48 protein-coding genes and 1 tRNA gene (2 of these 49 only partly in view) are annotated in these 56,427 nt (G+C 66.3%); 21 read left to right on the top strand and 28 right to left on the bottom strand.

Annotated features, from left to right (window positions below):
- Positions 1-1,020 carry the 5' portion of a sugar ABC transporter substrate-binding protein gene (locus tag AWB66_RS03760; RefSeq protein ID WP_407642263.1) on the bottom strand. 12 nt of this gene lie to the left of the window's left edge, so the window shows 1,020 of its 1,032 coding nt (coding positions 1-1,020); the start codon lies at positions 1,018-1,020; its stop codon lies off the left edge, out of view.
- Between the two features lie 701 nt (positions 1,021-1,721).
- Here AWB66_RS03760 and AWB66_RS03755 point away from each other — a divergent pair.
- A complete protein-coding gene (locus AWB66_RS03755; RefSeq protein WP_087628938.1) occupies positions 1,722-2,636 on the top strand; it encodes a LysR family transcriptional regulator in 915 nt (304 codons plus the stop codon).
- Between the two features lie 4 nt (positions 2,637-2,640).
- On the opposite strand, the gene mdcH is transcribed toward AWB66_RS03755, so the two are convergent.
- The 10 genes from mdcH to AWB66_RS03705 all read right to left on the bottom strand — a co-directional run bounded on the left by mdcH (position 2,641) and on the right by AWB66_RS03705 (position 10,734).
- The gene (gene mdcH, locus AWB66_RS03750; RefSeq protein WP_087628937.1) at positions 2,641-3,579 is read right to left on the bottom strand and encodes a malonate decarboxylase subunit epsilon; all 939 of its coding nucleotides are present in this window, start codon (positions 3,577-3,579) and stop codon (positions 2,641-2,643) included.
- Between the two features lie 39 nt (positions 3,580-3,618).
- The gene (madM, locus tag AWB66_RS03745) at positions 3,619-4,386 is read right to left on the bottom strand and encodes a malonate transporter subunit MadM (protein WP_087628936.1); all 768 of its coding nucleotides are present in this window, start codon (positions 4,384-4,386) and stop codon (positions 3,619-3,621) included.
- A gap of 14 nt (positions 4,387-4,400) precedes the next feature.
- Entirely contained in the window at positions 4,401-4,796 is a 396-nt protein-coding gene (madL, locus tag AWB66_RS03740; protein ID WP_087628935.1) for a malonate transporter subunit MadL, read from the bottom strand.
- Positions 4,797-4,885: 89 nt separating this feature from the next.
- Entirely contained in the window at positions 4,886-5,713 is an 828-nt protein-coding gene (gene mdcE, locus AWB66_RS03735; RefSeq protein WP_087628934.1) for a biotin-independent malonate decarboxylase subunit gamma, read from the bottom strand.
- The gene (locus AWB66_RS03730; RefSeq protein WP_087628933.1) at positions 5,710-6,561 is read right to left on the bottom strand and encodes a biotin-independent malonate decarboxylase subunit beta; all 852 of its coding nucleotides are present in this window, start codon (positions 6,559-6,561) and stop codon (positions 5,710-5,712) included. Before AWB66_RS03730 ends, mdcE begins: the two co-directional genes overlap by 4 nt.
- A 5-nt stretch (positions 6,562-6,566) precedes the next feature.
- Positions 6,567-6,875 (bottom strand): malonate decarboxylase acyl carrier protein, encoded by a 309-nt coding sequence (gene mdcC / locus AWB66_RS03725; protein WP_087628932.1) that lies wholly within the window; start codon positions 6,873-6,875, stop codon positions 6,567-6,569.
- A gap of 17 nt (positions 6,876-6,892) precedes the next feature.
- Positions 6,893-7,780: a triphosphoribosyl-dephospho-CoA synthase gene (locus AWB66_RS03720; RefSeq protein ID WP_087628931.1), complete on the bottom strand. Its 888-nt coding sequence runs from the start codon at positions 7,778-7,780 to the stop codon at positions 6,893-6,895.
- Positions 7,780-9,441, bottom strand: coding sequence for a malonate decarboxylase subunit alpha (gene mdcA / locus AWB66_RS03715; protein ID WP_087628930.1), 1,662 nt, complete (start codon positions 9,439-9,441; stop codon positions 7,780-7,782). Before mdcA ends, AWB66_RS03720 begins: the two co-directional genes overlap by 1 nt.
- Positions 9,442-9,673: 232 nt before the next feature.
- Positions 9,674-9,982, bottom strand: coding sequence for a hypothetical protein (locus tag AWB66_RS03710; RefSeq protein ID WP_087628929.1), 309 nt, complete (start codon positions 9,980-9,982; stop codon positions 9,674-9,676).
- A 170-nt stretch (positions 9,983-10,152) separates the two neighbouring features.
- Entirely contained in the window at positions 10,153-10,734 is a 582-nt protein-coding gene (locus AWB66_RS03705; protein WP_087628928.1) for a DJ-1/PfpI family protein, read from the bottom strand.
- A 203-nt stretch (positions 10,735-10,937) separates the two neighbouring features.
- Between AWB66_RS03705 and AWB66_RS03700 the strand changes: the two genes are divergently transcribed.
- Together AWB66_RS03700 and AWB66_RS03695 are read left to right on the top strand one after the other, a co-directional pair.
- Positions 10,938-11,396, top strand: a complete 459-nt coding sequence (locus AWB66_RS03700; RefSeq protein ID WP_200818921.1) for a BCAL1086 family glycoprotein — start codon at positions 10,938-10,940, stop codon at positions 11,394-11,396.
- A 196-nt stretch (positions 11,397-11,592) separates the two neighbouring features.
- Positions 11,593-14,259, top strand: a complete 2,667-nt coding sequence (locus AWB66_RS03695) for a mechanosensitive ion channel family protein (protein ID WP_087628927.1) — start codon at positions 11,593-11,595, stop codon at positions 14,257-14,259.
- Positions 14,260-14,263: 4 nt separating this feature from the next.
- On the opposite strand, the gene AWB66_RS03690 is transcribed toward AWB66_RS03695, so the two are convergent.
- A complete protein-coding gene (locus tag AWB66_RS03690; protein WP_087628926.1) occupies positions 14,264-14,806 on the bottom strand; it encodes a cysteine dioxygenase family protein in 543 nt (180 codons plus the stop codon).
- 128 nt (positions 14,807-14,934) lie between these two features.
- Here AWB66_RS03690 and AWB66_RS03685 point away from each other — a divergent pair, with 128 nt between their 5' ends.
- On the top strand, positions 14,935-15,411 hold the full coding sequence (locus AWB66_RS03685) for an Lrp/AsnC family transcriptional regulator (RefSeq protein ID WP_087628925.1): 477 nt from the start codon (positions 14,935-14,937) through the stop codon (positions 15,409-15,411).
- A gap of 89 nt (positions 15,412-15,500) precedes the next feature.
- Positions 15,501-15,707, top strand: a complete 207-nt coding sequence (locus AWB66_RS03680) for a hypothetical protein (protein WP_087628924.1) — start codon at positions 15,501-15,503, stop codon at positions 15,705-15,707.
- 15 nt (positions 15,708-15,722) lie between these two features.
- On the opposite strand, the gene AWB66_RS03675 is transcribed toward AWB66_RS03680, so the two are convergent.
- Complete coding sequence (locus AWB66_RS03675) at positions 15,723-18,269, bottom strand: FUSC family protein (protein ID WP_087628923.1); 2,547 nt, start codon at positions 18,267-18,269, stop codon at positions 15,723-15,725.
- A 184-nt stretch (positions 18,270-18,453) separates the two neighbouring features.
- Here AWB66_RS03675 and recC point away from each other — a divergent pair, with 184 nt between their 5' ends.
- From recC to arfB, 4 genes are read left to right on the top strand one after another with little or no spacing between them, the layout of a single operon-like run.
- Positions 18,454-21,840 carry an exodeoxyribonuclease V subunit gamma gene (gene recC / locus AWB66_RS03670; RefSeq protein WP_087628922.1) on the top strand — a complete coding sequence of 1,129 codons (3,387 nt, stop codon included), beginning with the start codon at positions 18,454-18,456 and terminating at the stop codon, positions 21,838-21,840.
- Entirely contained in the window at positions 21,840-25,523 is a 3,684-nt protein-coding gene (gene recB, locus AWB66_RS03665; RefSeq protein WP_087629100.1) for an exodeoxyribonuclease V subunit beta, read from the top strand. The genes recC and recB overlap by 1 nt, the downstream gene beginning before the upstream one ends.
- Positions 25,520-27,550 carry an AAA family ATPase gene (locus AWB66_RS03660; RefSeq protein ID WP_087628921.1) on the top strand — a complete coding sequence of 677 codons (2,031 nt, stop codon included), beginning with the start codon at positions 25,520-25,522 and terminating at the stop codon, positions 27,548-27,550. Before recB ends, AWB66_RS03660 begins: the two co-directional genes overlap by 4 nt.
- Positions 27,547-27,957: an alternative ribosome rescue aminoacyl-tRNA hydrolase ArfB gene (arfB, locus tag AWB66_RS03655; protein WP_087628920.1), complete on the top strand. Its 411-nt coding sequence runs from the start codon at positions 27,547-27,549 to the stop codon at positions 27,955-27,957. The genes AWB66_RS03660 and arfB overlap by 4 nt, the downstream gene beginning before the upstream one ends.
- 11 nt (positions 27,958-27,968) lie before the next feature.
- Here arfB and AWB66_RS03650 read toward each other — a convergent pair whose 3' ends face one another.
- The 4 genes from AWB66_RS03650 to thiC all read right to left on the bottom strand — a co-directional run bounded on the left by AWB66_RS03650 (position 27,969) and on the right by thiC (position 33,369).
- On the bottom strand, positions 27,969-29,570 hold the full coding sequence (locus AWB66_RS03650) for an L-lactate permease (protein WP_087628919.1): 1,602 nt from the start codon (positions 29,568-29,570) through the stop codon (positions 27,969-27,971).
- A gap of 682 nt (positions 29,571-30,252) precedes the next feature.
- Positions 30,253-30,699 carry a hypothetical protein gene (locus tag AWB66_RS03645; protein WP_087628918.1) on the bottom strand — a complete coding sequence of 149 codons (447 nt, stop codon included), beginning with the start codon at positions 30,697-30,699 and terminating at the stop codon, positions 30,253-30,255.
- Positions 30,700-30,898: 199 nt separating this feature from the next.
- Entirely contained in the window at positions 30,899-31,111 is a 213-nt protein-coding gene (locus AWB66_RS03640) for a glycine zipper 2TM domain-containing protein (protein WP_087628917.1), read from the bottom strand.
- Positions 31,112-31,437: 326 nt separating this feature from the next.
- Complete coding sequence (thiC, locus tag AWB66_RS03635) at positions 31,438-33,369, bottom strand: phosphomethylpyrimidine synthase ThiC (protein WP_087628916.1); 1,932 nt, start codon at positions 33,367-33,369, stop codon at positions 31,438-31,440.
- Positions 33,370-33,961: 592 nt separating this feature from the next.
- Between thiC and AWB66_RS03630 the strand changes: the two genes are divergently transcribed.
- Positions 33,962-34,942 carry an EamA family transporter gene (locus AWB66_RS03630; protein ID WP_087628915.1) on the top strand — a complete coding sequence of 327 codons (981 nt, stop codon included), beginning with the start codon at positions 33,962-33,964 and terminating at the stop codon, positions 34,940-34,942.
- A 350-nt stretch (positions 34,943-35,292) separates the two neighbouring features.
- The gene (locus AWB66_RS03625; protein WP_087628914.1) at positions 35,293-36,075 is read left to right on the top strand and encodes a DUF4397 domain-containing protein; all 783 of its coding nucleotides are present in this window, start codon (positions 35,293-35,295) and stop codon (positions 36,073-36,075) included.
- 208 nt (positions 36,076-36,283) lie between these two features.
- On the opposite strand, the gene AWB66_RS03620 is transcribed toward AWB66_RS03625, so the two are convergent.
- Both AWB66_RS03620 and AWB66_RS03615 read right to left on the bottom strand, forming a co-directional pair.
- A complete protein-coding gene (locus AWB66_RS03620) occupies positions 36,284-36,418 on the bottom strand; it encodes an entericidin A/B family lipoprotein (protein ID WP_087628913.1) in 135 nt (44 codons plus the stop codon).
- Between the two features lie 181 nt (positions 36,419-36,599).
- The gene (locus tag AWB66_RS03615) at positions 36,600-38,084 is read right to left on the bottom strand and encodes a sensor histidine kinase (protein ID WP_087628912.1); all 1,485 of its coding nucleotides are present in this window, start codon (positions 38,082-38,084) and stop codon (positions 36,600-36,602) included.
- A gap of 182 nt (positions 38,085-38,266) precedes the next feature.
- Here AWB66_RS03615 and AWB66_RS03610 point away from each other — a divergent pair, with 182 nt between their 5' ends.
- From AWB66_RS03610 to AWB66_RS03585, 6 genes are all read left to right on the top strand, one after another.
- Entirely contained in the window at positions 38,267-38,443 is a 177-nt protein-coding gene (locus tag AWB66_RS03610) for a DUF1328 domain-containing protein (protein ID WP_087628911.1), read from the top strand.
- Between the two features lie 206 nt (positions 38,444-38,649).
- Positions 38,650-38,811, top strand: coding sequence for a DUF1328 domain-containing protein (locus tag AWB66_RS03605; protein ID WP_040048814.1), 162 nt, complete (start codon positions 38,650-38,652; stop codon positions 38,809-38,811).
- 157 nt (positions 38,812-38,968) lie between these two features.
- Positions 38,969-39,544, top strand: coding sequence for a ferritin-like domain-containing protein (locus tag AWB66_RS03600; protein WP_087628910.1), 576 nt, complete (start codon positions 38,969-38,971; stop codon positions 39,542-39,544).
- Between the two features lie 72 nt (positions 39,545-39,616).
- On the top strand, positions 39,617-40,249 hold the full coding sequence (locus tag AWB66_RS03595) for a response regulator (RefSeq protein WP_087628909.1): 633 nt from the start codon (positions 39,617-39,619) through the stop codon (positions 40,247-40,249).
- Positions 40,250-40,290: 41 nt separating this feature from the next.
- Positions 40,291-40,731 carry a response regulator gene (locus AWB66_RS03590; protein ID WP_200818920.1) on the top strand — a complete coding sequence of 147 codons (441 nt, stop codon included), beginning with the start codon at positions 40,291-40,293 and terminating at the stop codon, positions 40,729-40,731.
- A 141-nt stretch (positions 40,732-40,872) separates the two neighbouring features.
- Positions 40,873-41,424: a hypothetical protein gene (locus AWB66_RS03585; RefSeq protein ID WP_087628908.1), complete on the top strand. Its 552-nt coding sequence runs from the start codon at positions 40,873-40,875 to the stop codon at positions 41,422-41,424.
- Positions 41,425-41,609: 185 nt separating this feature from the next.
- Here AWB66_RS03585 and AWB66_RS03580 read toward each other — a convergent pair whose 3' ends face one another.
- Complete coding sequence (locus AWB66_RS03580) at positions 41,610-42,839, bottom strand: MFS transporter (RefSeq protein WP_235020984.1); 1,230 nt, start codon at positions 42,837-42,839, stop codon at positions 41,610-41,612.
- 140 nt (positions 42,840-42,979) lie between these two features.
- Positions 42,980-43,792, bottom strand: coding sequence for a phosphodiesterase (locus AWB66_RS03575; RefSeq protein ID WP_087628906.1), 813 nt, complete (start codon positions 43,790-43,792; stop codon positions 42,980-42,982).
- Positions 43,793-44,017: 225 nt separating this feature from the next.
- On the opposite strand from AWB66_RS03575, the gene AWB66_RS03570 reads away from it, so the two are divergent.
- Positions 44,018-44,230 carry a hypothetical protein gene (locus AWB66_RS03570; RefSeq protein ID WP_087628905.1) on the top strand — a complete coding sequence of 71 codons (213 nt, stop codon included), beginning with the start codon at positions 44,018-44,020 and terminating at the stop codon, positions 44,228-44,230.
- Positions 44,231-44,293: 63 nt separating this feature from the next.
- Here the strand turns inward: AWB66_RS03570 and AWB66_RS03565 are convergent.
- Both AWB66_RS03565 and AWB66_RS03560 read right to left on the bottom strand, forming a co-directional pair.
- Positions 44,294-44,378 (bottom strand) — tRNA-Leu (locus AWB66_RS03565).
- A 298-nt stretch (positions 44,379-44,676) separates the two neighbouring features.
- Positions 44,677-44,985 carry a DUF4148 domain-containing protein gene (locus AWB66_RS03560; RefSeq protein ID WP_087628904.1) on the bottom strand — a complete coding sequence of 103 codons (309 nt, stop codon included), beginning with the start codon at positions 44,983-44,985 and terminating at the stop codon, positions 44,677-44,679.
- Positions 44,986-45,179: 194 nt separating this feature from the next.
- Between AWB66_RS03560 and AWB66_RS03555 the strand changes: the two genes are divergently transcribed.
- Positions 45,180-45,644 (top strand): metallophosphoesterase family protein, encoded by a 465-nt coding sequence (locus tag AWB66_RS03555; RefSeq protein WP_087628903.1) that lies wholly within the window; start codon positions 45,180-45,182, stop codon positions 45,642-45,644.
- Between the two features lie 85 nt (positions 45,645-45,729).
- Here AWB66_RS03555 and proP read toward each other — a convergent pair whose 3' ends face one another.
- Complete coding sequence (gene proP, locus AWB66_RS03550) at positions 45,730-47,226, bottom strand: glycine betaine/L-proline transporter ProP (protein ID WP_087628902.1); 1,497 nt, start codon at positions 47,224-47,226, stop codon at positions 45,730-45,732.
- A 175-nt stretch (positions 47,227-47,401) separates the two neighbouring features.
- Between proP and AWB66_RS32785 the strand changes: the two genes are divergently transcribed.
- A complete protein-coding gene (locus AWB66_RS32785; RefSeq protein ID WP_125469655.1) occupies positions 47,402-47,692 on the top strand; it encodes a hypothetical protein in 291 nt (96 codons plus the stop codon).
- Between the two features lie 200 nt (positions 47,693-47,892).
- Here the strand turns inward: AWB66_RS32785 and AWB66_RS03545 are convergent, their stop codons facing one another.
- Together AWB66_RS03545 and argA are read right to left on the bottom strand one after the other, a co-directional pair.
- Entirely contained in the window at positions 47,893-48,165 is a 273-nt protein-coding gene (locus AWB66_RS03545; protein ID WP_062636188.1) for an oxidative damage protection protein, read from the bottom strand.
- A gap of 77 nt (positions 48,166-48,242) precedes the next feature.
- Positions 48,243-49,631, bottom strand: a complete 1,389-nt coding sequence (gene argA / locus AWB66_RS03540) for an amino-acid N-acetyltransferase (RefSeq protein WP_087628901.1) — start codon at positions 49,629-49,631, stop codon at positions 48,243-48,245.
- 79 nt (positions 49,632-49,710) lie between these two features.
- On the opposite strand from argA, the gene hrpA reads away from it, so the two are divergent.
- Positions 49,711-54,222 carry an ATP-dependent RNA helicase HrpA gene (gene hrpA, locus AWB66_RS03535; RefSeq protein WP_235020972.1) on the top strand — a complete coding sequence of 1,504 codons (4,512 nt, stop codon included), beginning with the start codon at positions 49,711-49,713 and terminating at the stop codon, positions 54,220-54,222.
- A gap of 69 nt (positions 54,223-54,291) precedes the next feature.
- Here the strand turns inward: hrpA and AWB66_RS03530 are convergent, their stop codons facing one another.
- Both AWB66_RS03530 and AWB66_RS03525 read right to left on the bottom strand, forming a co-directional pair.
- Positions 54,292-54,858: an outer membrane protein assembly factor BamE gene (locus AWB66_RS03530; RefSeq protein WP_087628899.1), complete on the bottom strand. Its 567-nt coding sequence runs from the start codon at positions 54,856-54,858 to the stop codon at positions 54,292-54,294.
- Between the two features lie 102 nt (positions 54,859-54,960).
- Positions 54,961-56,427 carry the 3' end of a YadA family autotransporter adhesin gene (locus AWB66_RS03525; RefSeq protein ID WP_087628898.1) on the bottom strand. Its footprint extends 2,208 nt past the window's final position, so 1,467 of the gene's 3,675 nt are visible here — the last part of the coding sequence; its start codon lies beyond the right edge, outside the window — the gene reads right to left on this strand; its stop codon occupies positions 54,961-54,963.

Genomic DNA, 56,427 nt, shown 5'->3' with positions numbered 1-56,427 from the left:
GGCGCCGCTCATCGGGACGATTTGCGGCTTCGCGGTCTTCCCTTCGAAGCGCGTCGACGTGTTGAGGTACGGCTCGACGGTGCTCTTCGTCACGAACTTGAGGCCCGTGTTGATGTTCGCAGGCCCGACGAGTCCGCCCGAGGCCAGGAACACGAACGCTTCCATCACCGTATAAAAGCCTTGCACGTACGGCTGCTGATCGATGGTGAAATCGAGGAAGCCTTCGTGAATCAACTGAATCGTCTGCGGCAGCAGATCGAAGCCGCCACCATGCACGCCCTTCGATGGCAGGTTCGATTCCTTCATCACTTGCGCGACGCCTTGCGTGCTGCCCGCATCGACGGCGAACATGCCTTTCAGGTCCTGATGGCCGAGGTAGAACGACTTGATCTTCGACAGCTCTTCGTTCACCGTCGCCCCCGTCGCGACGGTCTGGATGTCGATCTTCTTGCCCGACTTCTTGATCGCGTCGCTCGCGCCATCGAGACGCGGCTGGATGTTGAGCTGACCCGGCGTCGCGATGAACAGCGCGACGAGGCCGCTGTCGACGATGCTCGCGATGCGCTCGCCCATCTGGTAACCCGAGAGATACAGGTCCTGCCCGATGTACGCGAGGCGCGGACTGGTCTTGCCGCGCGGCGCGTCTGCGTTGTAGGCGAACACCGGGATGCCCGCGTCGAGCGCGGCCTGAATCGGTTTGTCGAACGCGGACGGATCGACGATGGGCACGGCGATCGCATCGGCTTTCGCCGCGATCGCGGAGTTCACCGCGCGCACCATTTCGCCGGCGTCGGACGTGGCAGAGCCGGTCCACTGGTAGTCCATGCCGAGCATGGAACAGGCGTCCTGAATGCCGTATTGAGTCGGCACGAAGAACGGGTTGGTGGTGACGTGATTGACGAACACGATCTTCCATTTCTTGTGCTGCGGGAACGCTGCTTCCGCAGCCTGCGCCGACGAAATCAAACCGCCCGCACCGCCCAGCAGCGAGAGCGCGGCGCCGAGCCCTGCGCCCTGCATGAGGCTGCGTCTGCCGGTGCTGAACGCGCTGTTGTCGTCCCTTTCGATATGGTTTCCTGCGTCTTCCCGATCCTGCGCCATGTCACCCTCCGAGCTTGTCTTGGTTGGTCGTTCTGGTCGATTCATCGTCGATCGCTTTCAGATAGCGGGCAGCACCTTTCGATCAACCGAAGCGGCGTTCACCCACAAAACGCGCGAGGGACGCGCACGTCCCTCGTGATAAACGCATTGCGTCGTCACGTTCCGGCGAAGCCGGGATGGATTGTCTGCGGCCCGTGAGCGTGCGGAAGGCGAAGTCGATGTCCTTCGCGTCTTTTGCACGCAGCGGCATGGTGCGAATGGGTCTGTCTGATGCGTGTTTCGGATGCAGCGCGAAATTGACTTCTTCTATTCATGGCGCTCACGCAGGTGGGCTCGTCCCGGCCATCGCGCGCGAAATGTTGTGTCATCCCATTCTGTGGACAGCGGCCGCGCGCCCTGGCTAACCAGACGAACTATATGCAGCGTCCCCCCGCGTTTCGATTAGCGTTTTCCCGGTGAAGCCCGAAGGGCGGGACAGGGCGTGGACCGTTCGCGCACGGCGAATCGCGGACGCCCGGCGCATCGCCTTGAGGCGACGAGCAGGCGATGCGGGATAAACGCTATTGGTCCGGCGCAGTCGCGAGCCGATAATCGACGGTTTCGACCGTTCCCTGAATGAGATGCGCGACCGAATCGACGACGAGATCACCTTCCGCAAGCTGGAGGTCCTGCTCGCTTTCATGGAGACCGGCAATCTGGCGAAGGCGGCCGAGGCGCTGAACGTGAGCACGGTCAGCGTGCACCGCGCGCTGCATTCGCTCGAACAAGGCGTGCGCTGCGCGCTGTTTCGCCATGAAGGGCGCAATCTGAAATCGACGGAAGCGGCGCAGATGCTCGCCGATGTCGCGGAGGAAGTGCTCGCGCTGATGTCCGACGGCATTCGCGCGACGCGCGAAGCCGCGGGCTATTCGTCGGACCGGCTGAAGATCGGCTCGCTGTACTCGCTGACGATCCGGACGGTGCCGGGTATCGTCGTCGATATCAAGGTGCGCCGGCCGACGCTGCACGTCGAGCTCGTGCTCGGTCCGAATGCCGAGCTGCTCGACAAGCTCAAGCGAAGCGAAATCGACGCGGCGCTGATGGCGTTGCCCGAAGCGGAGCCCGAGATCGAATCCATCCCGCTTTTCGAAGACGACATTTTCTTCGCGGCGCCCGCCGGTTCGCCGTACGCGAAGCAGGAAGCCGTCGATCTGCGGGACTGCCGCGACGAGACGTTCGTCTCGCTCGGCGAGGGGTTCGCCACCTATCACGGTTTCGTGGACGCATTTCGCGTCGCGGACTTCACGCCCAACGTGACGATGCGCACCGGCGACATCTTCTCGCTGATGAATCTGGTGAGCGGCGGAGTCGGCTATACGCTCTTGCCGGGACGCGTGCAAGGCGTCTTCGGCGACAAGGTGCAGTTCATCCCGCTCAAGCCGCAATACCTGATGCGCCAGACCATCGGCGTCAGTTTCCTGCGCGCGCGCGAGCGCGATCCGAACCTGCTCGCGTTGATGGCGGTCTGCCGTCTGCGCACGAGAAGCGCTGGCTGAGTGTTCACCGCTCGTCGCGTGTCTTTTCCCGCTCGACGAGCGCGCCCAGGTCCGGCAGCGAGACCTCGCTGCAACTCACCGCGACGCCCTCCGCGAAGATCGCGCTAGCGAGCCGCGTCAGGACGGTTGATGGCGGCATCTCGATCGCGAGGCGCGCGCCGCGCTCCCACGCGAGTCTCATCGTGTCGTGCCAGCGCACCTGCCGGGCCATGTTGCCCGCCAGGTCGGCGGCGATGCGCGGACCGTCGAAGAGCGGCCGCGCGACACTGCTGCTCAGGTAGCCGATGCGCGGGGCACGCACGTCGATCTGTCGGAAGGCATCGGCGAGCGCGGCAGCGGGCGCGTCGAGCAACGCGCAATGCGACGGCACCGCGACGTCGAGTCGCTCGCAACGTTGCGCGCCGTGTTCGCTTGCGAGTGTCGCGAGACGGTGCATCGCGGCGTCGCTGCCTGCGACGACCATCTGCGTGTCCGCGTTGATGTTGGCAAGGAAGACGGGACCGGCGTCGCCGTTCACTTGCGCGATCAGCCGTTCGAGCGAGCGCTGGGTCATGCCGGTGATCGCGGTCATGCCGTAGCCGCGCGGATACGCCCGCTCCATCGACTGACCGCGCAGGGCGACGAGCCTCACGGCGTCGGAATAGGCGAGGGCGCCCGCGATCACGGCGGCCGGATACGCGCCCACCGACAACCCCGCCACCATGTCGGGCTCGTGGCCGTGCGCCTGGATGACGCGCGCCTGCGCGACGCCCGCGATCAGCAGACAAAGCTGCACAGCGACCGTGGAGCGAAGCGATGGCGCATCGTCGAGGGACTGAACGTCGTAGCCGAGCGTGTCGCTGGCTTCTTCGAGCGCGTGCGCGGCTTCCCTGTGCGCCGGCAGCGCGTGCAGCATGCCGACGCGCTGCGCGCCCTGGCCGGGAAACGTGAATAGCACGCTCATGATGCTTCGGCGACAGACACCGTCGTTCTCCCCGGCGCGTCACGCGCCCATCAGCGCCTTGGTCGCGAAGAACAGCAGCGACGGTCCGAGCAGGCAGCCGACGCCCGTGTGGAACGTCGCGATCAGCGCGCCGTACGGAACGAGCCGCCGGTCGGTGGCGGCGAGTCCCGCGCTAACGCCGCTCACCGTGCCCGCCAGCCCGCCGAAGATCATCGCGGAACGCGGCGTCTTCAGCCCCATGAAGCCCGCGGCGAGCGGCGTGCCGATCATCACGATGATCGCCTTGATGAGGCCCGTCGCGATGCTGAGCGCGATCACGTCCGAGCTTGCGCCGATCGCCGCGCCCGTCACCGGTCCGACGATATACGTCACGGCGCCCGCACCGATCGTGGTCATGCTGACCGCGTCGGTGTAGCCGAACGCATGCGCGATGCTCGCGCCGACGATGAACGGCAGCACGGTTCCGAGCAGCAGCGACACCACGCCGATCAGCCCGGCCTTGCGCGCTTCGGTCGCCTGCACCTCGAAGGCGGTCGCGACGATGGCGAAGTCGCGCAGCATCGCGCCGCCCATCAGGCCGACGCCCGCGAAGAGCGGCAGGTCGGCGAGACCCTTCTGTCCGGCCGTGAAGGCGCCGCCGAAATAGGCGAGCACGAGGCCGATCACGATGGCGATCGCCGAGCCGTGCACGCGCCCGAACGTGAGCTTCTTCGAGATCACCGACGACACCCACATGATGAGCCCCACGAGCGCGAACGCCGTGACGAGGCCGTTGTGGATCAGAACCTTATCGATCATTTGGAACATGGCGGTCTCCGCGTTCAGACTTCTTCAAGTGTCGGGGCATTGGCAAACGACGTGCTGTCGCGGCCGGTGCGTGAAAGCACGGCGATGCAGACCGCGCAGGACGCGGCGGCGCCGAGCGCGGAGAGCAGCGCGACGGGGCCGCCCTTGAGCGCGGCAACGACGTTCTGGTTCGCCGCCATCGCCACCACGACCGGGATGTACATCGCGCCCCAGAAGCCCACGCCCGCTTCGGTTTCCTTCGGCAGCAGGCCCTTTCCGTGCAGATAGAGGCGCAGGAAGATCAGAAGCAGCATCGCGATGCCGACGCCCCCGACATTCGTCTTCACGCCGATCGCGACCCCGAGCAGGTCGCCGAGAAAAAGTCCTGCCAGATGGCAGAACGCGAGCAACGCGGTTCCATAGATGATCATTTGATGTCTCCTTTCATAGTCTGATTGGCTTCTGGTGAGCCGGTGTTTCGACGTGCCGTGCTTTACGTGCTTTACGTGCCTTAGGTGCTTTAGCGCCATGCCTCCCGCAGCTTGCGGCGAACCGTCGCCGAGGCCGCGCGGTGCGCGCTGCCGAGCCGGCTTTCCAGTCCGCGGGATGGATCGGCGCGAATATCGTCGAAGGCGGCTTGCAGGGTCTTTTCGACCGTCGACTGGTCGGCGCCGGTGGGCGCGTCGGCGTTGCTCACCGAGAGCAGCTTCCAGAGCAATCCGAGCGACGCGTAGTTGTCGATGTCGTAGGCCATCGGCGGCACGCGCGCCGTGAACGCTTCGAGTTCGGCAACCGAGCGCAGCGTGACGCGCGCGGCGGATTCCTTGCCCATCGCGTGAACCATGACCTGCGGATCGGCGAGCGCGATCAGGCGGTTGGCCTGATAGCCGTGCGCGAGAAACGCACCGGACATCGCGCGCCCCACGATCAGCCCGATCACCGGATGACCGGCGAGACGCGCGCTTGCGTAGGCATCGGCGGCACCGGCGAGCGCCTGATGGATGCCGTACGCTTCCTCGCGCCGTCCATACGCCTGGCTCGCGACGTCGATCACGGCGACGATCGCGCGTTTTCCAACGCGCTCGTCATTGCGCCCGGCGTCGGCATCGACGGCTTCACGCACCGCCCGCGCGACCTCCCACGCCTCGACGAGACCGACCTCGCCGTTGCGTGCGCGCGGGAACGGGTTCTCGGGATCGGGCACCACGGCGATGAAACGCGCGGGATGATCGCCGAGCCGCGCGTCGGCGACGCGCACCGAAGGCGGATAGCCCGCCTGCAACGGCGCGCTGTAGGTGAGCGCGTCCAGCCAGACCGCGCCGCGCTTCGAAAGCTCTTGTGTGCTCATGACTCGAACCCCTTGCCGTAGATGGCGGCCGTTTGTTCCGGCGTGGCCTGCACGCCCGGATCGATGTCGGCAAGCCGCGCCAGAAAACCCGCCACGCGTTCGCTGCGGCATGCTCGCGGACGCCCGGCGCGAAACCGCTCGATGACGGCCGTGCGGATCGCATCGGCATCGTCTTGCGTGTACACGTCGACGAGCCCCGTGCGATGCCGTTGCTCGCAACCCGTGAAGCTCCAGATCATCGGGCGGTCCCGCGAATCGAATTCCGCGATGCCCGCTTCCTGCTCGATCACCGTCGGTCCGTTCAGCCCGAGCCGCGCTTCGCGCGTGCCGATCAGATAGCTGCACAGTCCCGCCGCGATCGACATCCCGCCGTAGCATCCGATCGGACCGGCCGTGATGCCGATCACCGGCTGATAGCGCCGCAAATCGACGATGCCCGCGTGGATCTCCGCGATGGCGGCGAGTCCGAGATTGGCCTCCTGCAAGCGCACGCCGCCCGTCTCGAAGAGGATGACGGCGCGCGTCGGGATGCCGTTCCGGTTGTCTTCGGCGGCGAGTTCCAGACTGCCCGCGATCTTCGCCGCCGACACTTCGCCCATGCTGCCGCCCTGAAAGGCGCCGTCGATGGCGAGCACGACGGCGGGCTGCCCGTCGATCGTGCCCTTTGCGACGACCGTGCCGTCGTCGGCCTGCGTCACGATGCCTTGCCGTGCGAGCCACGGCGAACTCACGCGCTCGAACGGATCGAGCAGTTCGCTGAAGGTGCCTTCGTCGAGCAGCTTCTTCGCGCGGCTGCGTGCGTCCAGTTCGATGAAGCTCTGGCGTTCGAGCAATTGCTGTGTGTCCATGACGTTCACGCTCCGCCGGTGGGTTTGAGTTGTTCGAACACCTGCCCGATGCGCATCTGCACGACGCCCGGCGTCGCGCCGGAATCGTTGATTTCGAGCTTCGCGGCGGGCAGCGATCCGTCGCCGAAGATGCGTTCGAGCACGGCTTGCCACAGCCGGCGCTTGCCGTCGACGGAGGTCGTGATGTTCACCACGGTGCGGTGCGCCGCGTTCGCTTCGAGCAGGACTTCGAGGTCCCCCGACGCGACCACGCCCGCCAGCGCGCGGCCTGCTGCGGGCGGACCCGCCGGAAATTCGAGGACGATGGTTTCCATGTGCGTTCCTATGTGTTCTATGCGTTCGTCGTAAGAGGGGCGTCTTGAAGCCGGTCGAGAAAGAGCGCCGCGGCGAGCAGATCGGCCGCGCCGCCCGGCGACACGTGCAACTCGACGAGCCGTCGGTCCAGCGCCTTCAGGTGACGGCGGCCGTCGAGCCGGGCCGCGCCGCCGTGCGCGAGCACGCGCCGCGCGCCGTCCTGCAGCTCGGCGAGCGCGGTGCGGCCGCCGCGTGCGAGCACGCAGGTGTCGTCGAGACTCGCCATCACGGCGACGAGCGCGTTCAGCCGCGCCGCCGTCTCGCTGTCGCCGCGCTCGCGCGAGCGCGTCAGTTCCGGCAGCGCGATCTCCACGACATGCGGGAAACCCGCCTGCGCCTGCCCGCGCGCGCCGCCGACGTCGTAGTCGCGGCACGCCCGCTCGCCCTTGTTGCCGGTGCGGGCGGGCGCGTGTCGATCGGGCAGCCGCGCAAGCGATCCGGCGCGTGCGGCGATGCCTCGCGGCGTGCGGTCGGTCATGTCGCGTGCCGCCGCCGTCACGAGCAGGCCGAGCGCCCAGATGGCGCCGCGATGCGTATTCACGCCGCGCGTCGCGTCGAGCATTCGCGCTTCGCCTTCGCGGCCGATGGCGCCGACGCGCTCGCGCAGCGCGGGCAAGGGCAGTGTTTGCCTGCCCGCGCGCGCCAGTTCGACGAAGGTCGGCTGCAGCGCGAGCGCCGATGCGCACATCAGTGTCCAGTCGAGATCGTGATGCGCTCCGCGGCTGCGGATATCGACCAGTCCGGGCTTCGGCGCGAGCGTGACTTCGTCGATCAGCGCCTGCACGACCGCTTCGCCGAGTCGCTCGGCGGGATCGGGCGCCGCGCGCAGCGAAGGCGCCGCGCTCATGGCGAGGGTCTCGCGCATCACCAGCTCCGAAAACGGGCGGGCGGGTCGTACAGTCCGTCCGACCAGTCGACGAGATCGGCCACGCTCTTGGCGGCGAGGAGCGACCGGCTGGCTTCGCTGCGATGAACGCCGAGATCCTCGGGCAGCGCGACGAAGCCGTCGCGGCGCAGGGCCGCGAGCTTGTCCGCGCTGCTCGCGAGGCCGACGGGCGTCACGCCCGCGACGGCCGCGATCATCTCCTTGCGATGTTCGAGCGAGCGCGCCTTGTACAGGTACGCGATGCCTTCCTCGGTCAGCACGTGCGTGACGTCGTCGCCGTAGATCATCACCGGCGCGAGCGGCATGCCCGACTCGCGGCCGACTTCCACCGCGTCGATCGATTCGACGATGCTCGGCTGGCCGCTCGCCTGGAACGTCTCCACCATCTGCACGACGAGCTTGCGGCCGCGTTCGAGCGGGCTGTCCGTTTGCAGCAGGTCGAGCCACGCGGGCGTCGCGTGGCGGCGGCCGTGCGGATCGTGGCCCATGTTGGGCGCGCCGCCGAAGCCGGTGAGGCGCCCGTGCGTGACCGTCGACGAATTGCCCGCGCCGTCCATCTGCAAGGTCGAGCCGATGAACATGTCGACCGCGTATTGCCCCGCGAGCTGGCACATCGCGCGGTTGGAGCGCATCGAGCCGTCGCGGCCGGTGAAGAAGACGTCCGGACGCGCGGCGACATACGCTTCCATGCCCAGTTCGCCGCCGAAGCAGTGCACGCTCTCCACCCAGCCGGTTTCGATCGCGGGAATCAAGGTCGGATGCGGATTGAGCGTCCAGTGGCGGCAGATTTTGCCCTTCAGGCCGAGCTTTTCGCCGTAGGTCGGCAGGATCAGTTCGATCGCCGCCGTGTTGAAGCCAATGCCGTGATTGAGCGACTGCACCTGATGCCGCTCGTAGATGCCGCGGATCGCCATCATCGCCATCAGCACCTGGATCGGCGTGACGAGGCGCGGGTCGCGCGTGAAAAGCGGCTCGATGAAGAACGGCTTGTCCGACTGCACGACGAAATCGATCCACGAACCGGGGATGTCGACGCGCGGCAGGTCCTTCGGATCGTCGACGATCTCGTTGACCTGCGCGATCACGATGCCGTCGCGGAACGCCGCGGCTTCGACGAGCGCGGGCGTGTCCTCGGTGCTCGGCCCGGTGTAGAGGTTGCCGTCGCGATCGGCCTTGAAGCCGGCGATCAGCACGACGTTGGGCGTCAGGTCGACGTAGAGCCGCGCGTACAGTTCGATGTAGGTATGGATCGCGCCGATTTCGAGAATGCCGTCCTGCAGGAACTGCGAGATGCGCAGGCTTTGCGCGCCGGCGTAGGCGAAGTCGAGCTTTTTCGCGATGCCTCGCTCGAAGAGATCGAGATGCTCCGCGCGGCTGACGCTCGGAATGATGAGATGCAGATCGTGGACGACGCCCGGGTCCACTTTCGCGAGCGAGCGGGACAGGAAGTCCGCCTGCTTCTGGTTGTTGCCTTCGACGACCACGCGGTCACCCGGCGCGATCAGATTCTGCAGGACATCGACGATGCGCTCGGCGGGCAGGACCATGCCATCCGCGATCGACGACACGCGCGCCAGTCGGCGATGTTTTTCCGCGCGGCGCGTGGCCCAGCGGGACGGGGAAGGGCTTTGACAGGACATGTGTGGACTCGCTCAGGGTGTGAGGCGAGTCTAGGGAGCGCGTCCTGTCCGTTCAATCACCCTCGGGATGCGTTCGTTATCCCAAGGTTAATGAACCGTCGTGCGATGGGCCGTGAGCCCCATGGGGCGGGGCGTCTGGACGGGGCGTCGCCGTCCGGGGGTTTTCCCTCGTGTCGCGCCCGATGCACGCGTCGCCGTGAATCGGGCGAGCGCGCGATCGAGCGTGGGGCGCTCAGCGCCGCACCGCGAACATCCGCAAGGGGCGCATCAGGCGCTTTCCGCGCACGGCCCAGTAGACGCTCGCGAGCACGAGCACGATCGCGCTGCCGAAGACGAGCGTCGGCGAGATGTGTTCGGGCGCGGGATGGCTTGTCGCCAACATGAGACCGGCCATGAGTGCCGTGCCCGCCTGGATGAACGAGCGACGCGCGCGCGAGCGGCGCGCGTTGAAACGCATGGAGCGGGAGACGGGCGCGCGCGTGAACGGTTCGAAGAGGATGATTGCGGCGACGAGTGCGACCACGAAGTTCATGAGGCTCATAGCGTCACTATCCGGATAGGGCGGGGAATAACCTGCGACTATACGAAGCGCGCTGACCGTAAAACACTGGAAATGTCTGAAAGACGCCTGCAAGTTCAGAGCGACGGACGGTCGCAGTGCCGCGTCCGGACGACGACAGCACCGCACTCGTGACGAAACCTAGCGAGAACTCACAGTTCGATGCGCGTGCCGAGCAGTGCCACGAACTGCCTGAGCCATTGCGGATGCGCGGGCCAGGCGGGCGCGGTCACGAAGTGGCCGTCGGTGATGGCCTGATCGACGGGAATGTCCGCGTACTCGCCGCCCGCGAGCCGCACTTCCGGCGCGCACGCCGGATACGCCGAAATGCGCCGTCCCTCGATCACCCCGGCCGCCGCGAGCAGTTGCGCCGCGTGGCAGACGGCGGCGATCGGCTTCTTCGCGCCCGCGAAATGGCGCACCAGCTCGATCACGCGCGGGTCGAGCCGCAGATATTCCGGCGCCCGGCCGCCCGCGATGGCGAGCGCGTCGTACTTCGCCGGATCGATGTCGTCGAAGGTGGCGTTCAGCGCGAACAGGTGGCCGGGCTTTTCGGTATAGGTCTGGTCGCCCTCGAAGTCGTGAATCGCGGTCTTGATCCGCTCGCCGCTCTTTTTGCCCGGGCAGACGGCGTCGACCTGATGGCCGATCGCCTGAAGCGCCTGGAACGGCACCATCGTTTCATAGTCCTCGGCAAAATCGCCGGTCAGGAAGAGAATCTTCTTTGCAGCCATCGATAACCTCCGGGAGTGATGAGTCCGTCGTGCCGTCTGGGCGTCGGCCCGTTGCGCGCGCCGGACGAGTCGAGCCGTCGCCCAGTCTACACGCGCCGCCTTGACAGTTTCGGGACCGGCGGCGTCGAAGCAGGCTGCGAGACGCGGCCGGCGTCGCCAGCAGCGTATGATGGGCGCGTTTTTGCGAATGGATGGGTACGAAGATGCAAACGAAATCGTTGAACCGGATGGCGATCGCCCTGGCGGCTCTGGCCGTGCTGGCGGCGTGCGAAAAACACGACGCCGCCGCCGGACAGGCCGCGAGCGCGCTGAACAACCTCGCCAGCCAGACGAACCAGAAGTTCGACCAGGCGGCGAGCTACGTCGGCCAGCATGTCGATGCGGCCAAACAGGCGGCGCAGCAGAATTTGGACTCGGCGGGTTCGATGCCGAGCGTTTCGGCGAGCGGCGTCGCCGAAACGGCGCGCTCGAACCTGCAGGGGGCTGCGAGCGCCACCAACGCGGCGATCGCGAACGCGGCGAGCACGACGGGCGCCGGTCTCGAAGTCGCGGGGAAGAAACTGCAGCAGTGGGCGGCGAAGGATGGAATCGCGAATCAGGGCGCGAGCGGCGCCGCCGCCGCGACGGATTCGAGCGACGCGCGCACGGAGATGGATAAATAGCGTTCTCAACAGAGCGAGGCAATACCGAGCTTTGCGAGGCGCAACCCGCTGAAAAAGCGCTTTCTGTGCCAAATATTCAGACAAAACCCGTGGCGCGACGACTAACATTCGGTTACGTCCGCGCAGTTCGGTGGCGGGGGCGCAACCGCTAAACTGGCGGTCTTTCGGATTTCCCGACCGCTATGAAAAGACGCCTATGAAGTCAAGCCTCTTCGCGCTTGCCTGCGCCCGGTCGATCGTCGCGGTCCTAGCGCTGACGCGGCTCGCACGGCGGACGGCAACCTGGCGCACGGGTCTCGCCAGTCGACTTTTGCTCGCGCTTGGCGCCGTCTGCGCATTCGCCGGACTCGCGCCTGCCGCGCACGCGGCCGGTCCCGGGCTCGCGCTGCCGTCGTTCCAGGAACTTCTGACACCGCCTGCCGCCTCCGCGCCGCCGGCGGCATCGGCGAGTGCCGTCGACGACGCCGACATGGTCCGCTCGCTCGACAACATCATCTCGACGCTCGACAGCGACAAGCAGCGCACCGCGCTCGTCGCGCAACTCAAGAAACTGCGCGACGCGAAGCGCGAAGCCGAATTAGCGCCGCCCGCCGCGAACGCAGCCGCCGGCGCCAGCGGCAGCGCCGGGGCGAGCGCGCCGTCCGCGGCCACCGCGAGCGAGACGCAGGCGGCGGCATCGTCGGTGGTCGCGACGATCGCGCAGAACGCGGGCCTCCTCGGCGCGATCGCCTCGGCGCTTTCCAGTGTCGAGGCCGACATCCGTCGCGGCAAGACGCCGTTCGCCTACTGGGGCGGCCGTTTCAACGCGGCCGGCAACGAACTCTTCACGATCGTCACGAGCCACAGCCGCGAATCGTTCGGCCGCACGGTCGGCAATTTCGTCGCCGCGTTCGCGGGCTGGGGCGTCTGCGCCTTCCTGCTCGTCTACCTGCAACGCCGCGTGCATGCGCGCTACGGGATCGCGGCGGGCCTGCACCCGAATCCGACCACGCGCGAACTGCTGCTCTTCGCGCTGCGCCGCGTCGGGCCGTACCTGGTCGCGTTCCTCGCCGCGCTGACCTTCGTGCGCATCATGCCGCAGTCGCTCGGACGCACGCTCGCGATGGTCATGGCCTACGCGATCGTCGCGGGCGCGGTGTTTTCGTCGATCTGCCTGATCATGTTTTCGCTGTTCGGCTCGGCGCACCGGCGCGTGGCCGTCAATGTGCTGATCGGCGACGCGCGGCGGCTCCTGTTCCTGATCGGCACGCTCGGCGCACTCGGCGACGCCGCCGCGAACTACGACGTCGCGCAGCAGCTCGGCACCAATCTTTCAGGCCTGATCTCGACGGTCGCCAACATGGGCGCGGCGGTCCTGACCGGCTATTTCGCGCTCACGTTCCAGCGGCCGGTCGCGCACCTGATCCGCAGCCGCTCCTATGAAGTGCGCCAGAAGCGGCGCGCGGCCACCGAGACCTTCGAAGTGCTCGCGTCGTTCTGGCAGGTGCCGACGCTCCTGCTCGCGGGCGCGTCGGTCGTCGCGACGCTCGCCGGCATCGGCACGTCCGAGAACGTTCTGCAGATGGCGATCGCGACCGCGGGCCTGCTCGTCGTCGCGTTCTTCCTTTCGGCGATCATCGTGCGCGTGACGCGTCCGAGGGCGAAGAAAACGCGCCGCCAGTCGGCGTACATGCGGCGGCTCGTGAAATTCATCGGCACGCTCTTCGTGCTCGGCGTCTGGCTCGGGTTCTTCGAGCTTTCGTCGCGGCTCTGGGGCTTCTCGCTCGGCACGCTGGCCGAGCGCAGCGTGGCCGCGCGCGGCATCACACACGCCGTGAGCGCGATCATCACGACGTTCTTCGTCGTCTGGCTGATCTGGATCCTGATCGACACCGCGATCCAGGAAGCGCTCAATCCGAACGCCGCGCGCGGCAAGTCGCGCGGACCGAGCATGCGCGCGCGCACGATGCTGCCGCTCGTGCGCAACGTCGTGTTCGTCGGCTTGCTGACGATCGCCGGCATCGTCACGGCCGCCAACCTCGGGCTCAACGTGACGCCGCTCCTCGCCGGCGCGGGCGTGATCGGCCTTGCGGTGGGCTTCGGCGCGCAATCGCTCGTCGCGGACCTGATCACCGGACTTTTTATTTTGATCGAGGACACGATCTCCGTCGGCGATTCGATCGACATCGACGGCGGGCATGCGGGCATCGTCGAAAGCCTGACGATCCGGACCGTGCGCCTGCGCGACGGGCAGGGCGCGATCCACGCGATTCCGTTCTCGCAGATCAAGATCGTGAAGAACCTGTCGCGCGATTTCGCCTATGCGGTGTTCGAGGTGCGCGTGCCGTTCTCGGCCGACGTCGACCAGGTGACGCAGATGATCCGCGAAGTCGGCGCCGAGCTGATGGCCGACTTCCGCTACCGGCGCGAGATGCTTGGGCCCGTCGAGGTGTGGGGGCTCGACCGGTTCGACCCGAACTGGATGGTCGTAAAAGGACAGATCAAGACGCGGCCGCTGCAGCAGTGGAGCGTCGCGCGGGCGTTCAACCTGCGCATCAAGCGCAAGATGGACGAGATCGGCATGGACGTGCCGGTGCCGCAGATGCAGGTGCAGATGTCGCGCGAGAAGGTGGTGCGCGCCGGGCCGCAGTCGGAAGAATTCGAGTTCGACATGCTGCACGACAGGCAGGCGGCGCGGGAAGCGGAAGCACGTTCCGAGGACGAAGCGAAGCCCGCGCCGGAGCCCATGTCGCCGGTGGTGAAAAGCGCGGTGGCGAAGGCGCGCGACGTGTCGCACGAGCCGCGCCCGGCGCCGCCGCCGACGGATCAATCAGTGCAGATCCCGCCGCAGATTCCGACCGCGACCGAGCCCGGCAAGGGATAAGCGTTCAGACGGCGACCAGATCGTTGACGTGAGTCGCGATGTGCGCGCCCGCCACGCCGTAGACATGCAGCGAAATCGCGCGCTGCCGCGCGTGGGCCGCATTGCCCAACTGGTGAATCGCGCCGCGCCCGGCGCCGGCGAACGAGACCGCGCCGGCCTCGCGGGCCTGTTCGCGTACCGCATACGCGCGGTTTTCGTCCGGATTCCAGCGAAAGAGTGTCTCGACGAGCGATCCTTCGACGACCGCATAGCCGCACCACGTCCGGTGCGCGTGAACCGGACTCGCCTGACCCGGCGCCCAGACGAGCGCGGCGACCGCGTAGCGGCCGCGCGGATCGGCGGCGAGCAAATGCCTGGTGTACCCGTTCGCGTCGCCCTCGCGCTGAGCGGGCGCGAGCAGCCGCTCGTCCCGTGCCGCCGACGACAACGCCTCGCGCACGAGGCGCGCGAAGTCGGCGGGGGCGTCGAACGCGGCGTCGAGCTGCCCGGTCAGCCGGGTGAGCGTCGAGGCGTCGGAAGAGCGAGCGGGAAGGGTGTCGCGGATCATGGTTTGGGCGCGTGTCGTCGTTCTGGTGAGCACTATTTATACCGGTTTGCATGGGGAATTAGTTTTCATATAATTCCGTGCAATCATCCAAAAGTAGAATAATTTCCTATAAGGGGCGCAATGTGGGAATGGACCTCATCGACCGCAAGCTGCTGGAACTGCTTCAGGCTGATGTCACGATGCCGATCGCGGAACTGGCGCAGCGCGTCAACCTTTCGCAGACGCCATGCTGGAAACGCGTGCAGCGTCTGAAGGAAACCGGCGTGATCCGGGCGCAGGTGGCGCTGTGCGATCCGCGCAAGCTCGGCGTGGGCACGACCGTGTTCGTCGCGGTGCGCACGAACCAGCACACGGAGCGCTGGGCGGAGGACTTCACGCGCGCGGTGCGCGATATTCCGGAAGTGGTCGAGGTGTACCGGATGAGCGGCGAAACCGACTATCTGCTGCGCGTCGTGGTGTCGGACATCGACGATTACGACCGCGTCTACAAGGAGTTGATTCGCGCGGTGCCGCTCTACGACGTGAGTTCGAGTTTCGCGATGGAGCAGATCAAGTACTCGACGGCGCTGCCGGTGAGGCCGCCGCTGACGGATACGGGACGCTGAGACGGGTGGCACGCGTCATGCAACCCTTCTGAAACCCGGCGCGGGTAACATGACGCCTCCCTTCGCACGCCACAGTCGAGTTCCCCTCCATGTCCGATGACCGCAAGCCTCGCCCGCAGAAAAAGAACCCGACACGCGCGATCACCATATTCATCGTCGTGGTCGTGCTGGCGGTGATCGGAACGCTTTTCTTCAACGCGATCCGCGAAAAACACGAATTCGAGCGCGAGAACGCGCAGCCGACGCCCGCGAGCGGCGTGAGCCCGGCGGTGCCGGCCATCGGCGCGTCGCAGTAAGCGCCAGCCGGACTTTCACGCGGGCAGCCGGATCACGCTCGCGTCCTTGCGGATCAGCATCGAGGCGGCGAGCATCTGCTTGCACTGATGCGCGAGCAGCTTCAGGTCGTGGACGACGTCGCCTGGAATCTGGTTGGCGCGTTCTGCCGCCACCACCATCGAGTCGAGCCCGCGCGTGAGTTCCTTCATCCGTTCGCCGTGGTCCTCGGAAGGCGCCGCGCCGGCCTGCGCCTCGACGAGATCCTCGCGGATCACGGCGAGCGTGCGCTCGACCGGCGCGATCGCGTAGCCTTCCACGTTCGCGAGCGACTGCAGAAGCGGTGCCGCCGCCGTGATCTGCGAAGCGAGCACATGCGACTGCACGAGCAGATCGTTGAGTTCGGCGACGAACTTCTGCTGCGCCTTCGGTTCGAGCATCATGCGCTGGAACGCCTGCGCCAGATTCGCGAACGCGACGTGCACGTTCTTGCGCGCGAGCCGATACCGGTAATTGCGATCGAGCGCGGTCGCGGCGACGGTGGCCGCCGCCGACGCCCCGGCACCCGTTGCCGCCGCGGTGCTTTCGCCCACGGCCACTGACGACAGTTTCGCCGCCGTCGCGTTGGCCGACTTGAGCGCGGGCGCCGGTTCGACGCCGCTCGCCGTCTCTTTCGATGGCGCGGCGACGGCCACATCGCCCGATTGCGCCTCGGGTGCCGAAGCGACGGCCGCGCGGGCGTTGCTGTCGGCGAAGAGGGCGGCGCCGGAGCCCGCCTCTGCCAGCACCTGATTCGCGACCGCTTCGCCCTTCGCCTGAGCCCGCGCGATGTCCGTCGCCGTCTTCGCCGCTTTCGCCCCCGCGCTGGCCTTCGCATGACCCCAGCCGCTCGCTTCCAGATAGTTGCGCATCGCCGCGATCATGTCGTTGACGAGCTTGCCCATCAGCCGGTATTCCCAGTACGGAAAGAGATGGCTCGCGGCGATCGCGATCGCGCTGCCGACGACCGTGTCGATCGCCCGCTCGCCGATAAGGCGAAGGCTTCCCGGCGCGAGCAGATGGAACATCAAGAGCACGAACGAGGACGTGAACACCACGCTCGCCGTGTAGTTGAAGAGGAGGAGGCTGTAGCTCATCACCATCGACGCGAACATCACGATCAGCAGCAGATGCGGCTCCTTCACGAGCAGGATGAGCGCGACGGTGGCCGCGCAGCCGATCGCCGTGCCGATGATCCGCTGCGTGTTGCGCTGCTTGGTCAGCGAGTAGCCGGGCTTCAGGATGATGACGGTCGTCATCACGATCCAGTATGCGTTGGTGAGCGGCAGGAGCCGCCCGAGCCAGAAGCCCGCGCCGACCGCGATCGTCACGCGCAGCGCGTGCCGGAACGAGGGCGAGGCCATCGTGAGATTCGAGAAGATCTGCATCGGCGGCACGCGGCGGCTCGAAATGAAGCGCGAGAGCGCGTTGTCAATGCGCATTTCGGTTTCGGTGACGTCGACGTCCTGGCGCGTGTGGCGGCGCATCCGGTCGATCAGGCGCGTCGCGCTCCACAGGCGCCGGAACACGGCCGCGACAGCCGCATAGGCCTCCGGATTCTTCCCGGGCAGCCCGTGCTTGCGCATCAGTTCCAGTTCGTATTCGATCGCGCGCAGTTCCGCCTTGACGCTGATCTTCGCGCGCGCGGGCTGGTTCTGCAGCACGGCGAGGCCGATTTCTTCGAGATCGAGGGCGGCCTTTCTCATCAGGTCGCGGTAGAAGATCAACAGGTCCGAGCCGCCGAATTCGCCGCGCACGAGCGGATAGTCCGTGTGCGCGCCGACGAAGAACTCGTGCAGGTCGACCACGTTGATGAAGAGATTGAAGAGCTTCGCGCGGCGTGCGTCGAGCTTGCCTTTCTGCAGCTTCGGCAAATTGCGCAGCACGATGTCGCGCGCGGCGTCCTGCCGCTCGACCGCCGCGATCTGCTTTTCGATCAGCTTTCGATAGCACTCGTCGAGATCGGCGTCGGCATCGTAGAAGTCGGCGCGCGCCATCAGGTATTCGCCGCAACTGAAGATGCTTTCCGCGAGCGCCTGCTGCTCGATCCGGTACACCTGCCAGTGGCTGACGAGCGTCGCCCAGTAGGTGTACCAGAGGCCGCCCACGAGAATCCACGCCGCGTTGACGAGCGCCTGCATCGGCGTGAAATGCTCTTCCAGCGTGACGATCATCATGAAGAGCGTCGCGAAGCTGATCTGCGGCCAGCGGTTGCCATACACGACGATCAGCGACAGCACGAACGTGAGCGGCACGACCGTGAGCCAGAGCGTCAGGACGTTGGCGGTGGCGATCCCCGTGGCGAGCGCGGCGAAGAAGCCGATCACCGTGCACGCGAGCATCTCGTTGTGCTTGTACTTGAGCGGGCCGGGCATGTCGACGACACAGGCGCCGAGTGCGCCCGTCGCGATCGTGAAGCCGAGTTCGCGATTGTGGAACACCGTCAGCATCAGGACGGCGGGAAGCGACACGCCGAAAGCGATACGCAGGCCGCCAAAAAAATACTGGCTGTAAATGAATTTCCTGATTTCGAGCGAATAGCGCATCGACTTCCTGATTGTGACGCTTATTGGTATGGGCGGGCGCGCGTAACACCCGCCTGAAACTGCATTCGAGTCTAACCCAACTGCAAACGGTTCTGACCTCGGCCGATCGGCCAGGTTCTGCGTCCGGGCAGCCTTTGTTATGCTGTGGCATCCCTTCGGAAACGTCCGATTCACAGCAGGATTCATGCTCGAACTTTTCTATTCGAACCGTCACGAAACGCTGTCGCAAGCGCTTTTCGACGACCTCTCGGCGTTCTCGATGCACTCGGGCGATCCGTTCGCGAGCCAGCCCGTCATCGTGTCGAGCGCGGCCGTGCGGCGCCGGCTCGAACTCGACATGGCCGCGCGCTTCGGCATCTGTGCGAACGTGGAGTTCGGCTATCTCGCGCAGTGGCTCTGGGCGCAGATCGGACGCGTGATGACGGTGCCCGTGCATTCGCCGTTCGCGCCGGACAGGCTCGCGTGGCGTTGCTACCGGCTCTTCGCCGGACCAGCGTTCAACGAATCGGCGCGGCTTCGCGCGTACCTCGCCGCCGCCGACGATTCGATGCGCTACGAACTCGCGCGCCGCATCGCGACGGTCTTCGATCACTACCTGACCTATCGTCCCGAATGGCTCACGCAGTGGCAGCAGGGCGGCTCGATCCTGGCGTCGCCGGGCGCGGGCGAAGTCGACGCACGCGGGCCGCGCCTCATGGGCGCGAGCGAGATTCAGCGCGAGGACGAGCGCTGGCAGGCCGCCTTGTGGCGCGCGCTGCTCGCGGACCTCGCCGCAGGCTCCGACGAAACGAACTACGATCCGACGCCGCCCGCGTACCGCTTTCTCGCCGAATCGCCGAAGCTCGATCTCAATGACGTGATGCAAGCCGAGTGGCCGGAGCGCATCAGCGTGTTCGCGCTGCCGACGATGCCGCCGCTGCACATCGCGCTCTTGCGCGAGCTGTCGCGCTGGATCGACGTGCGCATCTACGCGATGAACCCGTGTCAGGAGTACTGGTACGACATCGTGAGCGTCGCGCGGGTCGAGCAGCTTGAAATGAAGGGCGAGCTCGACTATCAGGAAGTCGGCAATCCGCTGCTCGCGGAATGGGGACGCCAGACGCAGGCGCAGTTGCACATGCTGCATGAGCTGACCGAGAGCGCGGCCTCGCGCGATGCGAGCCACTTCGAGCGCAACCTGGCGCCGACGTGGCTCGCGCGCGTGCAAAACGCGATCCTCGACCTGAGCGATCCCGCCGACGATGGTCCGGTGGAAGCGCCGGGTATCGAAGTGCACGTCTGCCACAGTCTTTCGCGGCAGCTCGAAGTGCTGCACGACCGTCTGCTCGGCTGGTTCGATTCGATCGAAGGGCTTGCGCCATCTGACGTGCTCGTCGCGTTTCCCGATCTCGCCACGGCCGGCCCGCTGATCGACGGCGTGTTCGGCACGGCGCCTTCGGGCGCGGCGGGCGAGCGGCGTCGCATTCCGTATCGCATCACCGGCTTGCCGCCGTCGCAGGCGAATCCGGTCGCGCGCGTGCTGCTCGACTGGCTCGCGTTGCCCGAGCGCAGTGTTAGCGCGCCGGATCTGATCGAATGGCTGCGTGTCGATGCGATCGGCGCGCGCTACGGCATCGACGCCGCCGCGCTCGAAACCGCGCAGGCCTGGTTCGCAGCGGCGGGCGCGCGGCGCGGCCTCGCGCCCGCGGAGATCATCGCCCAGCACGTTCCGCCCGCGCGCCACACGTTCTCCGACGCCCTGACGCGCCTCTTTCTCGGCTACGCGCTGCCCGAAGGCGGCGCGCCCGTCGACGAATGGCTGCCGGTGCAAGGCGCGAACGGCTCGGATGCGGAACTGCTCGGGCGACTCACGCGCTTCATCGACGACATCGACGCCTTCGCCGAGCGCGCCGCGGAGGTGCGTACGCCGCGCGCGTGGGGCCAACTGATGCAGGAAGCGATCGAGCGCTTCTTCGACCCGGGCCTCGCGTTCAGCGATTCGATCGCCGACGTGCGCGGCACGCTGGATTCGCTGATCGTCGCGATGAGCGAAGGCGCGGGCGACACCGAAGTGCCGGCCGCCGTGCTGCGCACCGCCTTTACCGACGCCCTCGACGACCCCGCGCGCGGCGGCGTGCCGTGGGGCGGCGTCACGTTCTCGTCGCTCACGAGCCTGCGCGGGCTGCCGTATCGCGTGGTCTGCCTGCTCGGCATGGACGACGGCATGCTGCCCAGTCTCGCGCGCGCCGACGAGTTCGATCTGATGGCGAAGTTCGGCAAGCTCGGCGACCGCCAGCGTCGCGACGACGAGCGCAATCTCTTTCTCGACCTGCTGCTCTCGGCGCGCGACCGGTTGATGATCGCGTACACGGGGCGCAGCATCCGCGACAACGCCGTGCTGCCGCCCGCCGCGCTGATCGACGAACTGCTCGACTATCTGGCCGAAGCCGCGGCGGGCGAGCATGCGTCGCCGGACGAACTGAAAGCGGCTCGCGCGCGCTTCGTCTTCGATCATCCGTTGCAGCCGTTCGCGCCCGAGTATTTCGAGCCGGACGCGCCGCTCTACACCTACGAGCCGGAGCGCGCGGAACTCGCGCGCACGCTCGCGTTCGGGCGTGCGCAAAAGCCCGTCACATTCTTTTCGGAGCCGCTGCCGCCCGAGGACGACACCGAGCCCGTCGCCTTCGACGATTTCGTGCGCTTCTGGCGTCATCCGGCGCGCGCGCTGTTGCGCGATCGGCTCGGCATCGCGCTCTTCGACGCGGAAAGCGAACTCGGCGACACCGAGCCGTTCGAACTCGACTTCAGCGGCCGCGATGCGCTCGCGAGCCGCGTGCTGCCCTCGCTGCTCGATCTGAGCGACGACGGCGCGCGCGCGCGGCGCGTCGCGCGCGCGAGTCCCGAAATGCCGGGCGGCGCGACGGGCGGCGTCTGGCAGGCGCAGGAACTGCACGCGCTGCATCATCTGGCGAAGCGCGTGCGCGACGCGCTGGAGGAAGGCGCGAGACGCCTGCCGTTCACGCTCGATGTCGTGCCGCGCTGGCCCGAGACGGGCGGCGCCGGGCTGTTCGGCGCTTTCGACGCCCAACTCGCGGACGACGTCTCGAACCAGACGCTGCAACTGCACGGCACGCTGAACCTGCTGACGCCGCAAGGCCAGGTGATCTACCGATACGATGCGCCGCGCGCGCGCGACTATCTCACCGCCTGGCTCGCGCATCTCGCGTACTGCGCGGCGCTGCCCGACGGCCCGAAGCGTACGGTGTGGCACGGACGTGGCGCGCAGTCGTCGACGTTCGAGCTGACGGCGGTCGTGAATCCGCTCGCGCACCTCGCGACGCTCGCCGCCCTTTACCGCGCGGGACGCCGCATGCCGCTGCGCTTCTTCCCGAAGAGCGCGTGGCTCAAGCTGACCGAAGGCGATTCGAAGGCGGAAGGCGCGTGGCTCTCCGAGCGCACCCGCAGCGAATCCGACGATCCCGCGCTGCGCATCGCGTTTCGCGGCACGAATCTCACCCTCGACGAACCTTTCCCGACGCTCGCGAAGCTCGTCTTCGAACCTTTGATGCTGCATCTGCGGAGCGACGCATGATGAACGCTCCGACTACACACGTCGCGGAACTCGACGTCTTCGCCTGCCCGCTCGACGGCGTCAACCAGATCGAGGCATCGGCGGGAACCGGCAAGACGTGGAATATCTGCGCGCTCTACGTGCGGCTGCTGCTCGAAAAGAAGCTCGCCGCCGACCAGATTCTGGTGGTGACCTTCACGAAGGCCGCGACCGCCGAGTTGCACGAGCGCATTCGCACGCGCCTCGCGGAGATCGCGCACGCCATCGAAAATGGCGATGCGGCCGGCGATCCGTTCATCGAACGGCTTTTCGAAACGACGCTCGCCGAAGTCGATCACGAGGAAGCGCGAAAGCGCATTCACATCGCACTGCACACCTTCGACCAGGCCGCGATCCACACGATCCACGCGTTCTGCCAGCGCGCGCTGCAGGAGGCGCCGTTCGCGGCCGCGATGCCGTTCGCGCTGGAAATGGAAGCCGACGACAGCGCGCTGCGCTTCGAACTCGCCGCCGATTTCTGGCGCGAGCGCGTCGAGCCGGCGGCCGCGCGCGAGCGCTCGTTCGCGGCGTGGCTGGTCGCGAAAGGCGCGGGGCCGGCCTCGCTCGACGCGCAACTCGCGCGGCGTCTGAAAAAGCCGCTCGCCGCGCTCGTCTGGAGCGAGACGCAAACGCCCGCGACGCACGACGCGCAGTCGCTCTTCGATACCGCATGCGCGCTCTGGCAGGCCGAACGCGACACCATCGCGAAGCTGCTCTTCGACGCCGAGGACAAGCTCAGCAAGACGACGCACAAGCGCACGATCATCGATGCGGCGATCAGCGCGTGGGCCGAGTACTTCAGCAACGCCGACTGTCACGCGGCGCCGCCGCAGGCCGCGTTGAAACTCACGGCGACGGCACTCAAGGACGGCACGAAGAAAAAACACACGCCGCCGGAACACGCGTTCTTCGACCACGCCGAGACGCTCGCCGCCGCCGCGCAGGCCGCCGAGGCGGCGCAGCGCGCGCTGTGGCTCGACCTCGTGCGCGAGTGGCTCGACTACGCGCCGGCGGAGCTGGCGGCGAGAAAGCGCACGCGCCGCGTCGTGTCGTTCAACGATCTGCTCTCGAACCTCTACCACGCGCTGACCACGCACGTCTGGCTCGCCGATGCGTTGCGCGCGCGCTACCCCGCCGCGCTCATCGACGAGTTCCAGGACACCGACCCATTGCAGTTCGCGATCTTCGACCGCGTGTTCGCGCCGGATGGGCCGCTCTTTCTCGTCGGCGATCCGAAGCAGGCGATCTACAGCTTTCGCGCCGCCGACCTGCACACGTATCTGGCGGCGCGCGAGGCGGCATCGGCGCGCTATACGCTCGCGGTGAACCAGCGCTCGACCGCGCCGATCATCGATGCCTGCAACCGCGTGTTCGGCGCGAATCCGTCGGCGTTCATCCTCGACGGGCTCGACTACCAGCCGGTGCGCGCGGGCACGAGAAAGCGCGCGCCCTTCGTCGACCGCACGCCGGCGGCGTCCTATTCCGATTCCGCCGATTTTTGCGTGTGGATGCTGCCTCACGGCGAGTCGGCGCTGACGAAGAACCGCGCCCAGCGCGACGCCGCCGAAGCGTGCGCCGCCGAAATCGCGCGGCTCTTGCGCGGCGCGCAACAGAATCAGGTGACGGTCGGCGGCGCGCCGCTTTCGCCCGGCCAGATCGCCGTGCTCGTGCAGACGCACAGGCAGGGCAGTCTCGTGAAGCGCGTGCTCGCCGCGTGGGGCGTCGGCAGCGTGGAACTGGCGCAGGCGTCGGTCTTCGGCACGCTCGACGCCGAGCAGATCGAGCGCGTGCTCGCCGCCATCGACACGCCCGGCGATCTGCGCCGCCTGCGCGCCGCGCTCGCGACCGACTGGCTCGGACTCGACGCCGCCGCGCTCTGGCGTCTCGAACACGCCGATTCCGCCGACGCCGCAAGCGACGCGCTGAGCTGGGTCGAACGCTTCTCGCGCTATCGGACGCTCTGGCACGAGCGCGGCTTCGCGGTGATGTGGCGCACGCTCGCGCGCGAGTTGAAGATCGCCGAGCGGCTCGTCGCGGGCATCGACGGCGAGCGGCGGCTGACCAATGTCAACCATCTCGCTGAACTCCTGCAGGCGCGCGGCGCCTTGCTGCCGGGCATCGCGCCGACGCTGCGCTGGCTCGCCGCCCAGCGCGCGGAGGAAGGTGGCGCCGACGAGGCGCAGTTGCGGCTCGAATCGGATCGCAACCTCGTGCAGATCGTGACGGTCCACAAGTCGAAGGGGCTCGAATACGCGGTCGTGTTCTGTCCGTTCCTGAACGACGGCTCGTTGCGCGAGCCGCCGTCGTCCGGCCTGCCCGATGCAAAGGAATATCACGACGAAGCCGGCGACGCGGTCCTTCACTACGGCATCGACGACGAAGCCGCCGAGCGCGCGAAGGCGCTCATCGTCCGCGAACAGGCCGCCGAGCGCGCGCGGCTCGTCTATGTGGCGCTCACGCGCGCCGTGTACCGCTGCTACGTGGTCGGCGGCGTCTATCTGGTCGGCAAGAATTCGACGAAGGAAGCGCGGCGCAGCGTGCTCAACTGGCTGGTTGCGGGCCGCGGTCACGCGTTCGGCGACTGGCTCGCCGAGCCGCCCGCCGAGGACGATGTCATCGCGCGCTGGCACGCGCTCGCGGCGGGCTCGGGCGGTTCGATTTCGGCCGAGCCGCTGCCGGTCGTCGAGGCGCGCGAACCGCTCGTGAGCCGGCGCGCGCCGGAGCACGAACTCGCGGCACGCACGAGCCGGCGTCTGTTGCGCGACAGCTGGCGCATGGCGAGCTTCAGTTCGCTGATCGCGGCGGGCGCGCGCGACGAGTCCAACCAGCCGCTCGCCGACGCGCGGCCCGACCACGACGAACTCGTCGACGCGATCGACGCGCTGCAACCGGCCGCCGCCGAGCCGCGCGAAAAGACGCCGCTCGCAGACGACGATATCCTCGCGTTTCCGCGCGGCCCGGCGGCGGGCGAATGCCTGCACCGGATGTACGAACTGGCGGATTTCACGTCGCCCGACACGTGGCCGAAAGCAATCGACCGCGCGCTGTACGAACACCCGATCCCAGCGCCCGAGCCGCTCGCGCGCCACTTGCCCGCGATGATGGCGCGCGCGCTGGCCGACACGGTGGCAACCGAACTCGTGCCCGGCATGCGGCTCGACACCATCGCGCAACAGCGCCGCATGAACGAGCTCGAATTCCTGTTCCCGGCCGCGGCGCTCGACTTCGCGGCGCTGCGGCGTCTCATCGTCGCGCATGGCTTTCCCGACGTCGCGCTGGAAGCGGGCACCCTGCGCGGCTTCGTCAAAGGATTCATCGACATGATCGTCGAGCACAAAGGGCGCTTCTGGATCGTCGACTGGAAGTCGAATCATCTGGGCGATACGCCCGGCGATTACGACAACGCGTCGCTCGACCAGGCCATGGCCTCGCACGCCTACCATCTGCAGGCGCTTTTTTATGCGGTCGCGCTGCATCGCTATTTGCGCGCGCGGCTCGCGGATTACGACTACGAGACGCATATCGGCGGCTATCTCTATCTCTTCGTGCGCGGTGTGCGGCCCGGCTGGCGTAACGGTGCGCAGGCGGCGGGCGTGCATGTCGGACGACCCGAACGCTCGCTCGTCGAAGCGCTCGACCGGCTGATGGCGGGAGTGCCGGCATGAACGCGCGAACGACGCCAGCCGCCATCGCCGCCGACGAAGGCATCGCGCTCGCCGAGGGCTTTGCGCGCAGGATCGGCGTGCTCGCGAGGCGCCTGACGCGCGATCCGGCGAGCATTCGCTGGGCCGAGCGCGCCGCCTTCGCCGTGAGCCGCGCGACGGCGCAAGGACACGTGTGCGTCGCGCTGCCCGCGCTCGCCGGGCGCTATGGAGAGACCGCCGGGGCGGCGCGCGCGGCGCTTTTTGCGAGCGGCCTCGCGTGTGGCGGCGAAGGTCCGGCGGCGGATCTGTTGCCGCTCGTCGTCGACGAAGGCCAGCGCGTGTATCTCGCGCGTTACTTCGACTACGAGCGGCGGCTCGCGCAAGCGCTCGTCGCACGGATGCGCGGCGAAACGCAGCAGGACGCGTCGAGCGACCCTGCAACGCTCGCCCGGCGCATCGCGCGCTTCTTCGGCCCGCCGCAGGACGACGCCATCGACTGGCAGCGCGTCGCGGCGCTCGTCGCGCTCGGCGGGCGGCTCACCGTCGTGAGCGGCGGCCCGGGCACGGGCAAGACGACCACGGTGGTCGGCGTGCTCGCGTGTCTCATCGACGAGAACCCGACCCTGCGCATCGCGCTCGCCGCGCCGACCGGCAAGGCCGCGCAGCGGATGCAGGAAGCGCTCATCGAGCGCGCCGTGCAATTGCCGCCGGAACTCGCGGCACGCCTGCCGCGCACGTCCTTCACGCTGCAGCGGTTGCTCGGCACGCTGCCCGACGGGCGCTTCCGGCATCATCGCGACAACCCGCTGCCCTTCGACGTGATCGTGGTCGACGAAGCCTCGATGATCGACGTCGCGCTCGCCGCGCATCTCGTCGAAGCGGTCGCGCCTGACGCGCGGCTCGTGATGCTCGGCGACAAGGACCAGCTCGCCGCCGTCGAGGCGGGCGCGGTGTTCGCGGAACTGAGTGCGCAGCCCGTTTTCAGCGAAGCGGGCGCCGCGCGCATCGCGGCAGGGCTCGGCGTCGCGCCGAAGCATTTTCGCGCCGCGCTGCCGGACGATGCCGCCGCGCCGCACGCGTTGGGCGCGCCGGGCGATAGGGAGGATGACTACCTGCTGATCGACGGCAGCGAAGGCTATGCCGCGCTGCACGAGGCCCACGCCGAGTCGTGGCATCCGGCGCCCGAGGACGTGTCCGCGTCGAACCCGCTCACCGATTGCGTCGTGTGGCTCGAGCGCAATTACCGCTTCGGGCTCGATTCGGACATCGGCCGGCTGTCGGTTGCGATCCGGCGTGGGTCGGCCGAGGCCGCGCTGGCAGCCTTGCAGGCGTCGGATGCCGCGGATGGCGTGACGCGTGCCGCCGTTCTCGTCGACGACCACGCGCCCGCGCTGTCCGAACGCACGCTCGCGCGGCTTGCCGCGGGCTTCGCGCCGTATGCGCAGGCGCTCGCCGAGGCGCTCGAAGGGCAGTCCGGCGTCGCCGCGCTCTTCGACGCGCTCAACCGCTATCGCGTGCTGTGCGCGACGCGCGAGGGCGCGCGCGGCGTCGACGAGATCAATGCGCGCCTCGCGGCGAAGGTGCGCGAGCGGGCGGGCGGCGCGCTTGCGTTCGGCGCGCAGTGGTTCGCCGGGCGGCCCGTGATCGTGACGCGCAACGACTACGCGCTTGGACTTTTCAACGGCGACATCGGCATCGCGATGCCTGCCGCCGACGGCGCGCTGCGCGTCGCGTTCCGCATGGCCGATGCGAGCTTGCGATTCGTGTCGCCGGCGGCGCTCCCGCCGCACGACACGGCGTTCGCGCTGACGGTCCACAAGTCGCAGGGCTCGGAATTCGATCACGCCGCGCTCGTGCTGCCGGCCACGTTCAACCGCGTGCTGTCGCGTGAACTCGTCTACACGGCGATCACGCGCGCGAAGCAGCGCGTCGAGGTGATCGGCGCGCCGGCGATTTTCGCGCAGGCCGTCGCGACGCCGACCCGGCGCGATTCCGGGCTGGCCGCGCGCATCGCCCAGGTCGCGCGCCTGGCGGGGGAATCGCCATGACGACGCATCGCTACGAAATCGCGCCGAACGAAGTCGAGCTGACGGCCGTCCGTGCGCAGGGCGCGGGCGGCCAGAACGTCAACAAGGTGTCGAGCGCGATCCATCTGCGCTTCGATATCCGGGCGTCGTCGCTGCCGGAGACGATCAAGCTGCGCCTGCTCGGGCTTTCCGACAGCCGGGTCACGCGCGACGGCGTGATCGTCATCAAGGCGCAGGAGCATCGCACGCAGGACATGAATCGCGCGGCGGCGCTCGCGCGTCTTTCCGAGATGATCCATAGCGTCAGCGTGACGCGTCGCGCGCGAGTCGCGACCAAGCCGACGCGCGCCTCGCAGAAGCGGCGCGTCGAATCGAAGGTGCGGCGTGGCGCGATCAAGGCAGGGCGAGGGCGCGTGGAAGGGGAGTAGCGCGGCCGTTTTCAATGCGGCGGAATCATCCACGTCAGGACGTTCTGCTGCAGCCACACGAGCACGCCGAGCAGCACCGTCAGCAGGATCGAATGCTTGAAGGTGCGCGAGAAAACCAGTCCTTCTTGCCCCTTCAGATCGGTTGTCGCGACACCCGTCGAGATGTTTTGCGGCGAGATCATCTTGCCCATCACGCCGCCGGACGAATTGGTCGCCGCCATCAGCACCGGATTGAGATTCAGTTGCCGCGCCGCGACCACCTGCAGGTTGCCGAAGAGCGCGTTACCCGATGTGTCGCTGCCCGACAGGAACACCGCGACCCAGCCGAGAAACGCCGACACGAGCGGAAAGAACGCGCCCACCGACGCCACGCCAAGCCCCAGCGTGTAGTTCATGCCCGAGTAGTTCATCAGATAGGCAAGTCCGACGATGGTCGCGACCGTCAGGATGGCGATGCGCGTCTGTACCCACGTATCGACGATCGCCGCGCCGTACTCCGCCGCCGGCAGCCGCACGAGGAGCGCCGTCAGGATCGACGCGACCAGGATCGCGGTGCCCGTCGCGAGCGGCTGGAAGTCCCAGATCGCGCCATACGGCGCGTTGTACAGCGTGATGTAGACGGCCTTGTCGAGCCCGGGCCAGGGAATTTTCACGTCGCCGATCAGGAAGATTTTGAGCACCGTCCACACGATCACCACCGCCGACACCACGATCCACGGCAGCCAGCCCTGCGCGCCCGAGCGCTCGCCGCGCGTCTGCCCGGCGCGGTCGACGTTGACTGCGAAAGCGTCGTCGGGAGCGGGTTTCCAGACGCGCAGGAACGCGATCGTCACGATCAGCGAGACGAGCGAGGAGAGCACGTCGGTGAGCGCATAACTGATGTAATTCGACGTCACGAACTGCGTGAGCGCGAACGCGCCGCCCGACACGAGCAGCACCGGCCACACACGCAGCATGTTGCGAAGGCCCGCGTAGATGCCGATCACATAGAAGGGCAGCGCGAGCGCGAAGAACGGCAACTGCCGGCCGACCATCTTGGCGAGCGCGTCGGTCGGCAGGTGCGTCACCGCGCCGAGCACGGTGATCGGCACGCCGAGCGCGCCGAACGCGACCGGCGCCGTATTGAAGATCAGCGTGAAGGTGAGCGCTTCGAGCGGCGGAAAGCCCAGCAGAATGAGCAGCGAACTGGTGATCGCGATCGGCGTGCCAAAACCGGAGATGCCTTCGAGCAGCGCGCCGAACGAAAAGCCGATCACGACGAGCACGATGCGCCGGTCGTTCGGCAGGTTGTCGATCATCCAGAGGCGAAAGGCGTCGAAGCGGCCGGAGCGCAACGACACGTTGTAGAGCAGGATCGCGGCGAACACGATCCACATCACCGGCCAGAGCGCGAAGACAGCGCCGGCAGCGATGGAATCGAGCGCGAGACGCAGCGGGAAATGCCAGCCCGCCACCGCGACGACGAGCCCGACGACGAGCCCCGCAAGGGACGCCTGCCACGCGGGGCGGCGTGCCCAGCCAAGCAGCACGAGCACGACGAGGATCGGCAGCGCGGCCACCACGAACGATGCCCCGAGCGAGTTAGCGATGGGCGTGAGCAACTGATGGAACATGTCGCCTCCAGGGTGTTGACTCGGGTCGTTGGCTGTCGAGTCGGGAACAGGCGCGCGTGGAGTGAAGACGTGTTCTGTGCCGTGGCTGTCCTTAGCGCCGAAACGAGCGGCCGGCGCCGTGGATTTTTTTCAGCTTAAGCAGTTGCATAACGCGCAATGACTAAGCATAGAGCGGGAATCATGCCGGTCAAGCGAAGAATGGACGGCCGCGACAATACGCGCGTGCGCTCGCGCCCCGCGCGGGCTGGCGGCGAATGGCGCGCGGCCACCCGGGAAGTCAGGTCTTGGCTTCGACGGTATCGCGTTCGACGACGGGCGCGCTGCGAAATACCCAGATCGTCAGCAGACCGAGAGAGGCGAGCATCCACAACAGGAAAAACGCGAAGGCCATCATGTCCGTTCCCCTTCAGGCAAGTGTGCATGCGAGACGCCGAGCAGACATTGCGCAGGAACGCACGCCGCCGCGGCATATAAGGGAACTTTATATAGCGAAAAACGTGCCAGTACAGCGCGCGGTGGGATGGAAGCCTTTGTGGGTAAAGCGAAGGAGGATGGCGGATCGGAGCGACCCGCCAGTGGAATTAAATCCGCAGCGAAAAAACGTTACATCGACGATACAACTGCGTGCGGCCAGCCGCTTTGAGTTACACGGAAGTAACACGAGGTCGCCGCCATTGGACTGTCAGTGGCTGTGTCCCATGCCGCCGCCGCCATGCCAGCCGCTTCCGCCGCCGTGCCAACCACCACCGCCGCCACCGTGCCATCCTCCGTGGCCGCCCCAGCAGCAGCCTCCGCCGCCCCAGTAACCGAAACCGATCGAAATCGCCGGATAGCCGTAACCGTAGTAAGCGGGATAAGGGTAGGCAGGGTAGTACGCCGGATAGGTCGTGTACGCGACGGGCGGCTGCGCGACGACATACTGCGTCGTCGTGGTGGTCGTGGCGGGATCGCCTGATTGCCCGGTCGTGCTTTGCGTACCGACGGGCACTTCCCGCTGCGTATATGCCGCGCCGACAACCGGATAAGCGGGATAAGGAGGATAAGCCGAATAGCCGTAAGGACCGACGTAATAACATCCGCTCAATGCGACAGCGCTCGCGAGCGCGGGCAACGAGAGTTTCGGATTCATGATGCTGCTCCTTTCTTGCAACTGCCTTAAGTGCTGCTTCGTTCGCGCGCTGGGTCGAACGGGTCGGCGAAAAGAGCTTGGCGCATCGTCGGCTGCTGGCGTGAGAGCGGGGTGCTCGAAGCTGGATTCGGATGTTTCGGTTCATTTTAACGCTGCGGAGCGCGTTCCCATGTCGCAATCCGCAGCGCAAGACTCAGGCTTACTTGCCGACCTGGTTGCCGATCACACCGCCGACGGCCGCGCCACCGAGCGTCGACAGCGCGCTGCCGCCGATCACCGCGCCCGCTGCACCGCCGACGCCCGCCCCGACCGCGGTATCGCGTTGCCGTGTGGTCATGCTGTCGCAGGCGGTGAGGCCGCCGAGCAATGCGACGACGAGAGCAGCAGCGCCGATCTGTTTGATATTTTTCATTTCGACTCTCCAATGTGTTTATCAGGGTGATGCGGCCCGGCGCGTTCGCCTTGGCGGCTTCCCTTTTTATCGGGTGCCGGGCCGCCGCAGAAGACGCGAACTGCGTGTGTCCCCCGCGGCTATTCCTGTTGGAGCCATGCAGCGACTTGCGTTTTTGCCGGCTCATTCATTTTTAAGCAGGAAAGATGCCTGCTCGTCACGTCTCGCGGAGACCTTCTGCACGCGCGTTCGAGGCGATGCTTCAGAAATGAAACAGCCCGTCGCGCATGTCGCGCGACGGGCTGCTTGTCCGCCCGGTTGGTAAATCCGGCACCGGGCAGCCGCGATCAGGTGCGCTGGTAAATCTCCGCGCCCTTCTTCACGAATTCGATCGCCTTGGTCTGCATGCCTTGCGTGAGCGCTTCCGTGTCGGTCACACCTTGCTTCGCCGCATAGTCGCGCACGTCCTGCGTGATCTTCATCGAGCAGAAGTGCGGGCCGCACATCGAGCAGAAATGCGCGACTTTCGCTGAGTCCTTCGGCAGCGTTTCGTCGTGGAATTCGCGCGCCTTGTCCGGATCGAGGCCGAGGTTGAACTGGTCTTCCCAGCGGAACTCGAAGCGCGCCTTGCTCAATGCGTTGTCGCGCACCTGTGCGCCCGGATGACCCTTCGCCAGATCGGCGGCGTGCGCGGCGAGCTTGTACGTGATGATGCCTTCCTTCACGTCGTCCTTGTTCGGCAGGCCGAGGTGCTCCTTCGGCGTCACGTAGCAGAGCATCGCCGTGCCGAACCAGCCGATCATCGCCGCACCGATGCCCGACGTGATGTGGTCGTAGCCCGGCGCGATGTCGGTCGTGAGCGGCCCGAGCGTGTAGAACGGCGCTTCGTCGCACCATTCGAGTTGCAGGTCCATGTTCTCCTTGATGAGCTGCATCGGCACATGGCCCGGGCCTTCGATCATCACCTGCACGTCGTGCTTCCACGCGATCTGCGTCAGTTCCCCGAGCGTCTTCAGTTCGCCCAACTGCGCTTCGTCGTTGGCGTCGTAGATCGAGCCGGGACGCAGGCCGTCGCCGAGCGAGAAGCTCACGTCGTAGGCCTTCATGATTTCGCAAATGTCCTCGAAGTGCTCGTAGAGGAAGCTTTCCTTGTGATGCGCGAGACACCACTTCGCCATGATCGAGCCGCCGCGCGACACGATGCCCGTCATGCGGTTCGCGGTCAGCGGCACGTATTGCAGACGCACGCCGGCGTGGATCGTGAAGTAGTCGACGCCTTGTTCCGCCTGCTCGATCAGCGTGTCGCGGAAGATTTCCCAGGTGAGGTCCTCGGCCTTGCCGTTGACCTTTTCAAGCGCCTGATAGATCGGCACCGTGCCGATCGGCACCGGCGAATTGCGGATGATCCACTCGCGCGTCTCGTGGATGTGCTTGCCGGTCGAGAGGTCCATGACCGTGTCGCCGCCCCAGCGGATCGCCCAGGTCATCTTGTCGACTTCCTCGCCGATGGAAGAGCTCACCGCCGAATTGCCGATGTTCGCGTTGATCTTCACGAGGAAATTGCGGCCGATGATCATCGGCTCCGATTCCGGGTGGTTGATGTTCGCGGGGATGATCGCGCGGCCGCGCGCCACTTCCTCGCGCACGAACTCGGGCGTGATCGCCTTCAGCGCGTTCTCGCCGAACGCGGCGGCGCCGAACGCCTGGCCGGGATGCTGGCGGCCCATCATCTTCGCGAGCTTTTCGCCGTTCGGACCGCTCGCGCGCAGCGTTTCGAGATATTCGGCGCGGCGCTGGTTCTCGCGGATCGCGATGTATTCCATTTCCGGCGTGATGACGCCCTGACGCGCGTAGTGCATCTGCGAGACGTTCTTGCCGGCGACCGCGCGGCGCGGATGGCGGTGCAGTCCGGGAAAGCGCAGTTCGGCCGTTTTCGGATCGGCGGCGCGCTCGCGGCCGAAGTCGCTCGACAGGCCCGCGAGGCTTTCCGTGTCGCCGCGCGCTTCGATCCAGCGCTGGCGCAGTGCGGGCAGGCCCGAGCGGATGTCGATTTTCGCGTCCGGGTCGGTGTACGGGCCGGAGGTGTCGTAAACATAGACCGGCGGGTTCTTCTCGCCGCCGAAGCTGTCGGGCGTATCGGACTGGGTGATTTCGCGCATCGGCACGCGAATGTCGGGCTGCGAGCCCGTCACGTAGACCTTTCGCGAATTGGGCAGCGGCGCGATGGCAGCGGCGTCGACGACGGCGTTCTCTGACAGGAACTTCGGGTTGGCATTCATGTGCTGTCTCTCCTGGGGACGGTTTTTTCCAGCAAGCCGGCGGACGAACGGACGAACGCCCGGCGGCGACTGATTCAGGAGCTAAACAGGGAGGAACGAGACGGAAGGAGTTGCGGGCTTCGGAGGATGCGGAAGAGTGAGAAGAACCCTGCGCGTTGAAACCCGAACGCTTCCCTGCGCTGGCATTATCCAGATCAGGTTCAAAGGGTATTTCTCACCCACGATGCGCGGGCAATCCAGCTTGTACCTTCGACGATGCGAAGTTTTCGACGGATTGCGATGCGCAGCGCAGGACCCCCGCGTTAGCAGCCGCTACGTTACACCGCACCGTGGCGTGTTGGCAACCATCTGTAACACTGCGCTTCGCGCATAGAGCGCTTACTGCATAATGGCGGGCACCGCGTTTTCCGTACTTTCCCTAGTACGCGCGGCGGCCCGTTTTTCGCCCGACATCCTTCCGCACTCCGCCATGTTGTCCTGTCTTGCCCGTCTTGCCGCGACGCCCCTTTCGCACGCGCGTCGTTCTCCGGCTGTCCGCTGCGGCGGTGTGTCAGCGGAATTGTCTGCAATCCTGGTCGAAGCGGAGTGACGGATGTCTGTCACGCAAACGCCACAACAGCCACAACAGCCGCACCCGCCGAAGCTGCCGTCCAGCCTGCCGTTCAATCTTCTCGACCGTTTTCCGTTCCGTTTGCCGCAGACGCAACAGGGCCGGGTCGCGCTTGCGCTCGCCGTCGTCTATATCGTGTGGGGATCGACGTACATGGCGGTGCATCTGTCGCTCGCGTCGTTTCCGCCGCTGATGCTGTCCGGGCTGCGTAATCTTTTCGCGGGCATCGGGCTTTTCATCTTCGCGGCGCGCAAGAAGCCGATCTGGCCGACGGGCGCCGAGATTCGCAATGCGGCGATCGTCGGGACGCTGCTCGTCGGGCTGTCGAGCGGGATGCTCGCATTCGGCATGCGTACGGTCGAAACGGGGACGGCGGCCGTGATGGTCGCGACGGTGCCGCTCTTCGCGACGGTCATCGCCGCGCTCACGGGCCGCAAGATCGCAAAGGGCGAGTGGGTCGCGGTCGGGCTCGGGCTGGTCGGCATCGCGCTGCTGAATCACGGCGACACCTCGTCGGGGTCGACCGCCGGCAGCCTCGCCATCCTGTGCGGCGCGATCTTCTGGGCCGGCGGCGCGCATCTCGCCGGGAAGCTCAAGCTGCCGTCCGATCTCTTCGTGTCGACGGCGCTGCAAATCGGACTCGGCGGCACGATTTCCACGATCGTCGCCTGGTTTTCAGGGGAGCGGATCGCGAGCATCGGCTTCGTGCCGTTCGCTTCGTTTCTCTATCTGATGCTGATCGGGACGATGGCCGCCTATGTCGCGTATGGCTATCTGATCCGCCACACGAGTCCGATCATCGCGAGCAGTTGCATGTACGTGAATCCTGTCGTCGCGGTGGCGCTCGGTTCGCTGCTGCTCGGCGAAGTCATCACGCGCTGGACGGTCATCGCGACCGTCGTCATCTTGATCAGCGTCGGCTTGTCGTTCTGGTTCGACTACCGGCGGCGCGGCCTCGTCTGAGAGCGGCCGCGCGGCGAGTCGATCAACCGCGCGACGATGTAAGACACGGGAAACGTCGCGTAAGACTTGCCAGACCCGTTCCGGCGGGCCGCACGCGGAACGTCTGGTTCGAGCAAAAACTCTAAATCACGCAAGCGCCTTGTCCCACCGAGCGCGGCGGCCAAGCCGCGCTTCGTCCCCGTCCACAGCGGCACATCAGTTGCTCAGTGTCGGCACCCATCCGGCGCCGTGCGAATGCGCATCCGTCGAACGGTGCCCCGGGGAAAAAAGCGGGCTGGTCTCAAGCGTTTTACCGAACGCGCGACGGCCCGACATAACGATCAACATCAATCGATAATAAAGGTGAAGACATGAAGCTCATCCGCACCGTGACCGCGCTTGCTTGTGCCGCATCGATCCTTTCCGCCTGCGGCGGCAGCTCAGACGACGTTGGCAAGGAACTCGGCGTCACGCCACCCGAAGTCCATTTCATCCACGCCATTCCGAGCGCACCGAACGTCGACTTCTATAACAACGGTCACGTCCTGCAGGCGAACCTCGCCTACAAGGCCGTCACGAACTTCGCCACGATCAACACCGGCGCCCAGACCTTCTCGTACGCGGCCGTCAACACGACGACGCAACTCGCCACCGACTCGACCATCACCAACGCCGCGAAGGGTCACGAGTACACCGTGATCGCGCTGCCGGACGCGGGCTTCCTGCCGTCGATCGCCGTCATCGACGATCCGTTCGACAAGGGCCTGCTGTCGACGAGCGCACGCGTGCGGGGCTTCAACGCGTCGGCGAATGCACAGAATCTCGACCTCTATCTCGTCGCGCCTGGCACCAGCATCAGCGCGATCAGCCCGACGATGGCCGGCGTCGCGTACAAGAATGCCGTCCCGGCGACGACCCAGGATTCGCTGTACCTCTCCGGCGGAACCTATCAACTGATCGCGACGCTGCCTGGATCGAAGACGCCGGTCTACACGTCGGCGTCGTTCAACCTCGGCAACAACGCGGACTGGCTCGTGACGACGCTGCCCGCCGGCAACGCGCTTTCGCAAGTGATCCCGAACAAGATCCGCCTGCTCGTCGCGCAGGGCGGCAACACGCAGACGCCCGCGATCGAATTGCCCGACACGCAGTAACGCAGGAGAAAGCGCGACGCGGATCGCGCTTGGGAAACAATAAGGCCTTCGCGATTGCGAAGGCCTTTTGTTTTTTCATGTCACGCGAAATCTGCTGCAACAGACTGTCGCAAAAAAAGCCCGCCGCTAAAAGGGACGGGCCGACAGGTAACGCTCAACCTGAATCGGTGTGGACTGCGCTGCGCGGCAGCCCGGGCGGTCGCGATCCTTACTTGTGTTCTTCGGCCGAGTTCGAGATGGCCTGGCCGCCCTTCGAGATGTCCTGGCCCGCGCCGGACATGGTGTTGCAGCCCGCGAGGGCAGCCGTGCCAGCGATCAGCAACAAAGCGATGAGTCGAGTCATGAGTGTTCCCCTAGCAGTTGGAGATGCGGGAGCGGAGCGTCCGCGCATCGTTGTTGAGTTCGCCCTGCGCGTCGCGCCGAGCATTCTGTCCGAACCATCTTAAAAAAAGCACGATGCGCAGGCTGTAGGCGTGCACGTGTTTTTCGCGTCAGCCGGGTCCGCTATTGATGTCGGCGTCCTCCTACGCGAGCGGAATGCCCGTATCCAGCGAAGCCGCGTGCTTGGCGTCCGTGCGCTCGCGCGGCAAGGTCGCGCGGATGCTCGTGCCGTGCGGCACACGCGGCTCGATCTCGATGCGACCGCCGCGCGCCGACACGCGCTGGCGCATGCCGAGCAGACCGTGCGTGTGCGTGCGCTTCAGATCCTGCGCGCGAATGCCGACGCCGTCGTCGGCGATATGCAGCGACACGCGCTCGGCGTCGAGCGTCAGCGCAATCTCGATGCCGCTTGCGCGCGCATACTTCGCCGCGTTGGTGAGCGACTCCTGCGCGACCCGAAAGAGCGCGATCTCGATTTCGTCGCCGAGCTTCACGTCGCTCTCCGGAAGCTTGAGTTCGACGGTCCAGCCGTTGCGCTGCGCCGCTTCGTCGGCGAGCGTCGAGAGGGCCGTGACGAGCCCGAAGTTCGCGAGGACGGTGGGCCGCATGTCTTCGATGATCCGGCGCTTGAGCGCGATGCCCTGATCGAGGTTCGCGAGCGCGCGCGTGAGCTTCTCGGCCATCGCGGGCTCCGCGTGCTTCAGCTTGCCGTTGACCCACGCGACATCCATCTTGCTCGCGGTCAGGATCGAGCCGAGTTCGTCGTGAAGCTCGCGCGCGAGCTCGGTTTTTTCGTTCTCGCTCACCGACTGCAAGTGCCACGCGAGCGCTTCGAGCTGACGCGTGCGCTCGAACACGAGCTGGTCGAGTTCCTCTTGCTGCGTAATGAGCTTTTTCTGCACGCGATCCTGCTTGTCCAGTTGAATCCCCAGGTTGCGGAACAGCAGCAGGAACAACACGATGTTGAGCGCGCACAACGCGCCGACGCAGAACGTCGAGATGCGCTGGTCGGCGCGGCTCGAATCGAGTGCATGTTGCGCGCGGCGTTCCTCCGTCAGGCGTAAAAGCGCCAGCGTGCTTTCCAGGATTTCGCCGCCTTCGGGCGTCTTGAGCGCGAGCGCGCGGGCGTCGTCGGCGCCGAGCGCGGGGTTCGACAGCGTCGCGAGCCCGGCGGCGATCTGCGCATCGACCGCGCCGCTCACCTGCGCGAAGCTGGCGAGCGCGGTGTCGTCGGCCTTGCGGTGGTAGTAGCCGTCGAGCGAGGCGATGATCCGGCGAATCCGCGCCGCCGCCTGCGTGAAATGCGCGGCGTACGCGGCACGCGACGCCTCGGGCGCGAGCACGAAGGCGCGTTCGTCGGCGGCGAGCGTCGCTATTTCGGCAGCGAGTTCGGTCAGTTGCGTGGTGGCACCCTTCGCGTCGAGCGCGACTTCGTATTCGGCGGCGATGCGCATGCGTCCCGACTCCAGCACGACGAGCCCGCCGACCGTAATGACGATCGCGACCGTCATCGCGACTGCCCAGCTCCAGCGGCGCATGAAGTCGTTCAGGCGAGCGACGCGTCCCGGATTGCCCCGCTTTGGCGCCGATGCCTGCCGAACCCCGGCGGACGGTATTGCCTTGTTCATGTGACTTTTTTCGTCGTAGTGGGCGTGAACCGCGCTCGCATGCGAGGCGAGGGCACGGTCAGGCCCGTTGAAAGCGCTTGTCAGTGGATTCCCACAGCAAAAAAGGCGCCAGCCCGGATGCGCCCGCATGCCGACGCTATTACCATCAATGAGCCAGTCAAACTTTCACACGGGGAACGATCATGTTGAAGTGGGCTTTGTTTTTCGCGATCGTGGCCGTGATCGCCGGTCTCCTGGGCTTTACCGGCATCGCCGCGGGCGCCGCCAGCATCGCGAAGTTCCTGTTCGTGCTGTTCCTGATCCTGTGCGTGGTTTTCCTCGTGCTCGGATTCGTCGTCACCAAGAAAATGGTCGATTAGCGGCGCGCTGATCGTCCGGGCGGCCTCAGCGCTCTTGCTGTCTGGCGCCGGCCGCTCCCTGAATGTTCCGAGTCGCCTTCTTTTCGACGCTGACGGGTGCTTGACGCCGCCCCGGCGACGGCATGTCTGCGCACCGGGCTCGCCGGGGCGCGCTGTCCGCCGCCGCCGACGTCCGGACCCGGTTTCATCCCTCAAGGAGGGTCGCCATGCTTCATTACGCCGCTGTTTTTTTCGTGATCGCGATCATCGCGGCCGTGTTCGGTTTTACGGGCATCGCCGCGGGCGCGGCTGAAATCGCGAAGATCCTGTTTTACATTTTTCTCGTGGTGTTCGTGGTCACGCTGCTGCTCGGCGTTTTCCGAACCTGACGCGGTAGTCACAGGGCGATTTCGCGCGCGCCAAGTACCGGGCACGCCGCGTGCTCGGAGCCGACGATCGACGCAATGAATCGACGCCACACACTTCGCGAAGCGCCGCTTGGCGACGCCCGATGTCAAACCACACCACTTTGCCAGGAGCAATCAAATGTCGAAATCGTCTGCTGCAAAAGCCGAGCCGGTTCAGTCGAAGGACCCGTTCGTCCTGGATGTCGAGAAAATTCGCGCCGATGCGCGCCAGCACATGGACGAAGGTCCGGTCACGGCGACTTACGGCGCCGATCGCGAAGTCGTGCTGAAACTCCTGAACGACGCGCTCGCAACCGAAATTGTCTGCACGTTGCGCTACAAGCGTCACTATTTCATGGCGAAGGGCATTCACTCGGAAGCCGTCGCGAGCGAATTCGCCGAGCATGCCGCCGAGGAGCAGGAACACGCGGATACGCTCGCCGAGCGCATCGTCCAGTTGGGTGGCGAGCCGAATTTCGCGCCGGACAGCCTGAAGTCGCGCTCGCATTCGGAGTACAAGGAAGGGTCCGATCTCATCGACATGATTCGTGAGAATCTGATCGCCGAGCGCATCGCCATCGACACTTATCGCGAAATCATCCGCTATCTCGGCGAGAAGGACGTGACGACGCGGCGCATCTTCGAGGAGATTCTCGCAGTCGAGGAAGAACACGCCGACGACATGGCGGACCTGCTCGAAGGCCGGAATGGCTGATCGCCTGGCGCGCGCCGGCCGCGCCGTTGCGGAGCCGGCGCGGGCAGATTTTTCTACGCGCGGACGGCGCACATGATTCGAGTGTTGATAGCGGACGATCACGCGATCGTCCGGAGCGGGTTCAGGCAGTTCGTCGCCGACGAACCCGACATGGAGGTGGCGGCGGAAGCCGCGACAGGCGACGAAACCATCGCGCTGGTTCGGGCGGGCGCCTTCGACGTGGTGCTGCTCGACATCGCGATGCCCGACAAGAACGGCATCGACACGCTGCGCGTCATCAAGCAGCTTCGGCCGGAGCAGGGCGTGCTGATGCTCTCGGGCTTTCCCGAAAGCCAGTACGCGATCAACCTGCTGCGCGCGGGCGCGAACGGCTATCTCACCAAGGACGCGGCGCCCGACGAGATTGTGCGCGCGATCCGCACGGTGGCGCGCGGGCATCGCTATCTGTCGGAATTCATCGCCGATGCGCTCGCCGACAAGCTGGAGAAACCCGCGGCCGAGCGGCCGCACGAAACGCTCTCGGAACGCGAGTTCCAGATCTTCTGCAAGCTCGCCGGCGGCCGGATTCCGACCGAGATTGCCGAGGAGTTGCATTTGTCGGTGAAGACGGTCAGCACGTATCGCGCGCGGGTTTTGGAGAAGATGCGGCTGTCGAACAACGCCGATCTCACGTACTACGCGATCAAGAACGGCCTGATCGAATAACCGGCCGCTTCACTCACCGCTCACCTTGGGAGGCGCCCGCCGTGGGCCACCAGACGACCATCGACGATGCCGGCAGACGCGAGGCCAAACGGCCCTTGCGGGTGCTCCTGATCGAGGATTCGCCGCTCATCCGGCGCAGCCTCGTCGAGGCGATCGATGCGTCCGGCCAGCTGCGCGTGACCGCCTACGCCGATTCGCCCGACGAAGCCATTGCGCTCTTGTCGGCGCACTCGTTCGACGCGGTGATCGTCGATTTGCAACTCAAGCGCGGCTCGGGCATCGAAGTGCTGGCGTATCTGCGGGAGCGCGGGCTCGTCGAGACGTCGTTTGTCTGCGTGCTCACGAATCACGCGCTGCCGGCCTATCGCGAACGCTGTCTGCGATACGGCGTGCGTCACTTCTTCGACAAATCGCTCGAATTCGACCGCGTGATCGACGCGCTGCACGACTATGCGCGCGAGCGGCGTAACGCGTCGTCCTGACGCCGGCGACTTGTCACACCGTTGGAAGTCGATGCCCTTTCAGGGCCTTGCTTTGCCGCGACGGCCCGGTTCTAATGCGAACCCCGAGGCTCCCGCCGCATCCGTAGGCGATGCTCCTATCTCGACTTCTAGCCACCACACATGAAACGCGTTTTGCTTCTTGGCCTGTGTCTGTCTGCCAGTTCCGCCTTTGCCGCGAACCCCGTACTGCTCGAAACCCCTGTTGCCTATGCGCCCGACGCCCGCGGCGTGGAGAAGGTCAAAAGCGAATGCCGCGTCGACGACCTGTTGACGCGTCACATCGGCGACGTGCTTCGCAAGCTCAACAAGACAGGCGACGGCACCATTGCATCGCAGACCGATGCGGGCGGCGCAAGCATCCTCAGAGTGCAGATCACCAATGTGTTCGGCGTCGGCGGCGGCGCATGGAGCGGACCGAAGGCCACGACCGTGCTCGCCGATCTAATCGAGGATGGCAAGGTGATCCGTCACACCCGGGTCAATCGCTGGTCGGTTGGCGGCATGTGGGGCGGGTTCAAGGGTACGTGTTCGATCCTCGATCGCACGGCCATCGTGATTGCCAAGGATTTGGGCCGCTGGGTGCGCGATCCGTCGTATCAGATCAAGGAAGAGGCACCGCCGCAGGAAGCCTCCGCGCCGACTGCCCAGATCGATCCGCAAAAGGCCGAGTAACCGGGCATCAGGCAACTCGACAGTATTCGGCCTGACGGTTTCTTCGATACCTCCGCCGGCCGGTACGCGGATTCGTCGAGTGTTCGGCGAATCCCGAAAGCAGGTCGCACAGACGTTCGCCGGGACGCCGGCAGCGAGCCGCGAAAGCTGAAACGCCGCCAAGACTGGCGTAAGCGCGCGCCGAGCTAACCCGCCTGCGACGCCGCGCCGACGCGCCTGCGCCGATGGCTCCATGCAGCCAGACCGACCGCGGCCAGTCCCGCCAGCGAGACGCCGGTCCAGCCGAACGCGTGCCACGCGAGCGACGCCACCGCCGACCCGAGCGCCCCGCCGATGAAGTACGCGACCATGTACACCGTGTTCACGCGGCTGCGCGCTTCCGGCGCGAGTGCGTAGATGCGCGACTGGTTCGAAATCTGCGCGGCCTGCACGCCGATATCCAGCACGATCACGCCAATCACGAGCCCCGCGATGCTGCGCGCCGAAAACGCGAACACGACGAACGAAATGGCGACGAGCGCGATCGACAGCGAGATCACCGCGCGCGGCCCGCGCCGGTCGGCCGACTTGCCGGCGAGCGGCGCCGCGAGCGCGCCCGCCGCGCCGACGATGCCGAACAGGCCCGCCGCCTGCGGACCCATGTGGAACGGTTCGCCCGCGAGCAACAGCGTGAGCACCGACCAGAAGATGCTGAACGCCGCGAACATCGCGCCGCCTGTCAGCGAGGCTTCGCGCAATCCGCGATGCTCGGCGACGAGATGCCACATCGAGCCGAGCAGCTTCGTGTAGGGCAGGGTCGAGGTCGGCCGGCTCTTCGGCAGCCGGGCGATGACGACGACGGCCAGCACGATCGTCGCCACGACCGACGCGCCGAACACCGCGCGCCAGCCGAAGTACTGCGCGACGATGCCCGAGACCGTGCGCGCGAGCAGGATGCCGAGCAGCAGGCCGCTCATTACGGTGCCGACGGCATGGCCCCGTTCGGCGGCCGGCGCGAGTTCGGCGGCAAACGGCACGGCTTGCTGCGCGATCGTTGCGACCACGCCGATCGCGAGGCTCGCCGCGATCAGCACCGCGAGCGTCGGCGCCGCCGTCGCGACGACGAGCGCGATGCCGAGCGCCGCAAGCTGGATCAGGATGAGAAGACGCCGGTCGAAGCGGTCGCCGAGCGGCGCGAGAAAGAACATGCCGATCGCGTAGCCGAGCTGCGTCGCCGCCGGCACCGCGCCGATCAGCCACGCGCTGCCGGGAAACGACGCGCGGAAGTCGTCGAGCAGCGGCTGATTGAAGTAGATGTTCGCGACCGAGATGCCCGCGATCGTCGCGAGGAGCCACAGCGTCGCGCGCGAGTAGTGCGGATGGCGCTCGTTTCGGTGATCTCTTCCGTGATCTGTTCGGTGCTCCGGTGCGGGCATGGGCGAGGACATGGTCGTGTGCTGTTCGAGTGGCGAGGCGTGCGGCCTCGCGGTTCCTGATGAGCGGCCGGAGACGCTTGCGCAGGCTCTCGCCTACAGCGGCGCCCTTCAGCCGAGCCGCCGATCATACTGGAGACGCTCTAGTCCTGCTCGTCGAAGCGCCGCGGGCCGTCGCCCTGGTCGACGCTGAGGTAATGCGTGACGAGTCCGCGTTCTTGCGTGTGCAGATGCAGTGCGAAGCCGGGCGGCTCCATCACGTAGGCAGCCGGGCCGTCGTCGCGCAGTTCGAGTGCGACCTGATGCGCGGTCGATGGCGCGCACCACGCGATCGTGCCGCCGAAGCGCGCGACGATCGTCCGGTGCATGTGTCCGCACAGCACGCGCTCCACGTTCGGATGCGCGCGCACGAGAGTTTCGAGGCGCGCGCTGTCGGCGGGGTCGAGCCGGACGTCGTCCATGAAACGGATGCCCGTCGCGAACGGCGGATGATGCAGCGCGATCAGAACCGGCATCGCGCGAGCGCGGTCGAGTTCCTCTGCGAGCCATGCGAGGCGCGCGTCGCAGAGGCGGCCGGCGTCGCTGCCGGGGTTCATCGTGTCGAGCGCGATGACGCGCACGCCTTCGATGTCGAAGGCGTACTGGATGAATTCGCCGCCCGCCGACAGTTCCTTTCGTTCGGGGAAGACCGCGCGCAGGGCGTCGCGGTCGTCGTGATTGCCGACCATCGGATACCACGGCATCGCGAGCGGGGCGAGCAGCGCGCGCAGATGGCGGTAGGCGTCGGGATGACCGTCGTTGGCGAGGTCGCCCGTGATGAGCACGGCGTCGGGTCGCCGATCGAGCGTGTTGAGCGTGTCGACGCAGCGCGCAAGATGCGCCGCGGTATCGATCCGGCCATAAGCCAGCGTGCCCGGCGCAGTGAGATGCAGGTCGCTGATTTGCGCGAGCAGCATGGCGATGTCCCCCGAAGTGGCGCGTGCGTAGCTGCAAGCTTACCGAAACGCGGCGGGGCGCGTGGCGGGTTTGCCTGGCCGTCTGTCCCAGTCGCGCCTCGTGCGCGATGGATGGACTGGCAGCGAACCGGGGGTGCGGTTTCCCCGCGCAACGGGGGTGCTCGCGCCAAGGCGATCTGTCTACACTTTCGGCACAGATGGAGTCGTCGAGACAGGAGGTCCGCCATGACGCCCGTTGCGCTTTACATCACCCCCAACTACATCGCGTCCGTTCGCACCGGCAGAGGCCGCGCCTGCTTCGAAGGCACCGTGCGGTTCGTCGACGTCGATGCGCTGCCGTTCAACATCGAGCATGTCTGCATCATCGACCGCGATACGGCGATCGAAGCGCTGTTCGATGCGGTGAGGGACGCGGAGAGGTTGCTTAGGGCGGTTTGATGGCGCGGGGAGGTGAAGGGAAGGCGGTTGCCGCGGCCTGAGATTCGCCGGGCTTCATTCGTCTGGTGCCGGGGACCGGACTTGAACCGGCAAGCCGTGAGGCGGCGGATTTTAAGTCCGCTATGTTTACCAATTTCATCACCCCGGCAGGGCGGACGCGATTCTACCATCGCGGCGCCGCGGGGCAAAAACCGCCCAAGTCGGGACATCAGGCGGGACGCGTGCCCGGCGATTTCGAAGCGGCCGGTTCCGCGCACGGGCCTCCAGACACAAAAAGAGCCCAAAACTCCAACGAGAACTGGGCAAAAACCGCCGGCAAGGCCGGCGGCGGAGGTCTTTATTCAACAGAGCGAGGCTCGTTCGCGGGAACGAGCCTCGTTTCATGCCTGAGGCGATGATTCGAACGATGCCGACCTCGACACACCGTTCGCCGCGCCGTCTTCGATTTACTGACCGAAATACACCGGCTGAGCCGTAGCCGGCGTCGTCACGCGGCCCGACTGTGCGGAGCCGCTGGCCGATGCGCCGTAGCTCGACTGCACGACGTCGTTCTGAGCGATCACGCGCGATTGTGCGGCCTGCAGGTTCGCGGGATAGTTCGCATCGCTTGCGTTCGGGTTGTAGCCGGCCTTTTCCAGTTGCACGAGTTCGGCGCGGACCTGAGCGCGGGTCAGCGGTGCGTTCGACTGAGCGAACGAAGCCACCGGAGCAGCGAGGGCGGCAGCGACAACAACGGCTTGAATAAGCGATTTCATGATTGATTACCTCCAGATGGTGTTTTCTTTGCTGTGAACATCCTTGTTCGCCAGCCAGTGATTGCATTGTAGATAGTTGATTAACAACGTTTAAGCGGTCGATTCGCGAATCATTCTTGCGAATTCTGCAAGAATTCAGTTGAGGCCACGCAAGCGTGCTAGGCTCGATGCCTGATCGTCAACGGGTTGCCAACATGCCTTCCGCCATCCGCATCGGCCTGATTTCGGATACGCACAATCTCGTGCGCCCTGAAGCGCTCGCGGCGCTCGTAGGCTGCGAGCACATCGTCCACGCGGGCGATATCTGCCGTCCGGCGGTCCTCGATACGCTCGCGGCCCTCGCGCCGATCACAGTCGTGCGTGGCAACAACGATTCGGGTGAGCGCATCGACGAGTTGCCGGAACACACGACGCTCGACATCGGCGGGGCGAAGATTTTCGTCGTCCACGATATCGCCGACGTGCCGCGCGATCTCGCGGGGATCGACGTCGTCGTGACGGGGCATTCGCACAAGCCGCTCGTCGAACTGCGCGCCGGCGTGCTGTTCGTGAATCCGGGCAGCGCGGGTCCGCGGCGCTTCAAATTGCCCGTCACGGTGGGGCTACTCACGATCGAAAACGGCCACATCGACACGCGCATCGTGCCGCTGATCGACTAGCGACGCACACGAGAACCGGACGCAAAAAAGCCGGCGCGATCTCTCGCGCCGGCTTCGCATGAATCAAGCAGTTATCAGCCGTCGGTCAAGCCCGCACCGCGCCTTCCGGAAACCGCTCGTCATCCATCGCGGCGGCTTCGCGCGCGCCGCGCAGCACCGCATGCGCTTCCGCACGCGAGCCGACAGCGGGCGGCGAGCCCTTCAGCGGCTTCCTCGCGGTCTCGTGCAGCGCGAGCACCGACACGATCCCGATCACCGACGCGCCCATCAGGTAATACGCGGGCATCATCAGGTTGCCGGTGGCATCGACGAGCCACGCGGTCACGAGCGGCGTCGTCCCGCCGAAGAGCGACACCGAGACGTTGAAGCCGATGGCGAGCGCGCCGTAGCGGATCTTGGTCGGAAAGAGCGCCGGCAGCGACGACGGCATCACACCCGTAAAGCACGACAGCATCACGCCGAGGATCAGCATGCCGCTGAAGATCGGCAGGATCGTGCCCATGCGGATCAGTTCGAGCGCCGGAATCGCCAGCACCAGAAGACCCACGCAACCCGCGAGCATCACGGGCTTGCGGCCGATCTTGTCCGACAGGTGCCCCGCGAACAGCGTCATCGGCATCATCAGCACCATCACGACGAGCACGATGAAGAGACCATGCGTCTCGTTGAACTTGAGCGTCGCCGAGAGATAGCTCGGCAGGTACGACAGCGCCATGTAGTCGGTCACGTTGAAGATCAGCACGAGGCCGATACATTGCAGCATCGGCTTCCACTGCTCCATCAGCGTGTCGCGGAACTGCTGCTTGGGCGTCGCGTGCGCTTCGGATTCGCGCTTGTCGGCTTCGCGCTGGAACGCGGGTGTCTCTTCGAGCTTCATCCGGATGTAGAGCCCGATCAGCCCGAGCGGCCCGGCGACGAGAAACGGAATGCGCCAGCCCCACGAGAGCAGGGACTCTTGCGAGAGCGTGGCCGTCAGCACCGCGACGACGCCCGCGCCGAGCACATAGCCGACCAGCGTGCCGAATTCGAGGAAGCTCGACATGAAGCCGCGCTTCTTGTCCGGCGAGAATTCGGCGATGAAGGTCGCCGCGCCGCCGTATTCGCCGCCCGTCGAGAAGCCTTGCAGCAGACGCGCGACGAGCAGGAGGATCGGCGCGAAGATGCCGATCGAGCCGTAGCTCGGAATCAGGCCGATACAGAATGTGCCGATCGCCATCATGATCATCGTCATCGCGAGGACGCGCTTTCTGCCGATGCGGTCGCCGAGCGGGCCGAACACCATGCCGCCGAGCGGACGCACGAGAAACGCCGCGGCGAACGTGCCGAAGGTGGCGAGCAGCTGCGCGGTCGGATTGCTCGACGGGAAGAACACTTTGCCGAGCGTCACGGCGATGTAGCTGTAGACGCCGAAATCGAACCATTCCATCGCGTTGCCGATCGCCATGGCGCCGACCGCGCGCTTCAGGAGCGATTGATCGACGATGGTGATGTCGTCGAGAGTCGGCTGGGCTTGCCGGTCATGATGATCGCGATGGTCGCTTTTGCGCCAAAGGCCGTCGCGTACTTCGTGTAGGGCGGACATGGGTAGGAGTTCTCCTTGTTCAATGCCGGCGGTGCGTCGTGAACCTTGAAGCGTGGTCGACAACGCGGCCGGCGCGCCCGATGGGGCGCGGATTGCCAGGAAAGCGCCATTCCGAAGTGCAGTTTCGCGACGGTGCCGAAGGCGGGTGGCGCGGTCGTGGGTGTCGCCGCAGGGCTTGGCCGTCACGCTCACCGCGCAAACACGCGGCGACGAAGACAATGCCAAAGCCGGTGCATCGCGGCGAGGGTCGCGAAAGTGCACTCAACGAAAACAGCGCGATTTTGACGAAGCGGACGGCGAACCCGGGAGTTGCCGCGGTGTAGGCCGCCTCGTCGACGGTAAAAAATTGAATACGAAAAAGGCCGGCGCAGATCAGGACCGTCGAGCCTTTTTGTATGAAACAGTCACGAATCGCAGCGTGTCGGGCATTATGATTGCCGAGGCGCGTGCGCGTGAATCAGGGTGAATTGCTGTTTGAACGAAGTAGATAGTAACACGATGACGGATGAAGCGCAAACCGCCGGGCTTTCGGGCTATATCAAAAAGTCTCGAATCCCTTATCTCATAAAGGATTGCGGCGATTCCTGGGCGTTCGTTCAACGTGGCGTTCGCCCAAGAAAAAACCGACCGCGAGGGGTCGGTTTTGGAAGGTTGCCGTGCGCGCTTTCAGCTTTGCGGCGGCACGTAACCCGACGCGGTATCGGCGCCTTCGCCGAAGAAATATTTCTCGGTCTGCTTGAGCAAATACTGGCGCGCGCGCGGATCGGCCATGTTCAGGCGGTTTTCGTTGATCAGCATGGTCTGCTGCTTTAGCCAGCCCTGCCACGCCTCTTTCGAGACTGTCTCGTAGATCCGCTTGCCGAGTTCGCCCGGCAGCGGCGGAAAGTCGAGTCCTTCGGCTTCCTTGCCGAGCTTCGCGCATTGAACCATTCGGGCCATCGTGTGTTTCTCCTCAAGTCGGGGTAGCGGGGCGTCGCGGTCGTGGTCGTTACCTGCGGCCGCCCGAATGTGGTGAGTTAAAGCTGCTTCTTCAATACGAGCGACTTGCGTTGCCAGTTATAGAGACGGCGCCGGTCTTCGGGCAGGTCGTCGACGGTGGCTTTCACGAAACCGCGTTTGAGGAACCAGTGCTCGGTGCGCGTCGTCAGCACAAAGATGTGCGTGAGGCCGCGCGCCCGCGCGCGCTGTTCGACGCGTTTCAAGAGCCGCTCGCCGTCGCCGGAACCTTGCGCCTCGGGCGCGACCGTGAGACACGCCATCTCGCCGATGCGCTCCTGCGTGTACGGATAGAGCGCCGCGCAGCCGAACAGCACGCCATCGTGCTCGATGACCGAGAAGTGGTCGATGTCGCGTTCGATCTGGTGGCGCCCGCGCCGCACCAGCGTGCCGTCCGATTCGAGCGGCTCGATCAGCGTGAGAATGCCGCCGACGTCGTCCGGCGTCGCCTCGCGCAGGCTCTCGAGGTTCTCGTAGGAGATCATCGTGCCGACGCCGTCGTGCAGGAAGAGTTCGAGCAGCACGCTGCCGTCGAGCGCGTAGGGAATGATGTGCGCCCGCGCCACGCCGCCGCGGCACGCGCGGATCGTGTGCTTCAGGTAGAACGCGGCGTCGCCCTGCAATTCGCCGCCTTCGTGCAGACGATAGGCGTCGTCGAGCGACATTTCGCGCACCAGATCGCCGTTTTCATCGACGAGACCCGGCGTTTCGGTCAGGAAGATGATCTTGTCGGCGCGCAGCGCGATCGCGGCGGCCGACGCCACGTCTTCCATCGACAGGTTGAACGCTTCGCCCGTCGGCGAAAAACCGAGCGGCGAGAGCAATACGAGTTTGTTGCTCGCGAGCGACTGGCGCACCGAATCGCCGTCGATCTTGCGCACGACGCCCGTGTGCTGGAAATCGACGCCATCCAGAATGCCGACCGGCCGCGCCGTCACGAAATTGCCCGACACGACGCTGATGTGCGCATGCGCCATCGGCGTGTTCGGCAAGCCCTGGCTGATCGCGGCTTCGATGTCGAGGCGCACTTCGCCGGCGGCTTCCTTCGCGGATTCGAGCGCGCGCGCATCGGTGATGCGCAGCCCGTGCGAAAACGACGACTCGACGCCGTGCAGCCGCAACTGCTCTTCGACCTGCGGCCGCGAGCCGTGGACGAGGACGACGTGGATGCCCATCGCGTGCAGGAGACCGACGTCCTGCACGAGCGCGTTGAGCCGGCCTTCCTGCACCAGCTCGCCGCCGAACGCGACGACGAACGTCTTGTTGCGGAACGCGTGGATGTACGGCGCGACGGAACGCATCCATTCGACGAACTGGGCGTGCTTGGCGTCCACGTCGGAGATCTGGGGCGTTTCCGGTTCGGCTGCAACCGGCGACGGCGCGGTGGGGAGGTCGGTTTGAGAATTCATGCCCGGATTATAATGCGACGCTATGCCGAATGTTTCCAAACGCCCCGTCGACGGGGACAAGCTCGACCCTCAGGAGCAGTTGAAAAAGCTGCGTGAAAATCTGTTGCGCGATGGTGCGCCACGTCCGCCGGGCGCTGGCGACGACGAAGCGAGCCGGGCGCGCAGCAAGAAGGAGGCGGCGGCGCGGCGGTTTGCGGGGACGTCGGGGAACGCGGGCGCGGTGGCGAAGCCCGCGAGCAGCGGCGAGCGGCAGGCCGTGCAGACGCCGCCGGCGCGTTCCGGCGAATCGCGAAGCCGGGCAGCTGACGTTCCGCGCCCTAATAAGAAACAGCAGAATGTCGGCGCGCAGCAACGCGCAGCAGCGCATGCGAACGAGCGCGCGAACGGCGGAACAGCAAAGCCGGCTGCGCGCGGCGACACACCGAAAGTCCCGGCCGAAGCCCATCCAGAAGACGGACGACCACGCGCGCGTCGAGCCTCCGCCAAGGAAAGCGCCCCCGGCGATGCGCCGCAACGCGCCGAGCGTCGCGTGCCGCCGCGCGCTACGGAACGCCCGACCCAACCGCGCGCACCGCGCACGACAGACGAAACCCGCCCGAAAGCGCGAGCCGCCGATACGCCGTCCCAACCCGCCGCGCGCGATCCGTCACGACCGCGCGCGCCCCTGGCTTCGGACGAAACGCGAGCGCAGAAACCCGCCACCCCGCGCCGCGAACGAGCGGCGGTCGAACCGAACCCGATCCCGCCGATCACATTCCCCGAAGCGCTGCCGGTCTCTGGACGCCGCGAGGAAATCGCACGCGCCATCGAGGCGAATCAGGTCGTGATCGTGAGCGGCGAGACGGGCTCCGGCAAGACCACGCAGTTGCCGAAAATCTGTCTCGCGCTCGGACGCGGCCTCGGCGCCGGCGGTTCGGGCCTGATCGGCCATACGCAGCCGCGCCGGATCGCGGCATCGGCGACAGGGCGTCGAATCGCGGAGGAACTCGGCACGCCGTTCGGCGAAGTGGTCGGCTACAAGGTGCGTTTCACCGACAATCTCGCGCCCGGCGCGTCGGTCAAACTCATGACGGACGGCATTTTGCTCGCCGAAACGCAAACCGATCCGCTGCTCAAGGCCTACGACACGATCATCATCGACGAGGCGCACGAGCGCAGTCTCAATATTGATTTCCTGCTCGGCTATCTGAAGGAAATCCTGCCGCGCCGGCCCGACCTGAAGCTGATCGTGACCTCCGCGACCATCGACGCCGACCGTTTCGCGCGCCATTTCGGCAGCGACGAGAAGCCCGCGCCGGTGATCGAGGTGAGCGGGCGGCTGTATCCGGTGGAAATGCGCTACCGGCCAGTCGAAGAGGACAGCCCCGCCGTGAAGAACGCGCAGGGCACGCCGCAGAAGGAGTCGCGCCAGAAAACCCAGCGCGAGACCGACCGCGACCTGATGGAAGCGATCGTCGATGCCGTCGATGAGTTGTGCCGCGAAGGCCCCGGCGACGTCCTCGTGTTCCTGCCCGGCGAGCGCGAGATCCGCGACGCCGCCGAAGCGCTCAGGAAACACCATCCGCCGCATACGGAAATCTTGCCGCTCTTCGCGCGCCTGTCGGCGGCGGAGCAGGAGCGCGTGTTCCGGCCGTCGAACGCGCGACGTATCGTGCTCGCGACCAACGTCGCGGAAACGTCGCTGACGGTGCCGGGCATCCGCTATGTCGTCGATACCGGGATGGCGCGCGTGAAGCGCTATTCGTATCGCAACAAGGTGGAGCAACTGCAGATCGAGGGCATTTCGCAGGCGGCGGCGAACCAGCGCGCGGGCCGCTGCGGGCGCGTGGCGGACGGCGTGTGCATCCGCCTCTACGACGAAGCCGATTTCCAGTCGCGTACGCGCTTCACCGATCCCGAGATTTTGCGCTCGTCGCTCGCGTCGGTCATTTTGCGGATGAAGTCGCTGCATCTGACGGCGATCGAAACGTTCCCGTTCATCGAACCGCCGCCGGGCCGCGCCGTCGCCGACGGCTATCAACTGCTGAACGAACTCGGCGCCGTCGATGACGACAACGCGCTGACGCCGCTCGGCCGCGAACTCGCGCGCCTGCCGCTCGATCCGCGCGTCGGGCGGATGATTCTCGCCGCGCGCGATCACCAGGCGTTGCGCGAGGTGCTGATCATCGCGTCAGCGCTGTCGGTGCAGGACCCGCGCGACCGGCCGGTCGAGGCGCAGGAGCAGGCGGACCAGGCGCACCGCAAGTTCGTCGACGAGCGCTCCGAGTTCCTGCAATGGACGCGCATCTGGGCGTGGTTCGAGGAAGCGATCGCGCACAAGAAGTCGAACAAGCAACTCGGCGATGCGTGCCGCGCGAACTTCCTGTCGCAGATGCGTCTGCGAGAATGGCGCGACGTGCATTCGCAGTTGCTGACGGTCGTGCGGGAGCACGGCTGGCGGATCAACGATGCCGAGGCGACGTTCGAACAGGTGCATCTGTCGCTCCTGACGGGTTTGCTCGGCAACGTAGGCCTCAAAGCCGACGACGAACCGTATTACCTCGGCGCGCGTGGCATCAAGTTCTATCTGTGGCCGGGCTCGGCGCTCCTGAAGAAGGCGGGGCGCTGGGTGATGGCGGGCGAACTCGTCGAGACGAGCCGCCTGTATGCGCGCACCATCGCGAAGATCGAGCCGGAATGGCTCGAACAGGTTGGCGCGCATTTGCTGAAGAAGTCGCTTTCCGAGCCGCATTGGGAGAAGAAGGCGGCGCAGGTCGTCGCGTTCGAGCGCGCGACGCTGCACGGGCTCACCGTGTACGCGCGGCGGCGCGTGTCTTTCGGCAGCCAGGACCCGGCGCGCGCGCGCGAAATGTTCATTCGCGGCGCGCTGGTCGAAGGTGAATTTGATACCCGGCTGCCGTTCTTCGCGCACAACCGCAAGCTCGTCGCGGATATCGAGCAATTGGAGCACAAGTCGCGCCGCCAAGACGTGCTCGTCGACGACGAACTGATCCACGCGTTCTACGACGCGCTCGTGCCGCAAGGCATCCACACGGGCGCGGCGTTCGAGCGCTGGTATCGCGACGAGGAGAAGCGCGACGAGGAGAAGGCGGGCAAGTCGCGGCTGCTCTTCCTGTCGCGCGACGACCTGATGCGCCACGAAGCCGCCGGCATCACGACGGACCTGTTTCCGAAGCGCATGACGATGGCGGGCATCGAAATGTCGCTCACGTATCACTTCGAGCCCGGTTCGCCGCGCGACGGCGTGACGCTCACCGTGCCGCTCTACGGCCTGAATCAGGTCGATGCGCGCCGCGCCGAATGGCTCGTGCCCGGCATGCTGAAGGAAAAGGCGCAGTTGCTGCTGAAGTCGCTGCCGCAGAAGCTGCGCCGGCATGTGGTGCCGCTGCCGGAGTTCGCGGCCGGTTTCGTCGATCGTCACGGCGGGCCGAAGTTTGGCGCGGGCGGTTTGCTCGAAGCACTGATCGCCGATGTTCGCGGCGAGACGCAGGTCGCGATGAAAAGCGCGGACTTCAAGCTCGAAACGCTGCCCGCGCATCTCTTCATGAACTTCAAGGTCATCGACGAGCACGGCCGTCAGCTCGCGATGGGGCGTAATCTCGCGCAGTTGCGCGCGGAACTCGGCGGCCAGGCGCAGCAGCATTTCCAGAAGCTCGCGGCGGCGACGCTCGATCTGCGCGACGATGCCGCGCCTTCGACGTCGGTGGCGGCGCCGTCGAGCGATCCGTCGAGCACCGCGCTCTACGAAAATCTCACGACGTGGAATTTCGGCAAGCTGCCCGAACTGCTGGAAATCCGTCGTCGCGGGCAGACGCTGTTCGGCTATCCGGCGCTCGTCGATCGCGCGACGCATTGCGATGTCGAAGTGTTCGATTCGCCCGAGGAAGCGGCGCGCATTCACCGCGCGGGTCTGCGGCGTCTCTTCGCGCTGCAGTTGCGCGAGCCGATCAAGTATCTTGAGAAGAATCTCGGGGGCTTGCGCGAGATGTCGCTGCAATATATGGCGCTCGGCACGCTGGAGGAATTGCGCGACCAGATCATCGAGACCGCGCTGGATCGCGCGTGCCTGCAAGAGCCGCTTCCCGACGACGACGCCAGCTTCCACAAGCGCCGTGACGAAGGGAAGGGGCGTCTCACGTTGCTCGCGCAGGAGATCGCGCGGCTCGCGGGACAGATCCTGGCCGAATATGCGGGCGTCTCGAAGAAGCTGGCGCAGGCGAAGTCGTTCGGGACCGCGTACACCGATATGCAGTCGCAATTGAGCGGGCTGATCGGCAAGCGTTTCGTGATCGACACGCCTTATGTGCAGCTCGCGCATTTTCCACGTTATCTGAAGGCGATCGCGCTTCGGATCGACAAGCTGAAAGCCGACCCGTCGCGCGACGCGCGCCTTTTCGCCGATTTGCAGCCGCTCGCCCAGCACTATCAGCGCGCGATCGCCCAGCGCGGGGGCGTGGCGGATGCGCGGCTCGCCGAATATCGATGGCTGTTGGAAGAATTGCGCGTATCGCTTTTCGCGCAGGAGTTGCGCACGCCGATGCCGATTTCCGTCAAGCGCCTTCACAAGGTGTGGGAATCGATGCAGCGTTGAGAGAGCGACGCTCCAGACGAAAAAGGCCGGCGCAATGCCGGCCTCGTGTTTTCTTCGGTCGATACGGCGTCAGTCGATCTGCGCCGTCTTCACCGCTTCGCTCGAAACGGCGTTGACCGCCGCTGCCGTCGTCGCGACGGGTTCTACGTCGTCACCGCGCGAATGAACTTCGACCGGCGGTTCGTACTTGCGCCATTTGCCGTCGGCGAGCGTCTCGACGTTGTCACCGCACTTGCGATAGTAGCCGCGTGCCTCGTTGTGCGAATTGAACAGCACCTTCAGCTGGCAGGCGAACTGCGGCGCGCCGGCTTCGTTCGTCACGTTCAGGCGGTAGTCCCATTCGCGAACGAGGAAAAAACCTTCCGAATAGTGCGGCCGCCCCAGCAGGCCGGCGACCTGATCTTTCGTCATGCCGGGCCGCAGCTTGCGCAGCGCCTCGACGAGCGGGAACGTGCCGTTGTGCGTCCACGTCGACGAGTCCGCGGCCGGGAAGACGAGCTTGTCGTTCATGCCGTCGTCGGAGAGGTGGCTGCGCGTCGCGCAGCCCTGCATCAGCGCGGCGGCCGACAGCGCCGCGGCGAGCGTCACCCAGACGGGCGCGCGACGGGAGAGAGTGCGAACTGTTTCTTTCGTCATGCTTGAGTCACCTTGTTCGATCTTTTTGTTGTGTCGGGCCGGGTTTCAGCGGATGCCGCCGAAACCCGGCCCGAGCGTGCTTGCGACGATCAGGCCGTCCGCTTACCAGTGCATGCCGGCGCCGACGCCGACGCCGAACTGGCCGCGGGTGCTCGTGGTGCCGGTGAACTTGTAGGCCCAGACGCCGTTGTCGGACAGTTGCGACACGCCGATGGCGAGCGCGCTCTGGCCGCCATACGTGCCCGCGCCGACCGCTACCATGCCGTGGCCCGGCAGCACCGCTTGGGGCAGGGTCGCGATGGCGATCGCCGCTGCGGTGCCGCCGTAGGCGTCGCGACGGGCGTCGTCGAACTTCTGGTTGGTGTAGGCGTTAGCCTGGTTCAATGTGTTCGACGAACTTTGCTGCAACTGGTTGAGGTTGACGGCGTCGGTGCCTTGCGTGCCCGGCGCGACGTTGACGATCTGGCGTTCCTGGCCGGCGGCGCCGACGGACACCGTGTTCGTGCGGTCCGCGACCGAGTTCTGGCCGAGGGCGACGGCGTTGTCGGCGGTGGCTTTCGCGCCGCTGCCGAGTGCCGTGGCGCCGTTGCCGGAAGCCGATGCGTTCTGGCCGGCGGCGAGCGCGCCGTTGCCGGAGGCCGTGGCGCCTGCGCCGAACGCAGCCGCGCCCGTGCCCGATGCCGATGCGCTCGCACCCGCCGCCACCGAATGCGCGCCGGTGGACGAGGCGCCTTCCGTGTCGCGGTCGCCTTCCGCGCTCACGAACGGATTGGCGGCGTTGACGACGGCGTTGTTGACCTGGCCGAGCGCGTCGTTCAACTGGCCGACGTTGACCGCGTCGTTGGCGGCGGTGCCGGCCGCGACATTGTGGAGGGCGGTGCCGCCGTCGCCTTCGAGGGTGACGCTGGTCTTGTTGACGGTGCCGTCCGGATTGCGGTCGTACTTGACCGCGCCGTCGACGGCTTGCGTGACCGTATCGACCTGCGCGCTCACGCCCTTCAACTGCGCGACGTTGACGGCTTCGTCGTCGGCGGAACCGGCTGCGACGCCGCTGATCGTGCGGTTGCCGACGTTGACTTCGCCCGACGAGGTTTGCGGAGCGGAAAGGCCGTAGGCGGCGTAGTTGGACTGCGCACCGGTCTTCGTTGCCGAACCCGCGCCGAGGGCGACGCTGTTGGCGTGCGTCGCAGTCGCGCCCTGACCGATGGCGACGCTGTTTTCCTGTGCCGCCTGAGCGATCAGGCCGATCGCGATGGCATTCGTCCCGCCCGCGTTGGCCTGCGAGCCGACTGCAATGCTAGCGTCAGCGCCTGCAACTGCTCCGACGCCGAAGGCGGCGGAACTGTCGCCGGAGGCCTTTGCGAGCGCGCCCACTGCAGTTGCGTTTTCCCCAGCCTGAGCGCTGAACCCCGTTGCCACCCCGACGCCGCTGGCAGTGGCATTCGCTCCGGTCGCTACCGCCGCGAAGCCCGCTTTGGCATTCGCGCCGACTGCAGTGGCACTCGTGTCGGAGGCCACCGAGTTGGCGCCGTAGGCGGACGCGTTGTCGCCGGTGGCCGATGCGTTGGC

Source organism: Caballeronia telluris (genome assembly GCF_001544495.1).
In the GTDB taxonomy this organism is placed as follows: domain Bacteria; phylum Pseudomonadota; class Gammaproteobacteria; order Burkholderiales; family Burkholderiaceae; genus Caballeronia; species Caballeronia telluris.
Note: the sequence above shows the minus strand (reverse complement) of the source record. Positions and strands in the feature narration are given on the sequence as shown.

What these genes read in the sequence shown, in the direction of transcription:
- AWB66_RS03755 (WP_087628938.1), top strand. Translation starts at nt 1,722, where the DNA reads ATGCGCGACCGAATCGACGACGAGATCACCTTCCGCAAGCTGGAGGTC.
- mdcH (WP_087628937.1), bottom strand. Translation starts at nt 3,579, where the DNA reads ATGAGCGTGCTATTCACGTTTCCCGGCCAGGGCGCGCAGCGCGTCGGC.
- madM (WP_087628936.1), bottom strand. Translation starts at nt 4,386, where the DNA reads ATGTTCCAAATGATCGATAAGGTTCTGATCCACAACGGCCTCGTCACG.
- madL (WP_087628935.1), bottom strand. Translation starts at nt 4,796, where the DNA reads ATGATCATCTATGGAACCGCGTTGCTCGCGTTCTGCCATCTGGCAGGA.
- mdcE (WP_087628934.1), bottom strand. Translation starts at nt 5,713, where the DNA reads ATGAGCACACAAGAGCTTTCGAAGCGCGGCGCGGTCTGGCTGGACGCG.
- AWB66_RS03730 (WP_087628933.1), bottom strand. Translation starts at nt 6,561, where the DNA reads ATGGACACACAGCAATTGCTCGAACGCCAGAGCTTCATCGAACTGGAC.
- mdcC (WP_087628932.1), bottom strand. Translation starts at nt 6,875, where the DNA reads ATGGAAACCATCGTCCTCGAATTTCCGGCGGGTCCGCCCGCAGCAGGC.
- AWB66_RS03720 (WP_087628931.1), bottom strand. Translation starts at nt 7,780, where the DNA reads ATGCGCGAGACCCTCGCCATGAGCGCGGCGCCTTCGCTGCGCGCGGCG.
- mdcA (WP_087628930.1), bottom strand. Translation starts at nt 9,441, where the DNA reads ATGTCCTGTCAAAGCCCTTCCCCGTCCCGCTGGGCCACGCGCCGCGCG.
- AWB66_RS03710 (WP_087628929.1), bottom strand. Translation starts at nt 9,982, where the DNA reads ATGAGCCTCATGAACTTCGTGGTCGCACTCGTCGCCGCAATCATCCTC.
- AWB66_RS03705 (WP_087628928.1), bottom strand. Translation starts at nt 10,734, where the DNA reads ATGGCTGCAAAGAAGATTCTCTTCCTGACCGGCGATTTTGCCGAGGAC.
- AWB66_RS03700 (WP_200818921.1), top strand. Translation starts at nt 10,938, where the DNA reads ATGCAAACGAAATCGTTGAACCGGATGGCGATCGCCCTGGCGGCTCTG.
- AWB66_RS03695 (WP_087628927.1), top strand. Translation starts at nt 11,593, where the DNA reads ATGAAGTCAAGCCTCTTCGCGCTTGCCTGCGCCCGGTCGATCGTCGCG.
- AWB66_RS03690 (WP_087628926.1), bottom strand. Translation starts at nt 14,806, where the DNA reads ATGATCCGCGACACCCTTCCCGCTCGCTCTTCCGACGCCTCGACGCTC.
- AWB66_RS03685 (WP_087628925.1), top strand. Translation starts at nt 14,935, where the DNA reads ATGGACCTCATCGACCGCAAGCTGCTGGAACTGCTTCAGGCTGATGTC.
- AWB66_RS03680 (WP_087628924.1), top strand. Translation starts at nt 15,501, where the DNA reads ATGTCCGATGACCGCAAGCCTCGCCCGCAGAAAAAGAACCCGACACGC.
- AWB66_RS03675 (WP_087628923.1), bottom strand. Translation starts at nt 18,269, where the DNA reads ATGCGCTATTCGCTCGAAATCAGGAAATTCATTTACAGCCAGTATTTT.
- recC (WP_087628922.1), top strand. Translation starts at nt 18,454, where the DNA reads ATGCTCGAACTTTTCTATTCGAACCGTCACGAAACGCTGTCGCAAGCG.
- recB (WP_087629100.1), top strand. Translation starts at nt 21,840, where the DNA reads ATGAACGCTCCGACTACACACGTCGCGGAACTCGACGTCTTCGCCTGC.
- AWB66_RS03660 (WP_087628921.1), top strand. Translation starts at nt 25,520, where the DNA reads ATGAACGCGCGAACGACGCCAGCCGCCATCGCCGCCGACGAAGGCATC.
- arfB (WP_087628920.1), top strand. Translation starts at nt 27,547, where the DNA reads ATGACGACGCATCGCTACGAAATCGCGCCGAACGAAGTCGAGCTGACG.
- AWB66_RS03650 (WP_087628919.1), bottom strand. Translation starts at nt 29,570, where the DNA reads ATGTTCCATCAGTTGCTCACGCCCATCGCTAACTCGCTCGGGGCATCG.
- AWB66_RS03645 (WP_087628918.1), bottom strand. Translation starts at nt 30,699, where the DNA reads ATGAATCCGAAACTCTCGTTGCCCGCGCTCGCGAGCGCTGTCGCATTG.
- AWB66_RS03640 (WP_087628917.1), bottom strand. Translation starts at nt 31,111, where the DNA reads ATGAAAAATATCAAACAGATCGGCGCTGCTGCTCTCGTCGTCGCATTG.
- thiC (WP_087628916.1), bottom strand. Translation starts at nt 33,369, where the DNA reads ATGAATGCCAACCCGAAGTTCCTGTCAGAGAACGCCGTCGTCGACGCC.
- AWB66_RS03630 (WP_087628915.1), top strand. Translation starts at nt 33,962, where the DNA reads ATGTCTGTCACGCAAACGCCACAACAGCCACAACAGCCGCACCCGCCG.
- AWB66_RS03625 (WP_087628914.1), top strand. Translation starts at nt 35,293, where the DNA reads ATGAAGCTCATCCGCACCGTGACCGCGCTTGCTTGTGCCGCATCGATC.
- AWB66_RS03620 (WP_087628913.1), bottom strand. Translation starts at nt 36,418, where the DNA reads ATGACTCGACTCATCGCTTTGTTGCTGATCGCTGGCACGGCTGCCCTC.
- AWB66_RS03615 (WP_087628912.1), bottom strand. Translation starts at nt 38,084, where the DNA reads ATGAACAAGGCAATACCGTCCGCCGGGGTTCGGCAGGCATCGGCGCCA.
- AWB66_RS03610 (WP_087628911.1), top strand. Translation starts at nt 38,267, where the DNA reads ATGTTGAAGTGGGCTTTGTTTTTCGCGATCGTGGCCGTGATCGCCGGT.
- AWB66_RS03605 (WP_040048814.1), top strand. Translation starts at nt 38,650, where the DNA reads ATGCTTCATTACGCCGCTGTTTTTTTCGTGATCGCGATCATCGCGGCC.
- AWB66_RS03600 (WP_087628910.1), top strand. Translation starts at nt 38,969, where the DNA reads ATGTCGAAATCGTCTGCTGCAAAAGCCGAGCCGGTTCAGTCGAAGGAC.
- AWB66_RS03595 (WP_087628909.1), top strand. Translation starts at nt 39,617, where the DNA reads ATGATTCGAGTGTTGATAGCGGACGATCACGCGATCGTCCGGAGCGGG.
- AWB66_RS03585 (WP_087628908.1), top strand. Translation starts at nt 40,873, where the DNA reads ATGAAACGCGTTTTGCTTCTTGGCCTGTGTCTGTCTGCCAGTTCCGCC.
- AWB66_RS03580 (WP_235020984.1), bottom strand. Translation starts at nt 42,839, where the DNA reads ATGCCCGCACCGGAGCACCGAACAGATCACGGAAGAGATCACCGAAAC.
- AWB66_RS03575 (WP_087628906.1), bottom strand. Translation starts at nt 43,792, where the DNA reads ATGCTGCTCGCGCAAATCAGCGACCTGCATCTCACTGCGCCGGGCACG.
- AWB66_RS03570 (WP_087628905.1), top strand. Translation starts at nt 44,018, where the DNA reads ATGACGCCCGTTGCGCTTTACATCACCCCCAACTACATCGCGTCCGTT.
- AWB66_RS03560 (WP_087628904.1), bottom strand. Translation starts at nt 44,985, where the DNA reads ATGAAATCGCTTATTCAAGCCGTTGTTGTCGCTGCCGCCCTCGCTGCT.
- AWB66_RS03555 (WP_087628903.1), top strand. Translation starts at nt 45,180, where the DNA reads ATGCCTTCCGCCATCCGCATCGGCCTGATTTCGGATACGCACAATCTC.
- proP (WP_087628902.1), bottom strand. Translation starts at nt 47,226, where the DNA reads ATGTCCGCCCTACACGAAGTACGCGACGGCCTTTGGCGCAAAAGCGAC.
- AWB66_RS03545 (WP_062636188.1), bottom strand. Translation starts at nt 48,165, where the DNA reads ATGGCCCGAATGGTTCAATGCGCGAAGCTCGGCAAGGAAGCCGAAGGA.
- argA (WP_087628901.1), bottom strand. Translation starts at nt 49,631, where the DNA reads ATGAATTCTCAAACCGACCTCCCCACCGCGCCGTCGCCGGTTGCAGCC.
- AWB66_RS03530 (WP_087628899.1), bottom strand. Translation starts at nt 54,858, where the DNA reads ATGACGAAAGAAACAGTTCGCACTCTCTCCCGTCGCGCGCCCGTCTGG.